We start from the raw sequence: 56,997 nt of genomic DNA, 5'->3' as shown, positions 1-56,997 counted from the left end.
AGCTCACCGATGCCTACCAGCAGAACAACGCGCACATCGAGGTCACCGACGTGACCTCGCTGGGTGACACCCTCACCGCGACCGTCAGCTTCTCCATCGGCGGCGGCGCGCCGCAGCCGGCCCAGGTGCCGTTCATCGCCCAGGACGGCAAGTGGAAGTTGCAGAAGAGCTGGGCCTGCGCGGGCCTGCAGAACCTGGGCGCCACCTCGCCGGCCTGCACGTAGTCGCCGTTCCGCCGGGGTCCGCGCCCGCGGCGTCGCTGTACCCACACCCTCTCCGAGTTCTCTCCCGCGGCGTCCGCGGGCGGGTTCCGGAGGGGGTGTTTCTGCTGTGACGAAGACGCGATCGGCCGGTCGGAACCTCAAAGAAGGCTGAGAATGGGGAGACGACTTCGCCGGTTACCAAACCGTGAGGCTAACATCTGCCTCCGTGACCGACACGATGGTGAAAGCGGACCAGTCGCCGCTCGATGAGGCGAGATCCGCGGTCCGCGGGTCGGGACGGGCCGGGTGGGCCGCGCGGGTCGCGCTGCTGGCCGGTCTGCTGGGCGCGGTCCTCGCGATCGCGGTACCGCTGCTGCCGGTGCACGTGGACAAGACCACGCTGAGCTGGCCGCAACAGGACTCGATGCGCAGCGTGACCGCCCCGCTGGTGTCGTACGCCCCGGCGGCCTTCGACGTCACGGTGCCGTGCCGGACCACCGCGCAGCTGACCGCCAAGGGCGGGCTGCTCGCGTCGACGATGCCCACCGGCGCACCGGATCAGGAGAAGTACGGATTCGTCGCCCGGGTGCGGGCCGCGCAGGACGGCAAGCCCGCGACGCTGGAGGCGGTGCTGCGCAACCAGTCCCTGGTGAGCGTGCCGCTGGACGAACTGGGCGACTGCACGCTCACGGTGCACGCCGACTTCACCCACGCCACCGCGGAACTCGCCGGCGCCCCGGGTGTGCAGCCGGTGACCCTGACCGGTGACTTCCGGCCGCAGCTGGTCGGCCTCTACAGCGATCTCACCACCGCCGACGGCGCCCGGATGACCGCGCAGGTGGACAGCCGGTTCTCGGTGGTGCCCACCGTCGCCAAGCGGATCGCGACCGTGCTCGCGCTGGTGCTCACCCTGGTGGCGCTGATCGCCCTGCTGGTCCTGGACCGCCGGGACGGGCGGCGCGGCCGGCTGGTGCCGCGGCGCTGGCTCACCTTCACCGGCGCGGACGTCGCCGTCCTCGGGCTGCTGCTGGTCTGGTACGTCATCGGCGCCACCACCTCCGACGACGGCTATCAGTTCGGAATGGCCCGGACCTCGTCGGTGTCCGGGTACATGGCCAACTACTTCCGGTACTTCGGGGTGCCGGAGACGCCGGTCGGCACTCCGCCCTACGACCTGCTCGCCTACATGGCGCATCTCAGCACCGCCAGCCCGTGGATGCGACTACCCACGCTGGTCGCCGGCGTGCTGTGCTGGCTGGCGATCAGCCGTGAAGTGGTACCGCGGCTGGGCGCCGCGGTGCGCAGCGATCGGATCGCGGTGTGGACTGGGGCCTTCGGCTTCCTGGCGGCCTGGCTGCCGTACAACAACGGGCTGCGGCCCGAACCGGTGGTGGCGGTCTGCCTGCTGCTCACCTGGTGCCTGATGGAGCGGGCGGTGGCGACGCGGCGACTGCTGCCCTATGCGCTGGCCATCCTGATCGCCGCGTTCAGCTGTACCGCGGCCCCGTCCGGCGTGGTGTGTGTGGCGGCACTGCTGGCCGGGGTGGGGCCGGTGTGGCGGGCCGGGGTCGCGCAGGCGCGCCGGCTCGCCGGGGTCGCACCCGGCGTGTGGTCGTGGATCCGGGCGTACGGTGCCCTGCTGGCGCCGCTGGCGGCCGCGGGTGTGCTGGTCCTGGCCGTCTCCTTCTCGGTGGAGCCGCTGTCGGCGATGTTCGAGATGCGGCGGGTGCATCAGGCCGCGCTGCCGAACGACCCCTGGTACAACGAATATCTGCGCTACCAGTGGCTGTTCATGCCGACCGTCGACGGCTCGATCGCGCGGCGGTTCGCCATGGTGGCGCTGTGGCTGGGCATGCTGGCCTCGACGTTCGTGCTGCTGCGCCGCGGCGGCCGGATTCCGCTGCTGGCCGCCGGTCCGGCGCGCCGGCTGCTCGGCACCACCTTCGGCGCGATGCTGCTGATGATGACCACGCCCACCAAATGGACGCACCAGAACGGCGTGTACGCCGGACTCGCGGGTGCGGTGGCGATCATGACCGCGGTGGCGGTCGGCCCGCGGGTGCTGCGCTCGGCGCGCAACCGGGCACTGTTCGGCGCCGTGGTGGCGCTGGCGATGGCCCAGGTGTTCACCAGCGTCAACGGCTGGTGGTACGTGTCCAGCTTCGGCATCCCGTGGTGGGACAAGCCGCCGTCGGTGCACGGTTTCGCGCTGGACCGGCTGTTCCTGCTGCTCGCCGTGCTGCTGTTCGTGCTGGCCGGTTGGTTCCATGTGCGGTCGCCGGAACCCGGTGCGCCGCAACGGGATTCGGGACGGTTCGGGCGACTGCTGCGCATCCGGCCGCTGAGTGTGGCGGTGGTGTTCCTGGTGCTGTTCGAGGTGGGCTCGTTCGCCAAGGGCGCGGTCTCGCAGTACCCGGCCTTCTCGCTGGCCCGCTCCAATGTCGATGCGGTACTGGGTAAGCCGTGCGGGCTGGCGCAGGACGTGCTGGTGGAGACCGACCCGAACGCCGGTCTGCTGGCCCCGCTGTCCGGTGACGTGTTCGCCACCTTCACCAGTGGCGCAAAGGGTTTCGTGCCCAACGGCGTCGGTGATCTGAACCCGGACGACACCGGCAGCGGCAGCAGTACCATCTCGACCTCGGTGACGCCCAAGTCCGGAGCCGATGCCGGTTCCGAAACCGGCGGCGCCGCACTGCCTTTCGGCCTGAACTCGGTCACCACGCCCGAACTGGGCACCAGCGGTCAGTCCGGCCCCGCCGAACTGACCACCGGCTGGTACAAGCTGCCCGCCGACCGCAGCGGCATCATCGCCGTCGCCGCCGCCGGGCGGATCCGGTCGGTCGACAAGGACGGCGTCGTGACCGGCGGGCAGTCCGTCGAGATCGAGTACGGCACAGCCAATTCCGACGGCACCGCACAGGCGCTCGGCAAGATCACCCCGCTCGACATCGGCCCGGCCCCGGCCTGGCGCAACCTGCGGGTCCCGTTCTCCGACATCCCCGGCCAGGCGGATGTGGTCCGCATCGTCGCCGCCGCGCGCGACCGCGATCCGGCCCAGTGGCTGGCGCTGACCCCGCCGCGGGTGCCGCAGACCCACAGTCTCCAGGACGTGGTCGGCTCGCATTCGCCGGTGCTGCTGGACTGGGCCGTGGGCCTGCAATTCCCGTGCCAGCGCCCCTTCGACCACAAGGACGGCATCGCGCAGGTCCCGTCATGGCGCATCCTGCCCGACCGGATCGGCGCGCACGACACCACCCTGTGGGAGGACCACAACGGCGGCGGCCCGCTCGGCTGGACCCAGGAACTGCTGCGCCCGCAGACCGTGGCCACCTACCTGAAGGACGACTGGCGCCGCGACTGGGGTGAGCTGCAACGCTTCACCCCGATGGACACCACCGCCGCCACCGTCGACCCCACCCGGTCCAACCCGGCCGTGACGGTCACCCAGGAGACCCGCGGCGGCATGTGGAGCCCGGGCCACATCAACACCGCCTGGTAGCCAACAGGTTTCGACACCGCGTGCCCCGGCCGAACTGCTTCGGCCGGGGCACGCCGGTCATTGCCACCGGCCGGCCGCGTTCGACTCGCCGACCGGTTTCGCCGTGGGTGTCTCGATCGCCGGCCGTCTCGGCGGGATCAGGGGGCCGGGACCGGGCCGTCGTCGGGGCCGGGGACGGCGGTGTCGAGTTGTTCGGGGAGCAGGGGGACGACGGCGAAGGTGCCGGCGGAGGCGTCGGCGGGGAGGGCCTGGACGGCGCGGATATCCTTGGTGGCGGCCAGCTTTCGGAGGTCGGGCAGGGTGCCGCGCAGAACCAGGGCGGTGACGCAGGGGCAGTCGGCGCGCAGGCGAGCGGTCATGGCGGCGGTGACCGCGCGGGAGCGGTCGTCGGTGGGTTCGGCGTAGCGCAGGGTGCCCGCGGCGGCGCGCTGGGCGTCGAGCACGGCGGCGGTGCCGGCGGGAACCGGGACGGTGATCGGCGGGGTGTACACCCGGTCGATCGGCACGTGCAGGATGACCTGGGAGATGCGCAGGCCGGCAACGTGTTCCGGGATCGCGGCGGTGCCGATGCCGGTGGTCAGCGAGAGCAGGGCCCAGTGTTGCGCGGTATCGGTGCCGGACAACGACTCCCGGGAGCGGGAGAGGTAATCCGCCACCGGCTCACCGGATTCCGGGCCGAGGCGGTCGGTGGAGATGACATCGGGTTTCGGGGTGGTCGCCGCACCCAGGACGACGATCGCGAGCAGCGCCGCGGCGGCGGCGCCGAGCGCCGCCGCCGTGCGCCGGTCAGACATGGCGGAGCAGGCCCAGCGCGTGGTCCAGATCCGGCGGGTACTCGCTGGTGATCTCCACCCAGCGGCCGTCGGCCGGGTGCGCGAAGCCCAGCGAACGGGCGTGCAGCCATTGCCGTTCCAGGCCGAGCCGTTCGGCCAGCCGCGGATCGGCGCCGTAGGTCAGATCGCCGCAGCAGGGGTGGCGGATCGCCGAGAAGTGCACCCGGATCTGATGGGTGCGACCCGTCTCCAGGTGGATGTCGAGCAGGCTCGCGGCCTGGAACGCCTCGACGGTGTCGTAGTGCGTGATGCTCGGGCGGCCGTCCGCGGTCACCGCGAACTTCCAATCGTTGCCGCGGGCCCGGCCGATCGGGGCGTCGATGGTGCCGCTCGACGGATCCGGATGGCCCTGGACCAGGGCGTGGTACCGCTTCTCCACCGTGCGGTATTTGAAGGCCCGCTTCAGCACCGTGTAGGCGTGCTCCGACTGGGCCACCACCATCACGCCGGAGGTGCCGACGTCCAGCCGGTGCACGATGCCCTGGCGTTCGTGCGCCCCGGAAGTGGAGATCCGGTAGCCCATCGCGGCCAGCGCGCCGACCACGGTCGGGCCGGTCCAGCCCACGCCGGTGTGCGCGGCCACGCCGACCGGCTTGTCCACCGCCACGATGTCGTCGTCGGCGTAGAGGATCTTCATCCCCTCGACCGGCGTCTCCTCGATGGTGAGTGCGCGCTTGGGTTCCGGGAACTCGACCTCCAGCCAGGCCCCGGCGGTCAGCCGGTCCGATTTGCCGACGGCCGAGCCGTCGATCTGGACCGAGCCCTCCTCGGCCATCGCCGCGACGGCGGTCCGGGACAGGCCCAGCAACCGGGACAGCCCGGCGTCGACCCGCATTCCCTCCAGTCCGTCCGGCACGGGCATCGCCCGGATCTCCCTCGTGCTCACGCCGGCGCCTCGCCGCCACGGGTGCGCGAACCATCCGGTTCGAAGCCGAAGACCGTCAGCGCGACCAGCAGGATCGCGCCGCAGACGATGCACGAGTCGGCGATGTTGAACACCGGCCACCAGCGGGTGACGGCGATGAAATCGACCACGTGACCCTGCAACGGCCCGGGTGCGCGGAAGATCCGGTCCACCAGATTGCCGACGGCGCCGCCGAGTACCAGGCCCAGCCCGACCGCCCAGCCCGCCGAGCGCAGCGACCGGCCGATCCGGATCACGCCGATCACCACCGCCGCCGCGATCAGGGTCAGCAGCCAGGTCATACCGGTCGCCATCGAGAACGCCGCGCCCGGATTGCGGATCAGGGTCAGCCGGACCACGTCGCCGATGATGGAGATCGGCTCGTCCGGCGTCATCTTCGCCACCACCAGCGCCTTCGTGCCGAGGTCGAGGGCGAAGGCGACGGCGGCGATGGTCAGCAGCACCGGCAGCCGCCGCGGCCGCGCCGCCGCCGCGTCGACCGAGTCCGCCCCGTCGACCGAGTCCGCGCCGACCGGATCCGCTGCCGCGTCGACCGGGTCCGGCGTCGCGGCCCCGGTGGCACGGTCGTCGCCGGGACCGGCGGGACGGGATGATTCGTCGTGCTGGTCGATGCGCTGCTCCTGCGGCCGGTCGGTACTCACGCCACACATCATCCCCTATAGCCGCACGGACACTGCCGTGACCATGGCCCGCGTCGGCACCGCCGTGCCCGCCGACCGGACACGGCCGGTCGACATCCCAGCTGTTTTTCAGGAACCGGTCGTACGCTGTGGGCGTGACGGTGTTGCCATCTCGCTCGAGTGCGCTGCTACTCGTGCTTGCGGTCGCCTTGGCCGGACTGGGGGCCGCCGGGTGCAGTACCGCCGACGCGAAGCGCGATGCCGAGGTGGAGCCGTCCGGTCTGGGTAAAGAGGTCACCGTACCGATCTCGGCGTCCATCACCACCCTGGTCCAGCCCGGCGCCGAGCCGCGGTCGGTGCTGCATCCCGCCTACGACACGGATCAGACCCAGCAGGTCACGCTGCGCACCGATCACCACATCGAGCAGCAGCTCAACGATCAGGCGGTGCGCGACTTCTCCCCGCCCGCGGTCACCATCCCGCTCACCGCCCAGGTCTCCCGCGACGGCGTCGATCTGACGCTCGGCACCGCGACCTCGCCGGATCCGGCGCTGGCCCAGCAGTTGCAGTCGGCGGACGGTTCGCACGCCGCGTTCGCGATCAGCGACGCCGGCGCGATCACCGCACTGCGACTGGCCCCGAAACCGGCCACCCCGGATGCCGCCCGCGCGGCGCTGGAGCAGGCCTTCTATCAGGCGGTCTACCAGTCGATCGCCTTCCCCGTCGAACCGGTCGGCGAGGGGGCGATATGGAAGGTGCGGCAGCGGGTGTCCAGCGGTTTCCCGCTGGATCAGGTGACCACCGCGACGCTGACCCGCCGGGACGGCAATCTGCTCACCATCCAGCTGGAGGTGACGCAGAAGCCCATCTCGACGGTGTGGAATCTGCCCAACAGCGCCGGTTCGCTGGATATCGTCGACTACCTGATGTACGGCTCCGGCACCATCACCGTGGATCTCGGCCTGCCACTGCCGGTGTCGGGATCGGTGACCGTCGGCGGCCGGCAGGTCTACCGCGACCCGCGCACCTCGGTGTCGCTGGCGCAGAACATCAGTACCCAGGTGCAATGGGGCAACTGACTTCGGCAGTGCGACCGGGTTCGGCAGCACGACCGGGTTCGGCGTGGCGACCGGTAGGCGCTGTCGTCGCCACCGCGCTGGCCGTGATGCTGCTCGGCGGATGTGGCGGCGCGAAGCACGGCGACACGCTGCCCGCACTGGGTTCCGCGGCGACCGTCGCGCCACCGGCCGCACCCGGACTCACCGACTCGGCCGCCCTGCAATCGCGACTGCTCACCGCCGGTGATCTGCCCGCGGGCTTCACCCGGCTCGACGACGGCACGCCCGGCAACGGCCCCGTGCCCGAGGACCATTCCCGGACGGAACCGGCGGCCTGCGCGAGAGTTCTGGCCCCGGTGGGCGATCAGGTCCCGGGGGCGTCGGCCCGCGGCGCGGTGCACTACGCCACCCCCGAATTCGACAGTATCGACATCGATGTCGCCAGTTATCCGAACGGCGGTGCGGCGCAGGCATTCTCGGTGGTGCAGTCGCTGCTGCGGGACTGCGGTCGCTACGACGGCACCGATGCCGACGGCACCGCCGTGCACTATCTGCTCGGCGGGCTGGACCAGCCCGCCGCCGGTGACGCCGCCGCCTCGTTCCAGGTCCGCACCACCAGTCAGGGCATGACGCTGTACTCGGTGGCGACGGTGGCGGTGGTCGGCTCCAGCGTCGTCCAGATCGCCGATACGGCGCCGAAGCCGATCGAGCCGGCCGTTCTGCACGACCTCACCACGAAGCAGGTGAACCGGCTACAGGGAGTGGCCGGTCCGTGATCCGCTCCGTCGCGATCTAGTCGGCGGCGACGTCCAGCAGGGCGTCGGCGACCGCCTGCGGTTCGGTGATCATCAGGTCGTGGCCGGTGTCGATGCTCCACAGCCGACCGGCCGCGCGGGCCTTGTCCACCATCTCCGGGTCGCGGGTGGGAATCGTGGCGGCACAACAGATGTGGTACTGCGGGATGGCCCACAGCGCCGCCTCGTCGCGCAGCTCCAGTCGCTGCTCGAAGCACTTCCACGGGTGGCCGGTCAGCCGCTCGGCCATCCACGCCTGGTCGGCGGGATCGGTGACGCCGTAGAGCAACGCCACGTCCGAGGACTCCGGCACCAGCACCAGTTCGACGCCGTCGACGACCTTCCCGAACGGCCGCACCGCCTCGATGATCGGACCGGAGACGTCGACCAGGGACTGCCCGTTCACCGGGTTGGCGGCGTCGAGGAACACCAGCCGCCCGATCCGGTCGGCGGCGCGGTCGGCGGCGCCGGTGATCACCATGCCGCCGTAGCTGTGGCCGACCAGGACGACGTCGCGCAGATCCTCGTGGAACAACAGCGACACCACGTCCTGGACATGGGTCGCCAGATCGATGCCGGCATGCAGTTGATGGGAGCGCTCGCCGAGCCCGGACAGGGTCGGCGTGTAGACCTCGTGCCCCGCCGCCTGTAACCGGCGCGCCACCCGCCGATAGCACCAGCCGCCGTGTCCACCGCCGTGGACCAGCACGTATGTCGCCATCTTCGCTCGCTCCCTGAGGGTCCTCACGCAAGCCGGGCCAACCGGATGTCCCACTGGAGAGAATACGGTTTACGCGAATGGATAACATGGTTACTCTAGTAACCGTGTTACAGTTTCGGCGTGAGCAGGGCGGCTGGCCGCGATCCGAGGGATCGCATCATCGAGGTAGTGCTCACGCTGTTACAGACCGAGGGGTACGACTCGGTGCAGTTGCGCCGGGTTGCCCGGCTGTCGCAGGCCTCGCTGGCCACCGTCTACAAACTCTTCCCGACCCGCGACGAGTTGATCGTCGCGGCGGTCGCGGAGTGGATGGCCACCAACGCGTATCCGGACCTGACGGCCCCGGCACCCGAGGAGACGGTGTACGAGGGCCTGATGCGGGTGCTGCGCAACGTCTTTCAGCCCTGGGAGCGCAATCCGGGAATGCTGGAGGCATTCCATCGCGCCCGGTCCGGTCCGGGCGGGACGCGACTGGACGCCCAGGGCTTCGACGCCGTGATCCCGGTGGCCGGGCAGATCTTCGGCGGGGCCGATCCGGAGTACGTCGCGGACGTGGGCCTGGTGCTGACCAACATGATCTACGCGTTGATCGCCCGGTTCACCGAGCGGACCATCGAGATCGGCGAGATCCTGCCGACGCTGGAGCGCGTCATCGGACGGCTGACCTCCAACAACGAGGTCGCCGCGGCGGCCGCGCTGACCCGCCGCCCGGCCCCCGGGCAGGAGGAACCCTTCTATCTGGACCCCGCCGTCACGGCGCCGTTGCGCCGCCGCGCGGACTACCGTCCCGGTGCGGCGTTCTCGGATCCGGCCGGCTCGCACACCGATGCGGGCTGACCGGATCGGAATCACGTCCGGCCGCCGGTCGGTATCCACAATCGAATGCCGACAGTGGGGGGTGGTGTTTCTGATCGGATATCCGATCGGCGGAAAGAATAGGTGAACATAATACGCGGATGGCCGCGCGGAGTCGGCCGCTGCTTTTTCCACGCCTGCTGTGCACGGCGCAGCAGACGCATTTCTCCGTACCTGATGATCCATTCAGAAACACCAATGAATACCTTTGCGGGAGCTATTGACTCGGGCATGTGACGGTCGGCACAATCTTCGCGGAAGCCAATCGGGAGAAAGTCGCCGCCGGGCCGTGAGCTCAGCTGCCGAACGGTTCGCGGACCGAATTCGTCACCGCTGAACACATCCGCCGGTGTACTACCGGAGAGTTTTGCGAGCGGCCGGTATCAATGCCGGTCGTCGCTCGAGTCGTCCTTTTTCCCGATGACCAGATCCAGGAGCCTTTCATGACCGACTTCGACACGGTCGATTATTTCACCGATCCCGCGCTGGTACCGGATCCGTATCCGTACTACGACTATCTCCGGGCCAAGCACCCGATTGTTCGTGAGCCGAACTACGGGGTGCTCGCGGTCACCGGATACGAGGAAGCCGACAAGGTGCTGCGGGATGCGGACGGGAATTTCTCATCGTGCATCGCGGTCGGCGGCCCCTTCCCGCCGCTGCCGTTCCAGCCGGTCGGTGACGACATCACCGACCAGATCGCCGAACATCGCACCGAACTGCCGATGTACGAGCACATGGTGACCATGGATCCGCCGGACCACACCCATGCCCGTTCGCTGCTGAGCCGGCTGCTGACCCCGGCGCGGTTGAAGGAGAACGAGGAATTCATGTGGCGGCTGGCCGACCGCCAGCTGGACGAGTTCGTCGCCGCGGGCAGTGCCGAGTTCGTGGCCGAATACGCGAAGCCGTTCTCGCTCTTGGTGATCGCCGACCTGCTCGGTGTGCCGGAGGAGGATCACGACGAGTTCCGCACGGTGCTCGGCGCGGATCGCCCCGGCGCCCGGATCGGCGCGCTCGACAAGGAGCACGTCTCGGCCAACCCGCTGGAATTCCTGGACGAGAAGTTCTCCGCCTACATCAGCGACCGCCGCGCCGACCCGCGCGACGACGTGCTGACCCAGCTGGCCCTGGCCAAGTACCCCGACGGCAGCACCCCCGAGGTGGTCGACGTGGTCCGCACCGCCACCTTCGTGTTCGGCGCCGGTCAGGAGACCACCGCCAAACTGCTCGCCGCCTCGCTGCGGGTGTTCGGCGACCAGCCCGAGATCCAGCAGGCCCTGCGCGCGGACCGCAGCCTCATCCCGGCCTTCGTCGAGGAGACGCTGCGGCTGCACGCGCCGGTCAAGAGCAGCTTCCGGCTGGCCAAGCGCACCACCACCATCGGTGACACCCCGGTGCCGGCCGGTTCGCTGGTCATGGTGCTGCCGGGAGCGGCCAACCGCGATCCCGAGCGGTTCGAGAACCCGCACGAGTTCCGCATCGATCGCCGGAACTTCCGGGAGCACATCGCCTTCGGCCGCGGCCCGCACACCTGCCCCGGCAGCCCGCTGGCGCGGGTCGAGGGCCGGGTGTCGCTCGAGCGCATCCTCGACCGGATGCTCGACATCACCATCGACGAGGACAAGCACGGCCCGGCCGACGCGCGGCGCTACAACTTCGAGCCGACCTTCATCCTGCGCGGTCTCACCGATCTGCACATCCGGTTCACGCCGGGCCCGGCCCACTAGGCCGAATCGGGCGGCGCCACAACCGGATCCGGCGCCGTAGTGGTAGGTAGCCAGCGAGGTAGGTAGTACGTGTCGACCATGTTCGAACCCGACGGCCGCGGGCCGTCCGCGGCGAGGTTGCTGCTGACGGGGATCTGCTTCGTCGTCATCGCGGCCGTCGCCGCGACGGCGATGATCGCGAATTCGCGAGGGGTATTTCGCAAGTCCGTGACCGTCGTCGCCGTCATGGCGAATGTGGGCGACGGCCTGCCACCGAAATCCGATGTGAAGTACGAGGGCGTCCGGGTCGGATTCGTCACCGAGGTCACCGCGGCCGCGCAGGCCGGGATGAACGAGGTGCACATCCGGCTCGGCCCCGAGTACGCGCGGCACATACCCGGGACGGTCACCGCCCGGGTGGTGCCGAGCAATGTGTTCGCGGTGCCGTCGATCCAGTTGCTGGACAACGGTTCCGCGCCGTCGCTGAGCTCGGGCACCCGGATCGCGCAGGATCGCAGCCTGGCCACCGTCCGGTTGCAGACCTCGCTGGACCAGCTGCGGCAGATCGTCGCCGCGGTCGGCCGGCAGGGCACCGATCGGGCGGTCGGCATGCTGGCGACACTGGCGACGGCGACCGACGGCCGTGGCGCCGCGCTCGGCGACGCCGGGGCGCAGTTGCGGCAGATCGTCGAGGCGCTGCGCTCGGTGGTCTCGGTGTCCGACGCGCCCACCACCCTCGACGCCCTGTCCGCCTCGTTGCGTGAATTGCAAACGGCGGCACCGGAACTGCTCGACGCCCTGCACCACTCGGTGGTGCCGATGCTGACCATCGCGCAGCAGCGCGAGCAACTCACCGCGCTGCTGACCGGCGGGCTGCACACCACCGGCACGGTCGAGGGCGCGCTGGACCGCCGGGTGGACCAGATCATCAACGTGACCACCCACATGGGCCCGGTGCTCGACGTCCTCGGCGACGGCGCCGCCACCTTCCCGCAGATCACCGTCTCGGTGTCGCGGCTGACCAGGAACTTCGTCAGCGTGTGGAATCCCGACACCCAGCGGATCACCGCCAAGGTGATCGTGCAGCTGACCCCGAACCGGCAGTACACCCGGGCCGACTGCCCGCGCTACGGCGATCTCGCCGGCCCCAGCTGTGTCACCGGCCCGACCAGCGCCGAGGCCACCGCGGGCAGCGTGGACCCACGCGGCTTCCAGCCGCCGGCGGGGCTGGGGCCCGACATCGGCCCGGTCGGCAGCCCGCAGGAACAGCAGCAGATCGCCGGCATCCTCGGCGGCCCGCCGAATGCGGCCTCGGACCTGCTGTTCGGCCCGCTGGCCCGGGGCACGACCGTCGCGGTCGCGCCGGATCCGAACGGAGGTGAGCGATGAGTTATCGCCGCTCGTTGCTGGTGCTGGTGATCTTCCTGGTGGTCTCGGCGGTGCTGAGCTGGACCGTGGTGGTCACGCTGGAACGCGGGGTCGCGGGTAGCACCACGAAGTATTCGGCCCTGTTCACCGACGTCTCGGGGCTGCGGGTCGGCGACGACGTGCGCGTGGCCGGGGTGCGGGTCGGGCGGGTCGAGTCGATCGGCCTCACCGGCGCCACCGCCCGGGTCGGCTTCCGGGTGCAGAGCGATCAGGTGCTCTACGGCGACAGCACGGTCGCGGTGACCTACCAGAACCTGATCGGGCAGCGTTATCTCGGTATCGCGCGCAGCGGCAAGGGTGATCTCGGCGCCCTGCGCTCGGGGGCGCTGATCCCGATCGAGCGCACCGAACCGTCCTTCGACATCTCCAAGCTGCTCAACGGTTTCGAGCCGCTGTTCGGCACCCTGGACCGCGACGCCGTGGACAACATCAGCGGCGCCCTGATCAAGGCGTTGCAGGGGGACAACGGCGCGATCACCACGCTGATCGCCGAAACCACCCAGCTGGCACAGACTTTCGCCGGACCCGACGAGGTGCTGGGCCAGGTGATCACCAATCTGACCACCATCGTGGACAACCTCGCGAAGCAGAGCGGCAGCCTGACCACCGTGATCCAGCAGACCCGCACGCTGTTCGAGGGACTGGACGCCAATCGCCAGGCGCTGTTCGACGGGGTGGACCAGATCGCCCGGGTGGTCGGTCGCGCCTCGGAGATCATCGCCGCCGATCGGCCCGCCCTGGGCGAGTTCATCAATCGCGATCCGGGTTTCACCCGGCACTTCATCGACAACAAGGACAAGTTCGAGTACATGGGGGACAACTTGCCGATGTTGTTGAAGGGCATGGCCCGGATGACCCAGGACGGCGCCTACGTCGAGGCCTACGCCTGTGACGTGCAACTGTCGCTGACCCCCGGCCTGGGGCCGCTGATCCCGGAGGTCGTCGACGGCATCACTCCGGGTGGGGTCGCCCAGCACACCTCGAAGTGTCGGTGACCCCATGCGAATCGGACAGAACCTGAAGGGTTTACGGGGTAAGAAGCTCGAGGAGTACCCGAAAGCGTGGCTGGGGGTCGCGGCCATCGCGATCCTGGTGGTGGTGATCGTGGCCGCGCTGGCGGTCAATTCGCTGAACATCGGCGACCGCCGGATCGAGGCGGATTTCGCGCAGGCCGCGCAGCTCGGCGCCGGTGACCAGGTGACCGTGGCCGGCGTGCCGGTCGGGCATGTGGCCGGGATCCGGCTCGCCGGCGACCACGTGACGGTGACGCTGAGCATCCATCACGATGTCGCGCTGGGCGCCGGCACCGCCGCCGCGATCAAGCTGACCACGCTGCTGGGCAACCGGTACGTCGAGCTCAGCCCGCGCGGCCCGGGTTCGGCGCCGCGAATCCCGCTGGCGCACACCAGCGTTCCCTACGATCTGCAATCGGCGCTGACCGATGTGACCCGCACCTTCGACCAGGTCGACGCCGATCAGGTGGGCCACGCGCTGACCGATCTGTCCGGCCAGCTCGACGGGTTGCCGCAACTGGTCCCCTCCGTGATGGCGAACATCCACACGCTGTCCGCGGTGATCGCCGAGCGTCGCGACCAGCTCGGCGCGCTGATCACCAGCACCGCCAAGCTCACCGAACTGGTGAAGTCCCAGCAGGCGAACATCGGCGCCCTGGTCACCCAGGGCCGCGCCCTGTTGCAGGAGGTGCAGGCCCGGCGGCAGGCGATCGAGTCGATGATCGCCGCCACCAGCCATCTGGTCGATTCGCTGAAGCCGATCGTGGTCGACGACCGGTCCGAGGTCCAGGGCCTGATCGACAACCTGAACGAGATGACCGGGATGCTCAGCCGGCACGACGACCTGCTGCGCAACATCCTGCAGATCCTCCCGGTGCCGTGGCGCTCCTGGGCGAACCTCACCGGCAGCAGCGTGGAACTCGACGCCAACGCCCCCTACGGCGCCTTCCTCGACTCGTGGATGTGCGCGCTGGCCGGCCGGGCCCCGCAGGTGAACATCGCCCCGTACGACAAGGACTGCAAATGAGCCGACTGACCCGCCGCATCGTGCTGTCGCTGCTGCTCATCGCGGTCGTCGTGGTGGCCGGCGCCGCAGCCGGGCCGTTCGGCGGCAGCGGCACCGTGCGGGTGACCGCCCAATTCGACAGCGCCGCGGGACTGTACGCGGGCAACTCGGTCGACGTGCTGGGGATGAAGATCGGCAAGGTCGACTCCATCACCCAGCGCGGCGCCTACGTCGAGGTCAGGATGAGCATCCAGAGCTCGACCCCGGTACCGGCCGACGTGACCGCGGTGACGGTGTCGGATTCGGTGCTCACCGACCGGCACGTGGAGCTGACCCCCGCCTATCACGGCGGTCCGACGCTGCGTGACCACGCGGTCCTCGACCCGAAGCACACCCGCACGCCGATCGAATTCGACAGCGTGCTGGCGATGGCCGACAAGTTGTCGAAATCGCTGGCCGGGGACGGCGCCGGGCACGGGCCGATCGCCGGTCTGGTCGACGTCGGCGCCGCGACCGCGGTACACGGCGACGACATCAAGAGCGCGCTCGACCAGCTCGCCGCCGCGCTGCGGACCGGCAGCGACCAAGGCGTGGCCACCAAGGACGCGGTCACGAAGATCGTCACCGATCTGGACTCGCTGACCACCGCGGCCGCGGCCAACGATCAGCAGATCCGCGATTTCGGTTCCGGGGTACACCAATTGAGCGATCTGCTGGCCGATCAGCAGCTGGGCAGCGGGGACACCGGCGCCAAGCTGAACCAGATCCTCGGCACCGCGGCCGATCTCATGCAGCGCAATCGGGGCAGCCTGAACGGGACGCTGGGCAACGCGAACGTGATGATGCAGAGCCTGGCGGACTACCAGCGCAACATCGCCGAGTACATGGATCTGTTCCCGCTGGTGGTCGACAACGCCTATGCCGTCATGGATCCCGATCTCAAGGTCGGCCGGGTGCACATCAACGCGGACAAGGTGCTGTTCGACGGCCAGATGGTCAAGGAGGTGTGCAACCTGCTGGACATGAAACAGCTGGGTTGCAACACCGGCAAGATGTCGGACATGGGCCCCGACTTCGGAGTGGTGGCCATGCTGGCCGGAATCGCGGGGTTGCCGAAATGAGGCTGGAGACAACGAGATCGGGCGCGTGGCGGGCCGCCGTGCTGGCGGTGCCGGTGCTGGCGCTGGCCGCCGCGGGCTGCTCCGCGGGTGGTCTGGACCAGGTGCCGCTGCCGGCGCCGTCGATCGGGCACAGCTACCGGCTGACCGCCACCTTCGCCAACGCGCTCAACCTGCCGGCCAAGGCGCCGGTGAAGGTGAACGGCGCCGATGTCGGCCAGGTCGAGTCGATGCGGGCCCGCGACTACGCGGCGGTGGTCACCGTGCGGGTCCGGTCGGAGGTGTCGCTGCCGGTCGGCACCACCGCGGAGCTGCGTTCGGCGACCCCGCTCGGTGACGTGTTCATCGCGCTCACCCCGCCGGATCAGGCCGTGACGGGCGGCCCGGTGCTGCACGACGGGGACAGCATCCCGCAGTCCGCGACCGCGGCGGCCGCCACCATCGAGGAGGTGCTGACCCGGGCGGCGCTGCTGGTCAACGGCGGTGTGATCCGCGATCTGACCAAGGTGATCAACGGTGCCGGCACCGAACTCGACGGTCGCGGCGACCGCCTCGGCGACCTCATCGCCCAGACCACCGATCTGGTCCGGAAACTGGCGGCGCGCTCGGATCAGATCCGCACGGCGGTGCACGACGCCGCCGCGCTCACCGACACCGTGGCCGGTCAGCAGTCCACCCTCAACGACGCGGTCGCGGCCGCCGGTCCGGCGCTGGACGCCATCGGCTCGAACACCCGGAACATCGTCGATCTGGTGGGCCGGCTGAGCCGGATCTCGGCGCTGCTGGAGAAGTTCCCGTCGATCAACGGCACCGGGAAGCGCAGCATCATCACCGATCTGAACAATCTGGCCGCGGGCATGAACACCGCCGCGAACGACCCCCGGGCCAACCTGGATTCGCTGAACCAGACCTTCGCCATCGTGGGCGCCAAGGTGGGCAACAGCACCGGCGCCTCGGCGGACGCCGACATCATCCAGCTCGCCGTCGGCGCCGGACCCGATCCCAACTTCCCCGGCACGCCGGAGGCCCGGGTGCCGGATCAGACCGACTGGGCCAATTTCGTCGGCTCGCTGGCCTACACCCTGGGCCGCCTGCACGATCGTGTGATCGGACCGGGCCGATGAGCGAGAATGCAATGCCCGCAAGGGATTCCGTGCTGGCACCGGTGGCCGGCGTGATCGTCGGCACGATCGGCTACCTGAGCCGGCAGCGGCTGGTGGTCTCGCTGGTCGCGCTGCTGGTGGTGCTGGTGCTCGGCGCGTCGTACCTGATGTTCGGGTCGTTGCAGGTGAATCCGCTGCACTCCACCTATCGGGTCCGGGTGCTGCTGAAGGATTCCGGTGGCCTGCTGGCCGATCGCGACGTGACCGTGCGCGGGGTCCGGGTGGGCCGGGTGTCGTCGGTGGACCTCGGCGACGGCGGCGTGACCGCGGTCGCGACGATCGACGGCGACGTGCGCATCCCGGCCGACAGCGACGCGCGGGTGATCGGCCTGTCGGCGGCCGGCGAGCAGTACCTGGACTTCGTGCCGACCACCGCCACCGGCCCCTACCTGGCCGACGGCGCGGTGATCGGCACCGACCGGACCACCACGCCGGTCACGCTGGCGCAGTTGCTCGGTGACCTCAACGGCACCATCGAACAGCTCGATCCGAACAAGCTGCACGCGATCGTGCAGGAACTCGGGGTGAGTTCGGCCGGGCCGGAGAAGCTGACGGCGATCGTCAACGGCGGCGTCTTCCTCATCGACACCCTCGGTGGGGTGCTGCCGCAGACCACCGATCTGTTGCGCAACAGCCGGGTGGTGCTCGGCACCGTCCGCGATCTGGCCCCCGGCCTGCGGGCCACCGCGGCCGAGCTGGACCGCACCCTGACCGGGGTGGAGAAGATGAGCGGTGGCTACACCACCCTGGTCGGCCTCACCCCGCCGATGTTGCAGACGATGGACCGGATCATCGCCGAGAACTCGCCCACGATGGTCCAGCTGCTGGGCAGCCTCACCACCATCGCCCAGATGTCGTATGTGCACATACCGGCGCTGAGCGAGGTGTTCTTCCCGACGCAGCGCAACGGGTCGACCGCGGACCGGGTGGCCGACGCCTTCCACGACGGCTACGCCTGGGCGCTGGCGAGCATCTACCCGCGCAAGCAGTGCGACTACGACACCCCGCGGTTGCCGATGAGCGTGCCGAATTTCCCCGAGCCGTATCTCTACGCCGACTGCCGCGATCCCGATCCGACCCTGCTGCCGCGCGGCGCCCGCAACGCGCCCCGGCCGCCGGGCGACGACACGCTCAATCCGCCGCCGGGTGCGGATCCGCTCGCGACCTCCGATCCCGCTCCGGTGGAACGGCAGTCGATCCCGCTGCCGTACGGCGGCCCGTATGTGCCCAGATAGCCCGTACTTCCGAACACCTGTGCAGGGAGGACTTCGATGAAGAAGACAACACCGGGGACGGTGCTGGAGGAAGACACCGGGAGCTCGCCGGAAACGCTTGCGGGACAAGGTGTCACGGATACGGTCGAGGCGGATGTCACGGCCGGGGGTGACGGCGGCGCGGCCGTCACCACGAAGACCGCTGTGCCCGAGGCCGATTCGGTCACCGATCGGGACACGCCGGTCGACGCGACACCGGTGGCCGCCGCGACACCGGTCGCCGATCCGCAGCCGCCGGTCGATGCGACACCGGCGGCCGGATCGGATCGGGCCGGAACGGGCCGATCGCGCCGGCTGCTGCGCGGCGGGGTGGCGGCGCTGGCGGTGCTGCTGATCGTGGCGACGGTGTTCGCGGTGGTCTTCGGCTGGAAGCTGCACGACCGGAACCGGGTGGACGACGCGGCGCGGGGCGCGGAGGCCACCGCGCAGACCTATGCCGTCACCCTGACCAGTATCGACGCCCAGCACATCGACGAGAACTTCACCGACGTCCTGAACGGCGCCACCGGCGATTTCAAGGACATGTACTCCCAGTCCAGCACCCAGCTGAAGGCGCTGCTGGTGCAGAACAAGGCCGTGAGCAAGGGCCGGGTCGTGAACGCCAGCATCCTGTCCGCGTCCGAGAACCAGGTCGTGGTCATGCTGTTCGTGGACCAGGAGGTCACCAATTCCGCCAGCCCCGATCCCCGTATCGATCGCAGCCGCATCCTCATGACGATGCAGCGGGTCGGCGGTAAGTGGCTGGCCGCCAAGGTGGAAATGGTCTGACGTGACTGCTGGTGAGTTGGTGATCGATCGACCGGCCGCGCCGGCGCCGATCGATGCGATCAAGCAATGGGCCCGGGGTTATCTGCGACGGCATCCGATCGCCTCGCTGGAGACCGTCGGCGCGCAGTTCGTGATGGGCGTGCGGGCGTTTCAATACCTTTTCCTCGACATGGTGACCGGGAAGTTCGCCTTCCGGGAATTCGTGTTGCAGGCGGCGTTCATGATCAAGACGTCGTATCTGCCGACGATCGCGGTGGCGCTGCCGATCAGCGCCACGCTGTCCATCCAGTTCGGCCTGCTGGCCGGGCAGGTGGGCGCGACCTCGCTGGCCGGCGCGGCCAGCGGCCTCGCGGTGATCCGCCAGGCCGCCCCGGTGGTCACGGCGATGCTGCTGGCGGCGGCCGTCGGCTCGGCGATCTGCGCCGATCTCGGCTCGCGGACCATCCGCGAGGAGATCGACGCCATGGAGGTCATGGGCGTGCCGGTGATGCGCCGGCTGGTGGTGCCGCGGGTGGCCGCGGGCATCGTGGTCGCGGTGGGCCTGACCGGGCTGTCGGCCTTCGTCGGCTTCCTCGCCGGCTACCTGTTCAACGTCTACATCCAGGGTGGGACGCCGGGCAGTTTCGTGGCGACCTTCTCCTCCTTCGCCACCATCGGCGACATGTACCTGGCGGTGGTCAAGGCCGTGGTGTTCGGGCTGATCGTGACGATCGTGGCGTGCCAGAAGGGCTTGTCCACCAAGGGCGGTCCCGGTGGCGTGGCCGATTCGGTGAACGCCACGGTGGTGGCCTCGATCGTGCTGCTGATGCTGGTGAACGTCGGTTTCACCGAGATCTACACCATGCTGTTCCCGCGGGCGGCGCTCTGATGGCCGCACCGTATTACCCGCTGTCGCTGGGGAGCGTGGTCCGCGCGGCGGATCCACCGGCGAAGGTCTTCATGCGGCTGGGCCACATGGCCTTGTTCTTCCTGCGCGCGGTCGGCTCGGTGCCGATCGTGCTGCGCCACTACCGCAAGGAACTGCTGCGGCTGATCTCGGTGGTCACCTGGGGCAACGGCTCGCTGATCGTCGGCGGTGGCACCGCCGGCATCATCATCGTGCTCGGCGGCAGCGCCGGGGCGCTGGTCGGCATCGAGGGCTACAGCGCGCTGAAGCTGCTCGGCATCGGCCCGGCCACCGGGCTGATCTCCGCCACTGCCTCCACCCGGGAGCTGGCGCCGATCATGGCCTCGATCGCGTTCGCGGCGCAGGCGGGCTGCCGCTTCACCGCGCAGCTGGGCGCCATGCGGATCGCCGAGGAGATCGACGCCATGGAGACGCTGGCGATCCGCTCGATCCCGTATCTGGTGACCACCCGGCTGATGGCCTCGGTGGTGGCCATCGTGCCGCTGTACATCGTCTGCCTGGTGGTGAATTTCGTTGCGGTGCAGTTCACCATCGGGCTGGCGGGCAGCCAGTCGCCGGGCACCTACGACCACTACTTCCGAATGGTGCTCAGCGGCACGGACGTTCTCTACTCACTGGTGAAAGCCGTTGTCTTCGTGATCATCACGACAACGATCCAGTGCTACTACGGCTACTACTCCAGCGGTGGGCCGGAGGGCGTCGGGGTGGCGGCCGGGCGCGCGATGCGGGCCGGGATCACGGCGATGATCTGTGTGAACCTCCTGATGACGATGGCGTTGTGGGGATTCGACGCCGGAGCGCGCATCAGTGGGTGATGCTGTATGAGAACGGAGTTTTCGTCAATCAAGATCTCCGTTTTCAAATACGGCATAGCAGGTATTGACAGAGGTCAGAGGGCAGTGTTAGACAGGTGTACAGCATCGGCGAGCGGCCGTCGACCGGCCGTCCGCGCAACTCGTACTCCCCCGCTCCCGCTCGCCGTGCGACCCACCACCGACGGTGACCGGCGTGCGCCCGGTTCCCACCGGTACCAGAAGTGAACGGAGAACCATGACGACCGGAACGGCCACAGCGGGTGTCGTCGGCGCGCGGATACCGCGCATCGAGGACCTGCGGTTGGTGACCGGCGCGGGCGAGTACGTCGACGACATCGTCCGGCCGGGCATGGCCCATGTGCATTTCGTCCGCAGCCCGCTGGCGCGGGCGCGGATCCTGGACATCGACGTGTCCGAGGCGCTGGCGCTGGAGGGCGTGCGCGCGGTCTACACCGCCGCGGACCTGAATCCCGAAGTGCGCGAACTGGTCTACGCGCTGGACCTGCCCGGGATGCCGCCGGTGCCGCGGCCGCCACTGGCCGAGGGCGAGGTGCGGTTCGTCGGTGATCCGGTGGCGCTGATCGTCGCCGTCGACCGGTACGTGGCCGAGGACGCGGCCGAACTGGTCGTGGTCGACTACGACCCGCTGCCGCCGATCGTCGACTACACCACCGCGGCGGAGAACCCGGAACAGGTCCACCCCGACATCCCCGCCAACCTCGCGGCCCTGATCCCCGGCATGCCGGCCGAGCAGCGGCAGCAGATCTACGACAAGGCCGCACATGTGGTGCGGCAGCACATCTTCCAGCAGGGCTACGTGCCGGTGCCGATGGAGACCCGGGGCCTGATCGCGGAATGGTCGGCGCCGACCGGCGAGATGACCATCTGGGCCTCCACCCAGTCCCCGCACGGCATGCGGGCCTTCTGCGCCCGGCTGCTGGGCATCCCGGAACATCAGGTGCGCGTGGTCGCCCGCGACACCGGCGGCGGCTTCGGGCAGAAGGTGGTGCCCGGCCGCGAGGACGTCGCGGTCATGCTCGCCGCCCGGAAGCTGCGGGCCTCGCTGAAGTGGATCGAGGACCGCCAGGAGAACCTGATCGCGGCCGGCTCCGCCCGGCACGAATCCGGGATCGCCGAGATGGCCTTCGACGCCGACGGGCGAATCCTGTTCGGCGCCATCGACTATCTCCAGAACGTCGGCGCCTACCCGATCCCGTCGCCGCTGACCGCGGCCTTCCCGGTCGGCATGCTGTTCACCGGGCCGTACCGGGTGCCGGTGGCCACCTTCGACCTGAAGCTGGTGTACACCAACACCGTCGGCCGGGTGGCCTACCGCGGGCCGTGGCAGTTCGAGTCGGTCGCCCGCGAGGTGCTGATGGACACCGCGGCCCGGCAGATCGGCATCGATCCGGTGGAACTGCGGCGGCGCAACATGATCCGCCAGGACGAACTGCCGATGGTGAACCCCAGCGGGATGCCGTACAGCGACATGACGCCGCTGGAGACCTTCGAGAAGGCGGTCGGGGCGCTCGGCTACGAGGCGTTCCGCGAGGAGCAGGCCGCGGCCCGCGCCCAGGGCCGCTACCTCGGCGTCGGCAGCTGCACCTATGTGGAGCCGACCGCCGGATCGACCCCCTTCTACGCCACCGAGGGCGGCACCATCCGGATCGAGCCCTCCGGCGTGGTCAACGTCTACGTCGCCGGCGGGTCGGCCGGCAACAGCCTGGAGACCACGGTCGTCCAGCTGACCGCCGACGCGCTCGGCGTGCGCGTCGAGGACGTGCACACCATCCAGGGCGATACCGCGGTCACCCCGTTCGGCGGCGGCACCGGCGGCAGCCGCTCGGCCTCGGTGACCGCCGGCGCGATCGCGGAAACCGCCGCGGCCCTGCGGGCGCGGATCATCGCGATCGCCGCGCACAAGCTGGGCAATCCGGCCGAGGACATCGAGTTCGCCGACGGCCGGGCGACCGTGCGCGGCGTCCCGGAGGTCGCGCTGACGCTGCACGAGATCGCCGAGATCGCGTACTTCCAGCCGGACGCGCTGCCGCCGGGCATTCCGGCCGGGCTGGAGGCCAGCGGCCGCTACAAGGCCGCCGCGCCGATGATCTGGGCCAATGCCACCCACATCTGCACCTGCGAGGTCGACATCGAGACCGGGCGGGTGACGCTGCTGCGCTACATCGTCGGCGAGGACGTCGGCCCGATGATCAACCCGAACGTGGTGGAGGGCCAGATCTACGGCGGCACCGTCCAGGGCATCGGCGGCGCGCTGTACGAATCGCAGGCCTACGACGACGACGGCAATCCGATCGCCACCACGTTCATGGACTACCTGCTGCCGACCGCCACCGAGGCGCCGACCATCGAGGTGGTGCACGTCGAGTCGCACAGCGCGGGTCCCGGCGGTTTCAAGGGCGTCGGCGAGGGCGGTGCGATCGGCTCGGCCCCGGCGGTGATCAACGCGGTCGCCGACGCGCTGGCGCCGTTCGGCGTCGAGATCAGCGCGCTGCCGTTGTCGCCGGCGACCATCGTCGGGCTGATCGACGCCGCTCGTGGAAAGGCACACTCGTGAAACCGGCTGCATTCGAATATCATTCGCCGGCCACCGCCGAGGAGGCCGTGGCACTGCTCGCCGAACTGGGCGACGAGGCCAAGGCCATCGCCGGCGGGCAGAGCCTGGTGCCGATGCTGTCGTTGCGGCTGGCGGTCTTCGAGCATCTGGTGGACCTGCGCCGGGTGGGCGAACTGCGTGGCATCCAGGCGCGCGGCGACTCGGTGTGGGTCGGCGCGGGCACCACCCACGCCACCGTCGGCCGCTCCGAGGAGATCCGCCGCGCGGTGCCGTTGCTGGCGAGGGCCACCCCGCACATCGGGCACTTCCAGATCCGCAACCGCGGCACCATCGGTGGTTCCATCGCGCACGCCGACGCCGCGGCCGAATATCCCGCGGTGGCACTGACTCTCGACGCGCAGTTGGAGGCGCTGTCGCCGCGCGGACGGCGCACCATCGCCGCGCGTGACTTCTTCACCGGGATGTGGAGCACCGCACTGGAACCCGACGAACTGCTGACCGGCATCGTCTTCCCGGTGTGGCACGGCCGATCGGGCTTCGCGATCGAGGAATTCGCCCGGCGCAGCGGTGATTTCGCACTCGCCGGGGCCACGGTGGCGGTCCGGCTGGACGCCGACTCCCGGGTGGAGCGCTGCGGCATCGGACTGTTCGGGCTGGCCCCGACCACCGAGCGGGCCACCGCCACCGAGGCGGAACTGGTGGGCCGGTTGGTCACCGAGATCGAGGCCGACGAGGTCGGGCGCAGTGCGACGGCGGGCTTGCGTTCGGTGCCGTCGGACATGCACGGCTCCGGCGAGTACCGCAAGCGCCTCGGCGCGCAGATGGTGGCGCGCGCCTGGCGCCGCGCCGTCGAGGAGGCCGGCAATGACTGACGAGGTGAGCAATGACTGATATCGACATCGCGGTACGCATCAACGGCGAACTGCACCGGGACCGGGTGCCACCGCGGCTGATCCTGGCCGACTACCTGCGCACCCGCTGCGGGCTGACCGGCACCCACCTCGGCTGCGAGCACGGGGTGTGCGGGGCGTGTACGGTGCTGCTGGACGGGGTCGCGGTGCGGGCCTGCCTGATCTTCGCGGTGCAGGCCGACGAATCGGAGATCACCACGGTGGAGGGGATCGCGTCGCCGGACGGCGAGCTGTCCCCGGTGCAGGCGGCGTTCCGCGAGCACCACGGATTGCAGTGCGGTTTCTGCACACCGGGTTTCATCGTGTCGGCCACCGCATTCCTGCGGGACAATCCGGATCCGACCGAGCCGGAGATCCGGGAGGCGATATCCGGCAATCTGTGCCGCTGCACCGGATATCAAGGAATCGTGAAAGCCGTTGCCGCGGCTGCGGATTCGATCAAGCAGACGTCTCTGGAGGGATCCGCGTGAAACTCGAGAACACATTCGGCATTCCCGTCCCGGCGGCGGACGCCTGGAAGGTGCTGCTGGACCTGGAGCGCATCGCGCCGTGCGTCCCCGGCGCCACGCTCACCGGCAGCGAGGGCGACGCCTTCCAGGGCCGGATCAAGGTGAAGCTGGGCCCGATCGCGTTGACCTACAACGGCACCATCCGGATCGTGTCCGCCGACGAGACCGCGCGCATCGCGGTGCTGGAGGGCGGCGGCCGGGAGGCCCGCGGCAACGGCACCGCGAAGGCGACCATCACCTGCCGCCTGGTCGAATCCGGCGACAAGACCGAGGTTTTCGTCGACACCGACCTGAACATCACCGGTAAACCGGCGCAGTTCGGCCGCGGCGCCCTGGCCGAGGTGGCGGGTGCGCTGATCGGTCAGTTCGCCGACAACCTGGCCGATCTGATCGTCGAATCGGCCACGGCCGCACCGGTTGCCGAACACTTCGCGGAGACGGCCGCCGAGCCGATCCCGCATCAGACTTCCCCGTCCGACCCGGCCGGAACGGTGGCGCCCGCCGCCGTACTGCGGTCCGGGTCCGGGACGGGGGCCAACGTGCAGCCCGCGGCGCGGCCGGCTGCCGAGCCGATCGACCTGCTCTCCGCCGCCGGAATCGGCGGAGAGCGGGTCGGTCTGGTTGCCGCGGTGGTGGCACTGCTGGTGGTGCTGGTGCTCTGGCGCCGCGACCGGCGGCGCCTGTCCGCGCGTTGAGCGATGGCCTGTGGGCACTTCGATGCGACGCCGGCCGGTGACGCATCTCCCCGAAGCAGAAAGTGAGTAGTCAGATGGCGGGAAGAGTCGAGGGCAAGGTTGCCCTCATCAGCGGTGCGGCGCGGGGTCAGGGTCGCAGTCACGCGGTGCGCCTGGCGCAGGAGGGCGCCGACATCATCGCGGTCGACGTGTGCAAGAACGTCAGCGGCAGTGACGCCATCCCGGGATCGACCCCCGAGGATCTGGCCGAGACCGCCGATCTGGTGAAGGGCCTGGGCCGGCGCATCGTCACCGCCGAGCTCGACGTGCGCGACTACGCCGCCCTGTCGGCGGCCGTGGACAGCGGTGTCGAGCAGCTGGGCCGGTTGGACATCATCGCGGCCAACGCGGGCATCGGCAACGGTGGCGCCACGCTGGACAAGACCAGTGAAGAAGACTGGGACACGATGATCGACATCAACCTGGCCGGCATCTGGAAGACGGTGAAGGCCGGTGTGCCGCACATCCTCGCGGGTGGCAACGGCGGTTCGATCATCCTGACCAGCTCGGTCGGCGGCCTGAAGGCCTACCCGAACACCGGTCACTACGTCGCCGCCAAGCACGGCGTGGTCGGCCTGATGCGGGCCTTCGCGGTCGAGCTGGGCCAGCACAACGTCCGGGTCAACTCGGTGCACCCGACCAACGTGAACACCCCGATGTTCATGAACGAGGGCACCATGAAGATGTTCCGTCCCGACCTGGAGCACCCGACCGCCGAGGACTTCAAGCCGGTCGCGCAGTTCATGCACGTGCTGCCGATCGGCTGGGTCGAGCCGGTCGACATCAGCAACGCGGTGCTGTTCCTGGCCTCCGACGAGGCCCGCTACATCACCGGTCTGACCATGACCGTCGACGGCGGCAGCACCCTGAAGTAGGGCAGCCACCGAATTCGGGATCGCGGTGGCGCGGCGTTCCGCGCGCCACCGCGGCCGGTCCCTAGATCTCGGTCCCGTCGGATTGCGTCGGCTCCGGCTCCAGGATCGCCAGTTCCCGTTCGATCATGGCGAGCGCCTCGGCGTGCCCGCCGTCCATGCCGATCGCCTGTTCCAGCACCAGCGTGCGGGCCAGGCCGGTCAGCATCACCGCCAGCGCTCCCGGCGGGAAACGCTCGGCGTCCACGCCCGCGGCGGCGATGATGCCGGTCAGCGTCTCGGTCTGGATGGCGCGGAAGCGTTCCGCCGCCACCGCGAGCGCGGCCCGGATCACCGGGCGGTGCACCGACAGCCCGACGAATTCCAGGGTGATCCGCACATCCGCCGGATCGGTGCCGAACCGCCACAGCGCGTGCAACGGCCGGTCCGCGGCCAGCAGCGCCGCCTGGAGGTCCACCGCGCGCTCGACCCGGCGTTCCAGGATCGCCAGGAACAGATCGTCCATGGACCGGAAGTAGTAGTGCACCAGCTGGAATTTCAGCCCGGCCCGCTCGGCCACCCGGCGGGCCGTCACCGCGGAATATCCCTGCTCCAGCAGCAACTGCTCGGCGGCGTCGACCAGGATGCCGCGATTCTTCGCATCGGGGCCGGCGACCCTGCGCGGCGTTGCCATCGGATCCTCCTCGCCCTCGTCCGATCATGGGACCAACGATCATGCTAGCGCCGCTGCGCGTCACGACCGCAGTCCGGTTTGCGACGATCGGCACGTCGTAGGCTGTTGATCATGTCGAGCACCGAACAGGTAGCGAGAGCGTCCGGGCTGACCGCCGCGGAGGTGGCGCAACGGGTGCGGGACGGACAGGTCAACGATGTCCCGGAACGGGCCGCCCGGTCGGTGTCCGACATCGTCAAGGCCAACGTCTGCACCCGGATCAACGCGATTCTCGGTGTGCTGCTGGTACTCGTGCTGATCACCGGATCCTATATCGATGCCATGTTCGGCCTGCTGATCATCGCCAACAGTGTGGTCGGCATCGTGCAGGAGTTGCGGGCCAAGCGGACGCTGGACGCGCTGGCGATCGTCGGGCAGGCGCGGCCGGTGGTGCGCCGCGACGGCAGCGCGCACCCGATCCCGCCGGCCGAGGTGGTGCTCGGCGATATCGTCGAACTCGGTCCCGGCGATCAGATCGTGGTCGACGGCGAGGTGCTCGAGTCGCGGCAGCTGGAGGTGGACGAGTCGCTGCTCACCGGCGAGGCCGACGCCATCGACAAAGCCGTTGGCGCGCAGGTGATGTCGGGCAGCTTCGTCTCCTCCGGATCGGGTGCCTACCGGGCCGCGAAGGTGGGCCGCGACGCCTACGCCGCGAAGCTGGCCGCCGAGGCCAGCAAGTTCACCCTGGTGGACTCCGAACTGCGCCGCGGCATCGACACCATTCTGAAGGTGATCACCTACCTGCTGATCCCGGCGGGCCTGCTCACCATCTACAACCAGTTGTTCTCCAGCCATCAGGGCTGGCGCGAGGCGCTCGACGGCATGGTCGCGGCCCTGGTCCCGATGGTGCCCGAGGGGCTGGTGCTGATGACCTCGGTGGCCTTCGCGGTGGGCGTGGTGCGGCTGGGCCGCCGGCAGTGCCTGGTGCAGGAGCTGCCCGCCATCGAGGGACTGGCCCGGGTCGACGTGGTGTGCGCCGACAAGACCGGCACGCTCACCGAGAACGGCATGACGCTGTCGGAAGTCCGTGCCGTGGGCGATGTTCCGGCGGATCGGCTGCGAGAGGTGCTGGCCGCCATGGCCGCCGGCGATCCGCGGCCCAACGCCAGCATCGCGGCGATCGCGGCGGCGCTGCCGCACGGTCCCGGCTGGCCGCCGTCGGCCGTCGCGCCGTTCTCCTCGGCGAAGAAGTGGAGCGGATTCTCCTACGGCGAGCACGGCAACTGGCTGCTCGGCGCGCCGGACGTGCTGCTGGAATCCGGCAGCGAGATCGCGCACACCGCACAGGATCTCGGCGGGCAGGGGCTGCGCGTGCTGTTGCTGGCCCGCGGCGACCGCGCGGTCGACGCCGCCGGCGCTCCCGGCGCGGTCACCCCGGCGGCGCTGGTGGTGCTGGAGCAGAAGCTCCGCGCCGACGCCCGGCCCACCCTGGAGTACTTCGCCGATCAGCAGGTCGCGATCAAGGTGATCTCCGGCGACAACGCCGTCTCGGTCGGCGCGGTGGCCACCGCGCTGGGCCTGTCCGGCGGCGATCACCCGGTCGACGCTCGCTCGCTGCCCGGGGACGCCGCCGCCCTCGCCGACGTGCTGGAGCGCGAGACCACCTTCGGCCGGGTGCGCCCGGATCAGAAGCGGGCCATGGTCGGCGCGCTGCGCTCGCGCGGGCACACCGTCGCGATGACCGGCGACGGCGTCAACGACGTGCTCGCGCTCAAGGACGCCGACATCGGCGTGGCGATGGGGGCGGGCAGCCCGGCGACCCGGGCGGTGGCGCAGATCGTGTTGCTGGACAACAGCTTCGCCACCCTGCCGTATGTGGTGGGGGAGGGCCGCCGGGTGATCGGCAACATCGAGCGGGTGTCGAACCTGTTCCTCACCAAGACCGTCTACTCGGTGTTGCTGGCCGCCCTGGTCGGCGTGGTCGGGATCGGATCGCAACTGTTCCACTACGATCCGCTGCCGTACCCGTTCCTGCCCCGGCACGTGACCATGGTGGCCTGGTTCACCATCGGCATTCCCGCCTTCATCCTGTCGCTGGCGCCGAACAACGAAAGGGCCCGAACCGGTTTCGTGCGCCGGGTGCTGCGGCTGGCGGTGCCGTCCGGGGTGGTGATCGGCGTGGTCACCTTCGTGGCCTACCTGTTCGCCTACCGCGGCGCGGCCGAATCCGCGGCGCAGCAGGAGCGCGCGGGCACCACCGCGCTGATCACGCTGCTGATCGTGGCGGTGTGGGTGCTGGCCATCGTGGCCCGGCCCTGGAACTGGTGGAAACTGCTGCTGATCGGCGGTTCGGTGGCGTTCTACCTGGTGTTGTTCGCGGTGCCGTTCACCCGGCACTTCTTCCGGCTGGACCCCTCGGACGCGATGCTGACGGCGGTGGCGGCGGGCTGCGGACTGGTCGGCATCGTGCTGGTGACCGCGGCCTGGTGGTTCGTCGGTGAGCGCCGCGGCCTGCTGCCCTCGGCCCCCCTGATCGAAAACGGCTGACCGCGGCGGCTTTTCGGGAAGCCAACTGGTCGCCCGATATGGCGCGCCGTGAACCGCGTTGTGCCGCGTGTTGATTGACCGACAGGGGTACCTTCGGCGATATGGAGGTCCTGCTGCATCAGATCGATGCGTTCGCCGACGCGCCGTTCACCGGGAATCCGGCGGCGGTCATGCCGCTGTTGTCCTGGCTCGACGACGATCTGCTGCAACGGCTCGCCGAGGAGAACAACCTCGCCGAAACCGCCTTCTACACTTCGGCTCTGCCGCTGGGCGCGGGCCGGCCCCCGGGCGACGGGCCGGCGTTCCACCTGCGCTGGTTCACCCCCGTGCTGGAGGTCGACATGTGCGGCCACGCCACCTTCGCGGCCGCGGCCTACCTGCTGGAGGACATGCATCCCGAGGCGGAGCAGGTGCAGTTCTTCACCCGTAGCGGCTGGCTGTCGGTCGAGCGCCTCGGCGACGCGCTGCGGATGAGCCTGCCGGCGATGCCGTCGGTCGATGTCGAGCCCGATCCCGCGCTGATCGCCGCGCTCGGCGTGCGGCCGCTGCGGGCGCTGTCCGGGCAGGACGAGATCGTCGTGGTCGCCACCGAGGCCGCAGTGCGCAGCGCCCGGCCGGATTTCGGCGCCTTCCCGGTGCTGCCCCGGGGCGTGATCCTCACCGCCCCGGGCGACAGCGCCGACTTCGTCTCCCGCTTCTTCGCCCCCGGGGTCGGGGTGCCCGAGGATCCGGTCACCGGCTCCGCACACGCCCAGCTGACCCCGTTGTGGAGCCGCGATTTCGGCCGCACCGAACTGTCCGCGCGGCAGCTGTCGCGCCGGGGCGGGCTGCTGCACTGCACCCTCGCGGGCGACCGGGTGTTGCTGACCGGCCACTGCCATCGCTATCTCGACGGCGTGGTCCAACTGCCCGATTGAGGGTGCGACGAAAGCTGAAGCCTCGCAGAACGTTCGCTGCGCACCGGATGAACATTCGGCCGACACCATGCGCGAATGCGCTTGTAAATCGTCTGTACCAACAAGTTTCGCGCATCGGGCGGTGCGGAACGGGCCACAATTGTCACCGGTACGCAGTACTCTGGCGCCACCCCGATCGCCCGGCGACCGGGGCGACCCGGCCGCCCACCTGATGAGGGGCGAGCGGCCGGGTTCCGTCCTTCCCCGCCGTGACCAGGCCGGCCGGCACCCTCACAGCGGCCGGGGCACGGGTGTGAAATCCGGGCAACACGGGCCAACATCCCCGCCACAGTCGACTAACCGACCGGCAACGCCCCGATGATGTGATGATCGCCATGAGCGTCACCGAACCCACCACCATCTACGAGCAGATCGGCGGCTACGAAGCGCTGGAGGCGGTCGTCGATGCCTTCTACGTCCGTGTCCTCGCCGATCCGGAACTGGCCGGATTCTTCACCGGCACCAACATGTCCCGGCTGAAGGGCAAACAGGTCGAATTCTTCGGCGCCGCCCTGGGCGGGCCCGAACCCTACACCGGTGCGCCGATGAAGCAGGTGCACCAGGGCCGCGGCATCACCATGCACCACTTCGGACTGGTCGCCGGGCATCTGTCGGCGACCCTGACCGCGGCCGGGGTGCCCGCGGCGACGGTCGAGCAGATCATCGGCGCCGTCGCGCCGCTGGCCGGTGAGATCGCCTCCGGATCCTAGGAATCCGGGTGAGCCGGTGCGGGCGCCGCCCCCGCCGCTGCGCCGTCCCCCGCCGCGGCGGGGCGGCGCCCGCACCGTCAGCCCTTCACACAGAGCACCTGACGCAGGGTGGCGACCACGTCCACCAGATCCCGCTGGGCCGCGATGACCTCGTCGATATCCTTGTAGGCGGCGGGGATCTCGTCGATCACCCCGGCGTCCTTGCGGGATTCCACCCCCTCGGTCTGCGCGATCAGATCGGCCACCGTGAACTGCTTCTTGGCGGCGCTGCGGCTCATCCGGCGGCCCGCCCCGTGCGAGGCGGAGGCGAACGAGGCCGGATTCCCCTTGCCGCGCACCACATACGACCGGCTGCCCATGGAACCGGGGATCAGCGCCAGATCACCGGCACCGGCCCGGACCGCGCCCTTGCGGGTCACCAGCATCGGCACGCCGTCGATGATCTCCTCGGCCACGTAGTTGTGGTGGCAGGAGATCGGCTCGTCGAATGTCACCGGGAGTACGGCGAATTCGTCGCGGACGGCGGTGCACACCAGCGCCAGCATCACCGCCCGGTTGCGAGCGGCGTATTCCTGCGCCCAGTCCAGATCGTGCCGGTAGGCCGCCATCTCCGCTGTGCCGGAAAGGAATACGGCCAGATCCCGATCCGGCAGGCCCTGGTTGTGCGGCAGCGCGCGGGCCACCGACATGTGCCGCTCGGCCAGCTCCTTGCCGATGTTGCGGCTGCCCGAATGCAGCAGCACCCACACCCGGCCGGTGCTGTCCAGGCACACCTCGATGAAGTGGTTACCGCCGCCGAGCGTCCCGAGCTGCTTGTGCGCCTTGGACTCCCGCGCGTGCACCGCCGGATCCAGCTCCGCGAACCCCCGCCAGAACCGCTGCCATCCGGCCCGCAGCGTGGTGCCCGCGGCCCGCTGCCCGGCGATGCGCGCCTGCACCCGGGTCACGTCGACCGGATCGTCGTGCGCCGCGAAGCCCACCGGCACCGCCGCCTCGATCCGGGACCGCAGCCCGTGCAGATCGGCGGGCAGGTCGGCGGCGGTGAGCGAGGTACGCACCGCCTCCATCCCGCAGCCGATGTCGACCCCGACCGCGGCCGGGGCGACCGCATCGCGCATCGCGATGACGGAGCCGACGGTGGCCCCTTTCCCGAGATGCACGTCCGGCATCACGCGGACGCCGTGCACCCATTCCAGTTGCGCGATGTTGCGCAACTGTCGCAGCGCGGCCGGCTCGACCTCGTGCTCCTGGGCCCACATCAGCGTCTGCGCCCGGGTACCGCGCAGCTCGACGGGAAACATGTCCGTGCTCCTTCACTCGGTGATCGTCTCCGTCCACCGTAGGAAATCGGACACCCCGGCGCACGTGATTTATGCCGTGTCGCCCGCCGGATCGGGTCGCGCTGCCGTGCCGGTCGCCGCCGCCCCACCGGTGACCATCCGAATATCGCTGGGATACAAGGGAACCGGGGTACCTCCGGCCACCAATGCGGCGAACCCGCCGTCGTCGGCCATGACCGTGATGGTGTACAGCCGCTCGGTCGCCGAGGTGTTCACGATCCGGTGCTCGGAACCCGGTTGCAACACCAGGATGTCGCCCGCGCCGAGCTCGGCGACGTGCTCGTCGCTGTGCGCCCGCGCGGTCCCCGCGAGCACCAGGAAGATCTCCGCGGAATCCGGATGCGAATTCACCGGCTGCGCTCCGCCCGGCTCCCAGATCTCCAGGAAAACGCTTGCCGCGGAACCATGTTCGGGACCGGCGAGGGTGCACAACCGGACGGTGTCGGCGGGGGAGATGAGCGAGGCGTGCAGGTCGCCGAGGCGGCGGACGACGGGCGGGGCGCCGGTCATGATCGTTCCTTTCCGAGGGCGGGGGTGAGCAGGGTGACCGGCCCGCAGTCGTGGCGGGTGACCGGATTACCGAGCAGATCGGTGCCGGGCGCGGCGGCGGTGGTCCCGGTGAGCAGCGCGGCCGCCGCGGCGGCGACCTCACCGGCCGCCCGCCCCGGCAGTTCGGTGATCAGGTTGTGCGCGGCCAGGATTCGAGTGGTCGGTAGCCCGGCCAGCCGTGCGGTGGAGGCGGCGAACGCGGCCGGATCGGCCCCGGCCCCGTGCAGCCAGTGCGCGGCGGTCAGCACGGTGTCGCCGGAGAGCAGGATGCCGGTGGCCCGCTCGAACAGGCACAGCGTGTCCGGTGCATGTCCCGGGGTGTGCAGCACCTCCAGCACCCGGCCCCCGAGATCGATGACCTCGCCGTCGCCCAGCGCCCGCGTCACCGGCGTGGCCGGAACGGTCCAGCCGCTCAGCTCCGGCAGGTCCCGCATCGAGTCGAGCCGCGCCTGCGTGAAGAAATACCGCCGATCGGCCGCCGCGAACCGCCGATACTCGTCCACCACCCCGGCCATCGCCGCGGCATAGGACCGCAGAAACCCCGGATCGACAGCGGTGTGCGCACACCCCGACCCGGCATCCAGCGCCGCCGGATGCGCCGCGAAGTCCACCACCTCGGCATGCGCCGCCAGATCGGCATTACCACCCCGGTGGTCGCTGTGGGAATGCGACGACACCACCAGCAGCGGCAGCCCGGTCAGCCCGGCGACGACATCCGAGATCGCGGCGATCCCCATCCCGGAATCGAACAGCAACGAGCGCTGGTCACCGACCACGAGATAACTCGCGACATGACCGGGCTCGTTGATCATGTGCACCCCGTCCCCGAGATCGCGCACGGCGAACCAGTCCCCGGCCTCGGCGTAGAATTCGCGGTGCGCTGATGTCACCGGACCTCCAGAATGTTGATGAGAGTTACATCGGCCACCCTATTCGGACTGTATTGCGCCGACGTAAAGCCGATCCGCCCCTCCCGGCCCCCACCTCCGCCGTCCGCGCGCCCCCGTCGCGCGTTCGCGCCGACACCCCAGCTCGAGCCGCCCGATCCGGCCGCGGCATGCACACCGAACAGAACAGCCAACGTTCACATCGCTGTTACGCGAGATGTTCATGGCATCAACATTGCTGGCTAACCTCGATACGGTGAACCACACCGCCAGTTCCTTTTCCACTCCGGTGGACGAGTTCGCCACCGACACCTCGATGTGGCGAGTCCTGCCCCCGGACGGCCCGCTGGTCCCCGGCGACTACGGCACCCTCGACCACGCCCGGGTAGCGGTGAAGGATCTGTTCGCGGTGGCCGGTCAGCGCGTCGGCGCGGGCAATCCGACCTGGCTGGCCGCAGCCCCCGTCGAACCGGCGCACGCCGACGCGGTGGCGAGCCTGCTCGCCGCCGGCGCCGACGTCACCGGCATCGCCCTGACCGACGAACTCGCCTTCTCCCTGGAGGGCGCCAACGTCCACTACGGAACCATCCCGAATCCTATTGCGCCGGAACACATCTGCGGCGGATCGACGAGCGGCCCCGCCGCCGCCGTGGCGGCCGGTGTCGCCGACATCGGCCTGGGCACCGACACCGCCGGCTCGATCCGAGTCCCCGCCTCCTACTGCGGCCTGTACGGCCTGCGCACCACCCACGACGCCGTCTCCCGGACCGGATTGCTGGGCCTGGCACCGAGTTTCGACACCGTCGGCCTCCTGACCCGGGACCTGGATCTGCTCACCCGCGCCGCCACCGCCCTGCTGCCGCCGCAACCGATCCACCCGATCACCACGGTCCTGCTGGTACCCCACCTGATCGACCTACTGCCCCCGGCGGCTCGCGCCCCCTTCACCGCCGCCGTCCGGGCCCTGGGCGCCGAACTCCGCACGGCCGAACTCCCGCTTCCCGCCTCGCAGCCCTCCGGCCCGCCGCCGTCCGAATCGCCGGCCCACCGGGAGTCCATCTCTGCCGCAACCGAACTCCGGCCCGACGTCGCGACGGCCACGGCCCTGACCCGGGTCCTCGGCGCGTTCCGCACCGTGCAGGCCGCCGAAGCCTGGCGCCTGCACGGCGATTTCGTCACCGCCCACCCGAGCGCCCTGGCCCCCGAGATCGCCGCCCGCTTCGAGGCCGGCCGGTCCGTCACCCCAGAAGCCGAAGCGGACGCCCGAAACATATTGCTGGACACCAGCAAAGCGTGGCACGCCCAGCTCCCGCCGGGCACCGCGCTGGCCCTGCCCGCCGCCGCCTCCCCGGCACCGCGCCGCCGGGCCGACCCGGCCGAGGTGGAGGCGACCCGCCAAGCGACGCTCCGCCTCACCTGCCACGCCTCCCTGGCGGGCCTCCCGGCCCTGACCCTGCCTCACCTGCACTACGACGGCCTCCCCCTGGGCTTGTGCCTGCTCGCCGCCCCCGGCGAGGACCGCAGCCTGCTCGCGTTCGCGGCCCGGTAACAGCCCACCGCTGTCGCCCGCTCGGCGCCGACCCCCGGCCGCCATCGGCGAAAGCCCTGCCACAGAGACGAATCCGGCATGCCGCCCGGACCGATCCGATCGGATGAGAGATGAGCAGCACCCCGTACGACCGCAATCGCTGGACCCTGACCCCCGACCGCGCGGACCTGCGCCGCCCCGACCGTCCGGCCCGCACGGTCGAACTGCCCGGCCTGCCGCAGGACCTGGTCCTCGATCTGGAACGCACCGCCGTGGTGATCGTGGACCTCCAGAACGACTTCTGTCACCCCGAGGGCTGGCTGGCGAGCATCGGCGTCGACATCTCCGCCACCCGCGACGCCGTCGCGACGGTCGATACCGCACTGCCCGCACTCCGCGCCGCGGGAATCCCGATCATCTGGCTGAACTGGGGCAACCGTCCCGACCGCGCCAACCTGCCCCCGGGCGTGCGACACGTCTACGACCCGGTCGGCGCGGGCACCGGAATCGGCACCCCCGCAACGACATCCAGCACCGCCGTGCTGGAGGCAGGCAGCTGGGGCGCCGCCGTCGTGGACGACCTGGAGATCGCCCCCGAGGACCTCCGCGTCGACAAGTACCGGATGAGCGGATTCGTGGACACCCCACTGGATTCCGTCCTCCGCAACCTGCGCGTCGACACCCTGCTGTTCGCCGGCGTCAACGCCGACCAATGCGTCCTGAGCACCCTCATGGACGCGGCGAACATCGGCTACGACGTGGTGATGCTGACCGACGCCGTCGCCACCACCTCCCCGTCCTACTGTGCCGACGCCACCGTCTACAACGTCCGGCAGTGCTTCGGATTCACCGCGACCGCCGTGGATCTGGCGAAGGCACTGGGACAGCATCGATAACGGACCGGTCCGATGATGTCGCCGGTTTCCCGGACCGGAATCGACGCGCCGGCACTGAACCCGTTACGCTCGCAATCCGTTCGCTGCGTATCACCGCCGATACAAGGGGGCATCATGCAGATCCCGACCTGCCTGCACGCCGGCGTCGCCGCCACCGCGATCGCCGTCGCCGGCATCGCCGGCCCGGCGACCGCGGCCGCGGCACCGGTCACGCAGGCCCGGCCGACATCGACCGCGGCACCGGACATCCAGCCGCCGGACACCACGATCGCACCCGACGCGGCGGTGCCGCCCGGCGGTCTCGTCACCAGTTTCCTGCACAATCAGCTGGTCTACTGCTCGATCATCTGCCCGCTCGTCGTCCAGGCCGGTGTCACGGCCGCCGTCACGACGCAGCAGGCGCCGGACACGTTCCGCACCGCATCGCAGTCGGGTGACCTGTTGCGGGCGATCGGGGCCACCGTCGCCTCGGTCACCGGGCCCACGGACGCCGCGGCCGAGGCGGCCATCCTCGCCGACGGCACCGAAGTGGCCCCGCGTGCCCTCAACGCGTTCGAGGTCGGCGTGGTCGGCCTGCTGAATGTCGTCCCGGCCGCCGCGAACGGGTTGCCCGCGGTGGTGACGGCGGCCCGGACCGCGCGCCGGGACACCTTCACCGCGCTCAACGCGCCGATCGTGCCGAATCCCGCACCCACCGTCGCGCCGCACGGCCTTGTAGAGGTCGCCGTGGTGGCGGCGATCGATGTGGGCGCCGCGGTCGCCTTCCCGGCCTTCAACGACGTGCTGTCCGGCGTGTTCAGAACTCCGGATGCCGTCGCGCGGGAACTGGCCGCCACCGGCGATCCGGCCCGAGCGGTCGCCGCCGGTGCCGACGCCGTGACCGCCGTACAGACCGCCGCGAGCACCGTCATCGCGGCCTCGATCGCCGACGCGGTCGACAGAATCCACACCGCCGCAGGGTAATTCCTGTCGGGAGGTGCCGCTTCGCCGTCGGCGACGGTGCCGTGCAGGTCTACCCGAACGCGGTGTTCACCTCGGCGGAGGTGCGGGAACTGCTTGCCGCCATGTCCGCCTTCTCCGCGTCGTGAGCACGGGCGGCGGCCGCCGCGGGTCCCAAAATGAGAAGATGTGCGTCCCGCAGGGATAAGCAGGCGTGGTGTGCACTGCTTACTGTTGTCTCCATCACATCGAGCGGTCCAGCACCGAGGAGGACGCCGTGATCGGTGGGCGCACCCAACTCGGCCGGCTCCGGACCGCTCGTATCCGGTAACCACCGTCGTCACCGCCGGCGGGCCCGCGGCACCGCGCCTGCGGCGGGCACCGGTTCGTGACGGAAACCCTTCCCTCTGAACAATGTTCGAGCCGACCAGGCGGGCTCGCGCGCGCTCGTGCCGTTTCCCGCGCCCGCCTGTCGGTTCCGGCGAGCGGTGCGTCCGCGCCGTTCGCCGAATCGTGTAGGAGCACCAATGCAGTTGCACACCACCGCGTCTGCCGGCCGACCCGCCGATCTCGTCGCGCCGCCGCGTCCGCCGAGATCGAGATGGTTCCCCTGGGTGGTCTACCTGCTGGCCTTCGGGCTGCTGCTGGCCGACTACATGTCCCGCCAGGTCCTCAGCGCCGTCTTCCCGTATCTGAAAACCGAATGGGGACTGTCGGATTCGAAACTCGCCTCGCTCAGCAGCGCGGTGGCGTTGATGGTCGGCCTGCTCACCCTGCCGTTGTCGCTGCTCGCGGATCGCTGGGGCCGGGTGCGCAGCCTGGTGCTGATGGCCGTGCTGTGGAGTATCGCCACCCTGGTCTGTGCGGTCGCGACCGGTTATTCGCAGATGCTCGGCGCCCGGTTCGTCGTGGGTGTCGGCGAGGCCGCCTACGGCAGTGTCGGAATCGCCGTCGTCCTCGGGGTGTTCGCGCCCCGCCTGCACGCCACGCTCAGCGGTGCGTTCATGGCCGGCGGCTCGTTCGGATCGGTGCTCGGCGTCTGGTTCGGCGGGCTGGTCGCCACGCATTTCGGCTGGCGATGGGCGTTCGCGGTGATGGCCGTGACCGGGCTGGCGCTGGCCCTGCTGTTCCGTGTGCTGGTCGGTGAGAAGGAGCTGGCCGCGCATGCCGCCATCCGTCCGGGAACCGTCGCCCCGGAGCCCGCGTCGTCCCGCGCGCCGATCTCGACCCTGTTCACGAATCCGGCCGTGCTGTGCGCCTATCTCGGCGGCGGCCTGCAACTGTTCACCGCGGCGGTACTGCTGTCGTGGACCCCGAGTTTCTTCAACCGCTACTACCATCTGGCGCCGGGTAGGGCGGCCGGGCGCGCGGCGCTGTTCATGCTGCTCGTCGGTGCGGGCATGGTGTGCTGCGGCATCGTCGCCGACCGCGTCGGCCGGGTGAACCCGGTCCGCAAGTGGTACGCGGCGATCGTGTTCTGCCTGCTCGCACTGCTCTGCCTGGGCACCGGTTTCGCGCTGGGACCCGGTGCGCCGCAACTGATCCTGATCGGCATCGGCGCCTGGTTCTCCGGCGGATCCTCCGGCCCCACCGCCGCCATGGTCGCCAACCTCGTCCACCCGTCGGTACGCGCTTCGGCAATGGGCACCCTCACCCTGGCCAACAGCCTGCTCGGCCTGGCGCTGGGCCCCTTCGTGGTCGGCGTCCTCGCCGATCACCTCGGCCTGGCGGCCGCGCTGCGACTGGCCCCGCTGTCCTACCTCGCCGCCGTCGTACTGCTTTACGCGGGCAGCCGACTGCATGCGCGCGGACGAGGTGTGACCGCCGCTGCCGGACCGGTCTGCGCCGCTGCGGTGGCCTGACGAAAAATACTGCCGCACACCATATCTGCCGCACGACAACGATGAGGAAAATCATGTTCCACCAGCACCTGGGCGCGGCGATCGTCGCCGCAGCCGCGCTCACCGTCACCGCCGCGACGGCGACGGCAGCACCCTCGCCGCACGGCGACGACCCGGCCGCGGTGCACTACACCGTCACCCGGGACGGCGATGCGGCGGTCGTCGCCACCACGGACGGCGCCCTGACGATCGTCGGTGACCAGCTGGTCCTCACCGACCGCGCCGACGAGCCGGTGGCGGCCGTGCCACTCGGCTACCGCGTCGACGACGTCGCCCACCCGATCACCGCTCGTCTCCGGGATCGTGGTACCGCGATCCTGACTCTGTCGACGGACGATCCCCGTCCGGTCCGGCCCGTCACCGCCGACGAGATCGTGACCGTGGACCGCGCCGCCGCGCAGGTGGCCGAATCCTTCACTCCCCGGGACGGACAGGCGCTCGGCGTCTTCGCGCAACGCGCGGCGATCGGGGTCGCGGTCAGCGCGGTGCTGGGCGCCGTCCTCGGCGGCGGGGTCGGCTGCCTGGTCGGGGCCGCCGCCGGTGCGGCGATGTCCAGCCCCGTCATCGCCCTGCTGGTGCCGTTCGTCGGCGCCACCGTCGCCGGCTGCGTCCTGGGGGTGGCGACGCTCGGCGCGGTCGGGTCGATGGCGGGAACCGTGCTGGCCGGCGGCCCGATCATGCTCTTCTCGGCGATCCAGTACTTCTCCACGGTGCTGACGCCGTGCCCGCTGCCCGCACCCACCTGCGTCGATCCGGCCGCGCCGCCGGTACCGGCCCTGCGGTAGATCGCGCACCCGCGGTGCTCCCCGAATCGGTATGGCGTTGTGTGCCATACCGATTCGGCGTATGTCCGGGTCAGGACGGCTGCGTGCGGCGCCATTGGGTCGGGCTGCATCCGTAGTGGTTACGGAACCAGCGGGTGAAGTTGCCCGGGGTGGAGAAGCCGAGCATGTCGGCCACTTCGGTGAGGGTGTGGTGGCGGTTGGCGACGACGTGCCGGGCCAGTTCGGCGCGCGTCGCGTCGAGAATCGAGGTGAAGGTCTCGCCTTCCGCGGCCAGCCGGCGGTGCACGGTGCGCCGGTCGACGCCGAGGCTGCGCGCGACCTGCTCGATGGAACAGCGGCCGGTGGGCAGCAGCAGTTCGACGAGTTCGCGGACCCGGTCGGCGGTGGTCGCGTCGCGATGGGCCCCCAACTCGGTGAGCAGGCGCTGGGTATAGGAACGCAGCTGCGGATCCGAGCCGGTGTTGGGCCGGTCGAGATCGGTGGTGTACAGGGCGATCCCGTTGTAGTCCCGACCGAATTTCACAGTGGGACCGAACAATCGGTGGTGGGTGGCGCGATCCTGCGGGGCGGTGTGGGTGAACGCGGTCTCCACCGGCCGCCACGTGGGCCCGAGGAAGGCCCGCACGATGCCGTGCAGGACGCCGACGGCGAATTCGATGGATTGCCGGATGCCGCCGGGGTGGCCGGTGTCGAGCGCGAGCCGGACGGTGGCGATGCCGTTGCGTTCGACGATCCGGATGCGCAGCGCCTCGTTGTAGGCGTGCTCGTGCCGGGCCATCATCCCGAGGCCGCTGCGCAGGTCGGGTTCCTCCCGGATGATCAGGCTCAACGGGCCGAGGCTGGAGAATCGGCGCAGTTCCGCCAGGCGCAGCCCGAAGTCCTCGTGACCGGATTCGGCGGCCGACCGTTCGAGCAGTTCGGTGATGGCGGCGGCCGGGACCCACCGGTCCTGCAGGCTCAGTCCGGCCGGGTCGAGACCCGCCTCGCGGACCAGCCGGGCGGGGTCCAGGCCCAGCGAGTGGCCGAGTTCGACGTAGTTGCTCAGTGCGGCGTAGCGCGCCAGCGGTTTCATCGACCACCCTTCCCCAAAGGAACATAAATATGTCCCTCCAGGATAAGCCCTGAGTTCCCGATCCTCCTACCGTTGGTTTCATCACATCGAGCGGCGCTCGGCAGTCGGAATGGGAGATGCACTGTGGCACACGCTGTCCGCTTCTATCGGACCGGAGGTCCGGAGGTACTGCGCTGGGAACCGGCCGAGGTCGGTGAGCCGGGCGCGGGCGAGGTCCGCGTGCGGCACGGGGCGGTGGGGTTGAACTTCGCCGACACGTACTTCCGCACCGGGCTGTATCCGGCGCCGCTGCCCGCCGGCATGGGTGTGGAGGCGGCCGGGGTGGTCGAGCGGGTCGGATCCGGCGTCACCGGGTTCGCCCCGGGTGACCGGGTGACCTACACCGGCAGTCCGCTGGGCGCCTACAGCACCGAGCGGGTGCTGTCTGCCGAGCACCTGATCCGGCTGCCGGACTCGATCGCCTTCGACATTGCGGCCGCGATGACGATGCGCGGGCTCACCACGGCCTATCTGCTGCGCCGGATCCATCCGCTGCACCCCGGCGACACCGTGCTGCTGCACGCGGCCGCGGGCGGTGTCGGACTGATCTTCCTGCAATGGGCGAAACTGCTGGGGCTCACCGTCATCGGCACCGTGTCCACTCCCGAGAAGGCCGCCGTCGCCCGCGCGCACGGCTGTGACCACGTGCTGATCCACACCCGGGAGAACGTGCCCGAACGGGTGCGCGAGATCACTGGCGGCGCCGGGGTGCGGGTCGCCTACGACAGCGTCGGCAAGACCACCTTCGACATGTCGCTGGACTCGCTGGCGCGGCGTGGCCTGCTGGTGTGCTTCGGCACCGCCTCCGGTCCGGTACCGCCGATCGACGCGATGCGGCTGGCGATGCGGGGGTCGGTGTTCGTCACCCGGCCCGCGCTGGCCGACTACATCGTCGATCCCGCCGAGCGCGCCGAACTGGCCGGCGAGCTGTTCGGGCACGTCGGCGCCGGGCGGATCCACATCGAGATCAACCAGCGGTACGAACTGCCCGACGCCGTGCAGGCGCATCGGGAGCTGGAAGCCGGGACCAGCGTCGGCTCCTCGGTGTTCCAGCTGTGAACGTCCAGCCACTGACCTGCCACATCGGCGCCGAACTGCGCGAGGTGGACCTGGCCCGGGTCGCGCACGACGACGAGTTGTTCGCCGAACTGCGCGCGCTGCTGCTGGAATACCAGGTGCTGTTCGTCCGCGATCAGCCGATTTCCCGGGCCGATCACGTCGCGCTGGCCCGGCGCTTCGGACCGCTCGAGGATCATCCGGTCCTCGGCAGCGACCCCGACAATCCGGGACTGGTCCGCATCTACAAGGACCTCGACAGCGCCCCGGAGCACTACGAGAACTCCTTCCACTGCGACGCGACCTGGCGGGAATGCCCGCCCCTGGGTTCGGTGCTGCGCGCCGTGCAGGTCCCGCTGGTCGGCGGCGACACGATCTGGGTGAACATGGCCGAGGCGTATCGGCGGCTGCCCGAATCGGTACGGGAACAGCTCGAGGGCCTGCACGCCCGCCACTCGATCGAGGCCAGCTTCGGCGCCGCCATGCCCGTGGCGCAACGGCATCAACTGCACGACCGCTACCCCGACGCGGAGCACCCGGTGGTGCGCACCCACCCGGAGACCGGCGAGAAGGTCCTGTTCGTCAACTCGTTCACCACGCACTTCGTCGACTATCACACCCCGCAGCGGGTGCGTTTCGGCTTCGACTACGCCCCCGGCGCGGCCGAACTGCTGCACTACCTGATCCGGCAGGCCGCCGTACCCGAGTACCAGGTCCGCTGGCGGTGGACGCCCGACAGCTTCGCGATCTGGGACAACCGCTGCACCCAGCACTACGCCGTCCAGGACTACTGGCCGGCGGTCCGCCGGATGGAACGCGCCGGCATCGTCGGCGACAAGCCGTTCTGAACACAGTCACGATCCACCCCGAAATCGGAGCACCATCATGCATTTCCACGACGACGCGCTGTTCCCGGAGAACCAGGAGAAACTGGTCATCACCGTCGCCCCCTACGGACCGGAATGGGAACCGGGCGACTTCCGCGAGGACCTGCCGCTGACGATGGACGAGCACGTCCAGGCGGCGGTGGACTGCTACGAGGCCGGCGCCACCGTGCTGCACATCCACGTGCGCGAGCTCGACGGCAAGGGTTCCAAGCGCCTGTCGATGTTCAACGAACTGCTGCGGCGGCTGCGCGAGGCCGTGCCGGAGATGATTCTTCAGGTCGGCGGATCCATCTCCTTCGCTCCCGAAGGCGAAGGGGCGGATGCCAAGTGGCTGTCGGACGACACCCGGCACATGCTGGCCGAACTCGACCCGAAACCCGATCAGGTGACGATCGCGATCAACACCAGCCAGATGAACATCGTCGAATTGATGACCGACGACGACATCGCGGGCACCTCGTTCGAACGTCCGGAGGTGTACGAGGCCTACCGGGAGATGTACGTCCCCGCGGGCCCCGGCTGGGTTCAGGAACATCTGAAGCGTTTGCAGGCCAACGGAATCCAGCCGCATTTCCAGCTGTCGAGCATCCCGCAGCTGGAGACGGTGGAGCGGCTGATCCGGCGCGGCCACTACACCGGCCCCCTCATGCTCACCTGGGTCGCCATCGGCGGCGGCTTCGACGGCCCCAACCCCTACAACATGATCGAGTTCATCCGCCGCGTCCCCGACGGCGCCGTGCTGACGCTGGAAACCCTCATGCGCAGCTGCCTGCCGGTCAACACCATGGCCATCGCGATGGGCCTGCACGCCCGCTGCGGCAACGAGGACACCCTGTGGGGCCGCAAGGGCGAGAAGATGACCTCGGCCCAGCAGGTCCGGCAACTGGTCCGGATTGCCGACGAACTCGGCCGCGAGGTCGCCACCGGCAAGGAGGCCCGCCGAATCTACCGCCTGGACGAGCACTACCGCGATGCCGACGAAACCCTCGCCCGCAACGGCTTCGCCCCCAACCGCAAACCGGGCCAGGTCGGATTCACCCACCACGCCTGACCCCGGCGCCGGCGGGCGGGCGCCCCCGCCCGCCCCCGCGCCCCGGCCGCGAAAGGAATTGCCGCGCACCATGTCCGCCTCCCCGAACCCCACCGTCGTCATCGTCCCCGGACTCCGCGACCACGTCGACGACCACTGGCAGACCCTGCTCGCCACCACCCTCGAGAAGGTGCGCATCGTCCCCGCGCTGGAGCCCGGCACCCTCGATCGCGCAACCCGCGTCGCCGCCCTCGACGCGGTCCTCACCGACATCACCGGCCCCGTGGTCCTGGTCGCCCACAGCGCCGGCGTCATGATCACCGTGCACTGGGCATGCCATGCGACCCGCCCGATCCAGGCGGCCCTGCTGGCCACCCCACCGGACTTCGAAACCCCCTTGCCCCCCGGCTATCCCACCCTCGTCGACCTGAACACCCACGGCTGGAACCCGATTCCCCGCCGCCGCCTGCCGTTCCCGTCCGTGGTGGCCGCCAGCGCCACCGACCCGCTCGCGTCGATGCGACGAGTCTCCGGCATGGCCGAAACCTGGGGCAGCCGACTCGTCGACCTCGGCGACGTCGGCCACCTCAATCCAGCCTCGGGCCACGGCCCTTGGCCCCACGGCCGCCACCTCCTGGACGACCTGATCGCCACGTCGGCCGGTCCGGCGAGCGGGGATCGCGTCCAGGTGTGACGCCGGGCCCCGGCACCGTTGTCCCGGGCCGCCCGGACAACGCTGCACGACACCGGCAGTCGCCGACGGTCCGCTGCGGCAACGAAATTCGATCGATGTCGAACAGACGTTGTGGCACAATGGAATCGATACCGCACTGCATCACAGGACCGATTTCGTAGCGTGTGCTCGGGATCGGGTTCGATCCGGGGGCTCGGATGCACAGGTCACGATGGTGGTTTTCGGCACTGACGACAATGGTTTTCGTGTCCGCGTGTGCAAGCCGGGTGACCGGCGCACCTCAGCCGGACATCGTGCCGGGGACGGCGCAGGCGGACCTGCTCACCATCGATGAGGTCAGCAGTGTCATCGGCACCACGCTGACATCGAGCGACAACGCGGGAGAACCACCTGCGCCGCTGTCCGCCGACCCACCGACGTGTGCGACTGCGGTGGGTCCGGGCACCAGGGCGGTATACACCCCCGGCTACACGGCCTATGCCGCCAAGACCGCGGAGGACGGGACCAGCGCGCACCTGGTGATCCAGGTGGTCGGTGTCTACTCCGACCCGGCCGCGGCGAATGCCGTGTTCACGGCCTTGGCCGCTGGGATCCAGGGTTGCCCGGCGGCGGTACGAACCGACGACGACGGCACCACGAAATGGCTCTACACCGTCGACACCGCACAACCGGCGACGCTGAGCTGGCGCGCCACCGAGGACGCCGGTGACGGCTGGGTCTGTTCCCGGCAGGCCCGGCTGGTGACGAAAACCGTACTGCAAGTGGCCTTCTGCGAGGCTGCGGACGGCAGAGCCGCGACGACGATGCTGGCCGACAAGATCAGCGCGCGGATCGGGAAGTGACCCATGACGTCACCGCGCTTCCGCCGCCTCTGGGCCCTGCTCGCGGCCTTGATCGTCGCCGTACTGCTGGTCCCGATCGGTGCGGCCGGTCAGCCGCCGGTCGCTCAGCCGCCGGGTGGCCTCGCCCCGCCCGATACCAGCAGCGGCGCTGATCCACTCGACCCGAGCAGCGACTACTCGGTCGATCTCAACACCCGGATCGCGACCTTCACGGCAACGGTCGCGGCCTGGCAGCAGCAGGGGCAAATGCTTGCGGCACAAGCGCAATCGCTGGATGCCAGGATCACCGCACACAACGCCGTCGTCGATTCCTACCCCGGCCGCACCGCCCCGCCGTCGATCGCCGATCCGCTCAACGAGGAGGCCGCCGCCCTCAACAGCGAGCGTGACGGTCTCCAAGGGCAGATCACGGCGTGGAAGGAGCAGGCGACGCAACTGGAGGCCCAGCGATTGGCGCTCATGCAGGACATCGCCCATATCCTGCACAGTGAATTCCGGGTCGTCCCGCCGCTGCCGTTCCGTCGCGCACCCGGTGGCGATCCCGGCCGAGCCGGCATCCGTAACCGCCTGGGCCAGTACAGTCGCGGCAACGGCGGCGACCCCGCGTCGATAGGCAAGGAACAAGCCGCACTGGACGCCTACGCCAAGGCGCGCAACGTCCAGGTGATCACGAAGCAGACCAAAGCCACCCTGACACCGGACGGATTGGCCAAACTGACCCCGGACGAGGCCGCTAAGCTGAAAACCGGTCGCAAGTTCGACGGCCTGGTCCGTAAATCGAACGGCAATTACCTGGGCTTGGAGGTCAAGTCGGGTACCGGCGGTTATCAACCCGGACAGGAACCGTTCGATGATGCCATCCGCCGGGGCGGTCAGGCCCAGGCGATCCTCGACGGCAGCCCGATCACCATCGACGAAGTGGAGCTGGTACCCGGATGACGGACGAGAAGCCCTGGTACGTACTGGATCTCAGCGAGGGAGCCTACGTCTCGTCCGGCTGCGGCGCGGTGGGGCCGGACACCTTCGCGCCGACCCTCGCCGTCTGCGACGGCCAACTCCGCTACTCGCTGCGCCTGTGGCTCGCCCCCCGACACCCCGACCTGCTGCCCGACCCGGCAAGCCGGCGCGAGAACTGCCTGCTCGCGGTCGGCTCGGCCGACCGGCTCGCCCTCGAATGGCGCCACGACGGAACGCGCCACCAGATCGGCCGCGGACCCACCGGCATCTCGCAGTCGATCCATTTCGATCTGGGACACAGCACGACCGTGGGTGCGGGGGAGATCTTCGATGCCCGCCAGGCTGCGGAGGTACTGGCTGCCTACTACGAGTCCGGCGTGATCCGGCCTACCGAATACCACCTCCGCGAGCTGGACACCCCGGACATCCTGTCCGACGCCGGCGCCACCCACGGCCTGACCATCGACTACGATGAGCATCGCCCGGTCCTGCCCGGCGTCACCGCAGCGGAATTCGCCGCGTTCCTGGACGACGACGATCCGGCAGTGCTGGTGCTGTGGCCGCTGCCCGCCGGTACCACCGTCGCGGACCTCGCCCCCGACGAACTCCACGACCGATTCATCCAGACCGCAGGATCGGCGGGCCGCTACACCGTCGAAATCCGCACCGCCACCGAGCATCACACCGTGGGCCATGTCGTGGACCACCCGATCTGGGGCACCGGGCCGGTCGACATCGCCGTCGGCGACGGCGCCGTGCAGGTCTACCCGAACGAGGTGTTCACGCCGGCGGAAGTGGGGGAGTTGTTCCGGCAGTACGTAAGTGACGGGCAATTGCCCACCGGGGCGTACACCACCCGGGACCTGCTCTACGAGTGAAGGGTATGGGACCGTGCTGGGCTCGGTGACAGCACCCGGAACTCGCATGACGACTGTCTTCGCCGACGGTCCGGGACCTCGGGCTACATCGTGTCCGGAGGTGTCCTCGGGTGCTACGGTGGTCGGGTGGCCAAGACGATCAGCGTGCGTGAGTTCCGTAACGAGTCCGCCGCTGTGCTGAACGAGGTGGAATCGGGGGAGAGTTTCGTCCTCACCCGGAACGGAACGCCGATCGCCGAGGTGCGTCCGTTGCGGGTGAAACGCAAGCCGACCACCGAGGAGCTACAGCGAATCTTCGCGTTGAGTCCGGCGCCCGACTACCGCGCATTGCGGTCGGAGCTCGACCAATATTTCGGTGAGGATCGTCTCGATGACGAGTGAGCGGTCGGAGCGTCGGTATTCGAGCGGCTTGCTCGACACCTGCACGCTGATCGACCTCGACACCATCCCTCCGGAAACTCTGCCCGTGATTCCGGAGGTCTCCGCTGTCACGGTGGCGGAACTCGCGGCAGGCGTGCACACCACGCGCGATCCCGTCCAGCGTTCTCTCCGGGTGACTCGGCTGCTGATGATCGAGGCGAATATGGACCCGCTGCCCTTCGACGACGACGCCGCCAAGATGTACGGGAATCTCTGCGCGTTGGTCGTGGCCGCCGGCCGCAATCCCCGGCCACGCCGCCTGGACTTGATGATCGCGGCCACAGCAACTCTGCACAGGGTTCCGTTGTTCACGCGCAATGTCGACGACTTCAAGGGACTCGATTCCCAATTGACGGTCATCGCGGTCTGACCACCACTTCTCGGGGATGCCTCGGGAGGATTCCGCTGTTCCGGCGACCGGTGGAGGCTGCCGTCCTGCCGGAGAGGGAATTTCACAACGGGTGAGTAGGCGCCAGGAATTGCACGCCGGTCAGTCGTTGCGACCGTTCCCCCAGGGTACGAGCGGTGTCGGGGTCGGTGGCGGCCGGGGCGAGCCGCACTTGCTCGGGCGCACCGCGCGACACGGCAATACCGTTCGGCCCGAAGAATTCTCCGCTTGCCACACCTCGGCCCCGGTGGCCGCGTACAACTGAGGTAGCGCGCCCCGATCCGGAGCCTGGGCGAGTGGGGCGAGGAGATATCCCAACAGCACCTCGACCGCACCGACCGGCCCGTTGGTCTGCACATTCGTCGAGGTATAGCCGGGATGGGCAAGCACGCTGCGCACCGGGCCGCCCACGGCGCTCAGAGCTCCAGCACCAACCGGGGCCCCGTCCCCCGCGACACACAGATCATCATCGTCTCCCCCTCCGCCCGCTCCTGGGGTGACAGCACCGAATCGCGGTGCTCCACTTCCCCACTGGCGACGGTGGTTTCGCAGGTGCCGCAGGTGCCTTCGCGGCACGACGACACCGTGACCACGCCGTGACTCTCGGCGATGTCGAGGATCGAGCGGCCGGCCGGGATCGTCAGTACCAGGCCGGAATTGGCCAGGGACACTTCGAAAGGGGCATCGGTGGCGTCGTCGGCGGTGGTGGCGACGAAGCGTTCGGAGAAGACGTCCACTGCGGGGAGTGACGCACATGCTTCCTCCACCGCGCTGATCAGACCTGTTGGGCCGCAGACGTATACGGCGGTGCCGCGGGGGGTGGCGGCGAGCAGGGCGGGCAGGTCGAGGCGGCCGGCGGTGGTGGAGTGGTGGAGGGTGACGGCGTCGCCGTGGCGGTCGCTCAGTTCGGTGGCGTAGGCCATGGTGTCGGCGTCGCGGCCGGTGTAGACCAGGCGCCACGGGCGGCCGGTGCGGGCGGCGGCGGCGAGCAGGGCGGGCATGGGGGTGATGCCGACGCCGCCGGCGACGAAGACGTAGCCGAGGGCGCGAACCAAGGGAAAGTGGTTGCGGGGCGGGCGGATCGAGACCCGGGTGCCGACGGTGAGGGATTCGTGGGCATGCAGGGAGCCGCCGCGGCCGTGCGGTTCGCGGAGCACGGCGATGCGGTAGCTGGTGGTGTCGGCCGGATCGGAGCACAGGGAGTACTGGCGTTCCGCGCCACTGTCCAGCAGCAGGTCCAGGTGGGCGCCCGGTTCCCAGGTGGGCAGGAGGTCGCCGGTGGGGCGGGCGAGGGTGAATTCGTCGATGTCGCGGGCCACCGTGCGGCGGTCGCGGACGACGACGTCGAGGGTCTGGTTCTTGTTCATGAGGGCCTCCGGAAATGTCGGCCCCACCGGATTGTGTTCCCAGCCACGGGATCTCGTACTACGCGCCGGTTTCCGGCCGGCCTGCGGCCTTCACGACGATCAGCCGGGCGCTCGCGCAGTCCACCACCCGCCAGCGGTGTGGTGTGCCGCCAGTGTAGTAGAGACTGTCGCCTTCGGTCAGCCGGGCCTGTCCGTGGTCGCCGAGATCGGCGACGATGGAACCGGCGACCACGTACAGCCACTCATCCTCGTCGTGCACGAAGTAGGGGCCGAAATCGGTGTGTACCTCGATGAACTCCTGGGGGTAGAAGGCGGCGCGGCCGTGCACCAGCAGGCGGGTGGAGCCCTGTTCGGAGCCCGCGCGGGCGATGCCGCGGGGCAGTTGCAGGCCGTCGTGGGAGCGCACCACCCGGATCGAGCCGGGCTTGCCCTCGGCGCCGGCGCGGGTGTCGGCGGCGATCATCAGTTCCACCTGGGTGGTGCCCAGCGCCTCGGCCAGCCGGGCCAGCGTCATCATGCTGGGCCGGGCCAGGCCGCGCTCCAGCTGGCTGAGGAACGGGTGCGAGATCTGGGCCTGTTCGGCCAGTGAAACGATGGTGAGGCCCAGGTCACGGCGTCGGCGGCGGATCTCGGCGCCGAGGGCGTGCTGTTCGTCGTCGGGCACGATGTCTGCTCCCAGCTCGTCGTCTCCCGCGGCGGGAGACGGTTTAACAAAGACGACGCCGCGCTGTTCATGAGATCGAAATATTGCGGCTCGATAGTTCCTAAATGTTGATGACATCAACATAGCTCACAGTAGGGCCCCGCCGCACCAGCCACAGGCGGATCCAGCGATCTTCTCACAGTCCGAGGGAGCTTCATGGAACATCCACTGCCACACCGTGTTTCACGGCTGTGCGGCGCGATGCTGCCGGACGGCTCGGTGGTCGACGTGCAACTGCGGCACGACCGCGACAGCGCCGTGGTGGCGGCCGTCACACCGCACCGGCGGAATCGGGCCGTCGACACCGCCGCGGACGAGGTCGACCTGCGGGGCTACGTGTTGCTCACCGCCCCGGCCGAACCGCACGCGCACCTGGACAAGGCCTTGTCCTGGGACCTGCTCTCACCGCCGCTGGGTGACCTGGGCGCGGCCATCCGCAGCTGGCGGGCGGGCAGCGCCGCCTTCACCGAGGAGTCGTTCCACGAGCGGGCGCTCGCGGCGGCGATGGCGTTGCTGCGCAACGGAACCACCGCGGTGCGCACCCACGTGGACCTGCTCGACGGGCCCGATCCGCTGCGCGGCCTGCGCGCGGTGGTGGCGGTGCGGGAGCGGCTGCGCGCGCTGATGGACGTGCAGATCGTGGTGCTCACCCCGATCGGCGCGCCCGCGGAGCGGGTGCACGCTGCCCTGGACGCGGGGGCCGACTTCGTCGGTGGCGCACCGCATATCGCACCGGACCCGGTCGCCGAGACCGATCGGCTGCTGGCGATCGCGGAACAGCGCGGCGTCGGCGCGGACCTGCACGTGGACGAATTCCTCGACGGCGACCACCTGATGCTCGGTCACTACGCGGACCGGGTGAAAGACTGGCCCCCCGAGCGCATCCGCACCGCCGGGCACTGCTGCAAACTGGGCACGCTGTCCGCCGAGGCGCTGGACCCGCTGTTGAAGTCGGTGGCGCACAGCGGAATCGGCGTGGTCAGCCTGCCGGTCACCAACCTCTATCTCCAGGGCCGTGACCATCTCGTGCGCACCCCGCGCGGGCTCACCGCGCTGTCCGCGCTGCTGGCGGCCGGCATCCCGCTGGCCGCCGGCGCGGACAACGTGCGCGACCCGTTCAACCCGATCGGCCGCAGCGACGCCCTCGAGACCGCCGCGCTGCTGATCGCCGCGGGCCACCTGGACCCGCGCACGGCCGCGCACCTGGTCACCGACGGCGCTCGCGCGGTGCTCGGCCTGCCCGTGGCCGGTCCGCGGCCCGGCGCGGCCGCCGAACTGCTGGCGGTGCGCGGCACCGGCCTGCTCGACGTGATCGCCGGCGCGCCCGCCGACCGCCTCGTACTGCACCGCGGCGCGATCGTCTCGATCAGTGAAACCACCCACCGGACAGCACAATTCGCGGCAACGGAGGTATCAGTTCCATGAACGCCACGATGAACACCGCACCACCGCGCAAGGGCAGTCAGGTGCTCGGCTTCGAGGACGTCGAGCTCACCTATCCCAACGGCACCGTCGCGCTGCGCGGCGTCGACCTGGTGGTGCGGGCGGGTGAATTCGTCAGCGTCGTCGGCCCGTCCGGCTGCGGCAAGTCCACCCTGTTGCGCATCGCCTCGGGCCTGGACCGCGCCACCGGCGGCTACACCCAGGTCGGCGCGAATCGGATCGGCTACGTCTTCCAGGACGCCACCCTGCTGCCCTGGCGCACCGTCCGCGACAACGTCGCACTGCTGGCCGAACTCGACCACGTCGGCCGCGCCGAGCGCTACCGCCGCGCCGACGAGGCGATCGAACTGGTCGGCCTCGGCGGGTTCGCGGACCATCTGCCACGCCAGCTGTCCGGCGGCATGCGGATGCGCGTGTCGCTGGCCCGGTCGCTGACCGTCGATCCCGAACTGTTCCTGTTCGACGAGCCGTTCGGCGCGCTGGACGAGATCACCCGGGAGCGGCTCGGTGGCGAGATCAGCGAACTCTTCGCCACCCGCCGGTTCGCCGGACTGTTCATCACCCACTCGGTCGCCGAGGCGGTGTTCCTGTCCTCGCGGGTGGTGGTGATGTCCGGCCGGCCCGGCCGGGTTGTCGACGAGATCGACATCCCCTTCGACTTTCCGCGTCGCGACGACCTCCGGTTCACCCCGGAGTTCGCCGCGCTGGCCGGTCGTGTGTCCAAGGCCCTGCGAGGAGGTCACCAGTGACGACATCCGAGAAGACCACCGAGACGAAGACCACCGAGGAGGCGGCCGGAACCCGCATTCCCGTCACCGAATCCGAGCCCGCGCCGCGCGCGCGGCGCTGGAACCCGGCCGCCGTGCTCGCCCCCACCGCGGTCTTCGCGCTGGTCATCGGCATCTGGTACTTCGCCTCCTACGAGATCCTGGCGCCGTCGCGGCGATTCCTGCTGCCCCCGCCGCAGGAGGTGCTGAGCAAGGGGCTGTTCGGCTCGTCGGCGCCGGACATGTGGCACGCGCTGGAACGCACCAGCGTGGTGGCGCTGACCGGCCTCGCCATCGCCGTCGTGCTCGGCATCGCCTGGGCCATCCTGATGTCGCAGGCCGGCTGGGCCGAACTCGCCCTGTTCCCCTATGCCGTTGTCATGCAGTGCATCCCGATCCTCGCGCTGGTGCCGCTGATCGGCTTCTGGTTCGGATTCGGTTTCGTCGCACGGGTATTCGTGTGCGTGCTGATCGCGTTGTTCCCGGTGGTGTCCAACACCCTGTTCGGGCTGAAATCGGTCGACCAGGGCCTGCGGGATCTGTTCGCGCTGCGCGGCACCGGCCGGCTGACCGTGCTGCGCAAGCTGGAATTCCCGGCCGCGCTGCCCGCGATCTTCGCCGGGGTGCGGATCTCCGCAGGACTGTCGGTGGTCGGCGCCATCGTCGGCGACTTCTTCTTCAAACAGGGCGATCCCGGTATCGGCATCCTGATCGACAACTACCGCTCCCGGTTGCAGGCCCCGCAGTTGTTCGCCGCCATCCTGCTGGCCTCGGCGCTCGGCGTCGTCGTCTTCGGCCTGTTCGGCTGGATCTCGCGGCGGGTGGTCGGCAACTGGTACGACACCTCCCGGCGCTGACCGGCTCTCGTCTCCCTTCCCTGTTCCGCGCCCCCCGAAACCCTTGTGAGAGAACGATGTTCAAAATCATGTCCCGCCGCTCCCGCACGCTGCTGGCGGCCGCGGCCGCCGTCGGGCTCGCCGTGCTGACCGGCTGTTCCGACTCCTCCTCGCCGAGTGCCTCCTCCGGTTTCAGCGGGCCGATCGGCTCGGTCGACCTGAAGTCGGTGTGCCCGGCCAAGATCGTGCTCCAGACCGACTGGAACCCCGAGGCCGAGCACGGCATGCTCTACGAATTGCTGGGCCCCGACCCGAAATTCGACGCCGGCGCCAAGCGGGTCTCCGGCCCGCTGTTCACCCACGGCCAGTACACCGGTGTGGACGTGGAGATCCGGGCCGGCGGCCCGGCGATCGGCTTCCAGACCGTGACCTCGCAGATGTACGCGGACCAGTCGATCATGCTCGGCATGGTCGACACCGACACCGAGATCCAGAACGCGGCGACCAACCCGACCACCGCGGTGTTCGCCACCTTGGAGAAGAGCCCGCAGATGATCATGTGGGATCCGGCCACCTATCCGAACGTGCACGGCATCCCGGATCTGAAGGCCGCCAAGGCCACCGTGCTCTACTTCCAGGGCGTCGCCTACATGGACTACCTGATCGGCGCGGGCATCCTGGACAAGTCGCAGGTCGACGGCAGCTACGACGGCACCCCGGCCAACTTCGTCGCCGCCGGCGGCGCCAAGGCGCAGCAGGGCTTCTCCAGCTCCGAGCCGTACCTGTACGAGCAGAAGATCGCGCAGTGGCACAAGCCCGTCGCCTACCAGCTGGTGCACGACGTGGGCTTCCCCACCTACAAGTCGGCCATGTCGCTGCGCTCGGCGGATATGGACAAGGATTCGGCCTGCCTGCAGAAGCTGGTGCCGGTGCTCCAGCGCGCCGAGGTCGACTACTTCGCCGACCCGGCGCGGGCGAACGACATCATCGTGCAGGCGGTGCAGAAGTACAACACCGGCTGGGTGTACGACACCGGCAACGCCGACTACGCCACCAAGACCATGAAGGACACCGGCCTGGTCACCAAGGCCACGATGGGCAGCTTCGACGCGTCCCGGGTGCAGCACATGATCGACATCACCCGGCCGGTGTTCAGCGCGCAGAAGGTGAACGTGCCCGCCGACCTGAAGCCGGAACAGCTGGCCACCAACAAGTTCCTGGACAGCTCGATCGGGCTGCCGCAGTGACGGCGACGTTGAGCGCCACCCGGCCCGAGTTCGGGCGGGAGGATGTCGACGCCCTCGTCGACGATCTGCTCGCCCTGCTCGGCCCGCGCGGGGTCAGCACCCTCGACCGCGCCCTGGACCGCGCCGCCCACGACGGGTCCGGCCTGAGCCCCATCCTCTCCGCCCAGGACCTCGGCCGCCCCGACGCGGTCTGCTACCCCAAGACCGCCGAGCAGGTCCCGGCGATCGTGCGGGCCGCGGTGCGCCGCGGCGTGCCGATCACCGCGCGCGGCAAGGGCACCGGCAACTACGGCCAGGTGGTCCCGCGCTTCGGCGGGCTGGTGATGGACCTGACCTCGCTGTCGGCGGTCACCGGCCGCACCGGCACCACGATCACCGCGCAGGCCGGGGCCCGCATGGTCACCCTGGAACAGCGCGCCTGGGAGGCCGGGCGGCAGCTGTGGATGTATCCGTCGACCGTGCAGTCCACGCTCGGCGGCTTCCTCGCCGGCGGCTCGGCGGGCACCGGGACGATCGTGCACGGCCGTAACCACATGGGTTTCGTGGAATCCCTGGACGTGGTGTTCGGCCACGAGGACGCCGAGATCGTGCACCTCACCGGCCTCGAGGCGCAACCACTGGTGCACACCTACGGCGTCGCCGGCATCATCGTCGCCGCCACCGTGCGGATCGAACCGCTGCAACAGTGGAAATGCCCGTACGTCAGCTTCGATTCGCACTACGAGGCGTTCCCGGCGGCGATGGCGGCGGGGGCGGTCGCGCCGCTGCCCCGGCTGCTGTCCGCCGACCGCGCCGAGGTGGTCGACGCGCTACCGGCCGATCCGGCGCTGGTCCGAGGCCGGGCGAACGTGCGCGGCATCGTCGACGCGGCCGCGCTGGACGAGACGCTGGCCGTGCTGGAGGCCGCCGGCGGCCGGGTGGAGGCGATCCGCGACGGCCTGCCGCAGACCCTGCGGGTGAGCACGCTCTCCTACAACCACCCCACCTGGTGGCTCCAGAAAGCGGTGCCGGACACCTATTTCCACATGGAGGTCTCCGGCGATGCCCTGGTCACCCGGCTGCACGAGGTGGAGCAGGTGTACGACGGCGGCATGCTCCACCTCGACGTCGGCCACGGCATGATGTTCGGGATGATCAACGGCGTCTACCACAGCCCGGAGCAGGTGTACGCCGGAGTGCCCGCGCTGCACGCGCTGGGCGTGGGGGTGCACTCGCCACATCAGTCCTATGTCGACCTGGACGCGGACCGGGTCCGGGCGATCGCCCGCGGCACCGATCCCAAGGGCCTGCTGAATCCGGGAAGGTGGCTGGAATGACCACGACCACACGACGATTCGCCGATCTGACCACCACGGAGGTATCGCGGGTCCTGACCCGCGACTCGATCCTGGTGCTGCCCACCGGCGCACTGGAACCGCACGGGCCGCACCTGCCGCTGCGCACCGATCTGCTGATCGCCGAACACACCGCCGCGGCGGCGGTGGACCGGGTGGCCGGCTCCGGGCCGGACGTCTGGCTGCTGCCCGCCCTCGGATACACGAAATCCGATGAGCACGCGCACTTTCCGGGTGCACTGTGGCTGGAGGCGGACACCCTGATGCGGACGGTGGCCGACATCGGCCGCAGCATCGCGGCCACCCCGGCCCGGCGGCTGCTGTTCGTCAACTGCCACGGCGGCAACTCGGCCCTGCTGGAGGTCGCGCTGCGAGAACTGCGGCGGCGCTTCGATCTCCAGACCTTCCTGTACGGCGGCCCGGCTCGCCCCGGGCCCACCGAGGAGGGTTTCGGCATCCACGCCGGCTGGGCCGAGACCTCGGTCATGCTGCACCTGGCCCCGGAACTGGTGGACATGTCGCAGGCGAAAGCCGCGGTGCCGCACGCCATCGCCGGGCACAAGCACGTGGGTTTCGGCAAGTCGGTCCGATTCGGCTGGCTCGCCGATGATTTCGCGGAGTCCGGGGTGATCGGCGATCCCACCGGCGCCACCGCGGAGATCGGCGCCGAACTGTTCGCCGCGAGCGTCGACACCCTCTGTGCCGCACTGCCCGAGATCGCCGGGTTCGACCCCGGCCGGGTGCACATGTGATCACCAGCAGCGCGGTGTTCGGACAGGACTGCACCCCTGCGGAATACCCGTCGATCGACCCGATCCGGCTGGCCGGGATGTGGATCCCGGCCCCCGGCTCGGCGCCCCCGCCGCTGATGGCGCTGGCCACCGTCGGGGCGGACGGATTTCCCCGGGTGCGACACGTGTTGCTCAGCGAATTCGCCGACGGGGCAGTGTATTTCCACACCGACACCGGATCGGCGAAGGTCGCCGAACTGCGCGACCACCCACAGGCGGCGGTCGCGGTGGCCTGGCCCGAGGTGG

56 protein-coding genes (2 of these 56 cut by a window edge) are annotated in these 56,997 nt (G+C 69.9%); 44 read left to right on the top strand and 12 right to left on the bottom strand.

The genetic code is table 11. The features are described from left to right. Positions 1 to 224, top strand: the final stretch of a protein-coding gene (locus LBW94_RS22955) for a hypothetical protein (RefSeq protein WP_225053196.1). The gene continues 298 nt to the left of window position 1, outside the view; 224 of the gene's 522 nt are visible here — the last part of the coding sequence; its start codon lies beyond the left edge, outside the window; its stop codon occupies positions 222 to 224. A gap of 205 nt (positions 225 to 429) precedes the next feature. Further along, the gene (locus LBW94_RS22950; RefSeq protein ID WP_416276932.1) at positions 430 to 3,702 is read left to right on the top strand and encodes an arabinosyltransferase domain-containing protein; all 3,273 of its coding nucleotides are present in this window, start codon (positions 430 to 432) and stop codon (positions 3,700 to 3,702) included. Between the two features lie 137 nt (positions 3,703 to 3,839). Here LBW94_RS22950 and LBW94_RS22945 read toward each other — a convergent pair whose 3' ends face one another. Genes LBW94_RS22945 through lspA form a run of 3 tightly spaced genes read right to left on the bottom strand, consistent with a single transcriptional unit; the run spans position 3,840 to position 6,101 of the window. Next, the gene (locus LBW94_RS22945; protein WP_225053194.1) at positions 3,840 to 4,496 is read right to left on the bottom strand and encodes a hypothetical protein; all 657 of its coding nucleotides are present in this window, start codon (positions 4,494 to 4,496) and stop codon (positions 3,840 to 3,842) included. Beyond that, positions 4,489 to 5,397 (bottom strand): RluA family pseudouridine synthase, encoded by a 909-nt coding sequence (locus LBW94_RS22940; RefSeq protein ID WP_225053284.1) that lies wholly within the window; start codon positions 5,395 to 5,397, stop codon positions 4,489 to 4,491. Before LBW94_RS22940 ends, LBW94_RS22945 begins: the two co-directional genes overlap by 8 nt. A gap of 20 nt (positions 5,398 to 5,417) precedes the next feature. Further along, the gene (lspA, locus tag LBW94_RS22935; protein WP_225053192.1) at positions 5,418 to 6,101 is read right to left on the bottom strand and encodes a signal peptidase II; all 684 of its coding nucleotides are present in this window, start codon (positions 6,099 to 6,101) and stop codon (positions 5,418 to 5,420) included. Positions 6,102 to 6,244: 143 nt separating this feature from the next. Between lspA and LBW94_RS22930 the strand changes: the two genes are divergently transcribed. Both LBW94_RS22930 and LBW94_RS22925 read left to right on the top strand, forming a co-directional pair. Continuing rightward, the gene (locus LBW94_RS22930) at positions 6,245 to 7,159 is read left to right on the top strand and encodes a hypothetical protein (RefSeq protein WP_255633562.1); all 915 of its coding nucleotides are present in this window, start codon (positions 6,245 to 6,247) and stop codon (positions 7,157 to 7,159) included. Then, positions 7,147 to 7,914: a sensor domain-containing protein gene (locus tag LBW94_RS22925; RefSeq protein WP_225053188.1), complete on the top strand. Its 768-nt coding sequence runs from the start codon at positions 7,147 to 7,149 to the stop codon at positions 7,912 to 7,914. Before LBW94_RS22930 ends, LBW94_RS22925 begins: the two co-directional genes overlap by 13 nt. 16 nt (positions 7,915 to 7,930) lie before the next feature. On the opposite strand, the gene LBW94_RS22920 is transcribed toward LBW94_RS22925, so the two are convergent. Beyond that, positions 7,931 to 8,653 (bottom strand): alpha/beta fold hydrolase, encoded by a 723-nt coding sequence (locus LBW94_RS22920; RefSeq protein WP_225053186.1) that lies wholly within the window; start codon positions 8,651 to 8,653, stop codon positions 7,931 to 7,933. Positions 8,654 to 8,773: 120 nt separating this feature from the next. On the opposite strand from LBW94_RS22920, the gene LBW94_RS22915 reads away from it, so the two are divergent. The 16 genes from LBW94_RS22915 to LBW94_RS22840 all read left to right on the top strand — a co-directional run bounded on the left by LBW94_RS22915 (position 8,774) and on the right by LBW94_RS22840 (position 26,313). Further along, positions 8,774 to 9,490, top strand: coding sequence for a TetR family transcriptional regulator (locus LBW94_RS22915; RefSeq protein ID WP_225053184.1), 717 nt, complete (start codon positions 8,774 to 8,776; stop codon positions 9,488 to 9,490). Between the two features lie 461 nt (positions 9,491 to 9,951). Beyond that, positions 9,952 to 11,238: a cytochrome P450 gene (locus LBW94_RS22910; RefSeq protein ID WP_225053182.1), complete on the top strand. Its 1,287-nt coding sequence runs from the start codon at positions 9,952 to 9,954 to the stop codon at positions 11,236 to 11,238. A 78-nt stretch (positions 11,239 to 11,316) separates the two neighbouring features. Next, a complete protein-coding gene (locus LBW94_RS22905; RefSeq protein ID WP_225053283.1) occupies positions 11,317 to 12,606 on the top strand; it encodes an MlaD family protein in 1,290 nt (429 codons plus the stop codon). Next, the gene (locus LBW94_RS22900; protein ID WP_225053180.1) at positions 12,603 to 13,640 is read left to right on the top strand and encodes an MCE family protein; all 1,038 of its coding nucleotides are present in this window, start codon (positions 12,603 to 12,605) and stop codon (positions 13,638 to 13,640) included. Before LBW94_RS22905 ends, LBW94_RS22900 begins: the two co-directional genes overlap by 4 nt. A gap of 4 nt (positions 13,641 to 13,644) precedes the next feature. Beyond that, positions 13,645 to 14,685 carry an MCE family protein gene (locus LBW94_RS22895; protein WP_225053179.1) on the top strand — a complete coding sequence of 347 codons (1,041 nt, stop codon included), beginning with the start codon at positions 13,645 to 13,647 and terminating at the stop codon, positions 14,683 to 14,685. After that, entirely contained in the window at positions 14,682 to 15,785 is a 1,104-nt protein-coding gene (locus LBW94_RS22890) for an MCE family protein (protein WP_225053177.1), read from the top strand. Before LBW94_RS22895 ends, LBW94_RS22890 begins: the two co-directional genes overlap by 4 nt. Next, a complete protein-coding gene (locus LBW94_RS22885; protein ID WP_225053175.1) occupies positions 15,782 to 16,906 on the top strand; it encodes an MlaD family protein in 1,125 nt (374 codons plus the stop codon). The genes LBW94_RS22890 and LBW94_RS22885 overlap by 4 nt, the downstream gene beginning before the upstream one ends. Further along, a complete protein-coding gene (locus tag LBW94_RS22880; protein WP_225053173.1) occupies positions 16,903 to 18,180 on the top strand; it encodes an MlaD family protein in 1,278 nt (425 codons plus the stop codon). Before LBW94_RS22885 ends, LBW94_RS22880 begins: the two co-directional genes overlap by 4 nt. Positions 18,181 to 18,216: 36 nt before the next feature. Then, positions 18,217 to 18,987, top strand: a complete 771-nt coding sequence (locus LBW94_RS22875) for a hypothetical protein (protein WP_225053171.1) — start codon at positions 18,217 to 18,219, stop codon at positions 18,985 to 18,987. A 1-nt stretch (position 18,988) separates the two neighbouring features. Continuing rightward, on the top strand, positions 18,989 to 19,855 hold the full coding sequence (locus tag LBW94_RS22870; RefSeq protein WP_225053170.1) for an MlaE family ABC transporter permease: 867 nt from the start codon (positions 18,989 to 18,991) through the stop codon (positions 19,853 to 19,855). Beyond that, positions 19,855 to 20,709, top strand: a complete 855-nt coding sequence (locus LBW94_RS22865; RefSeq protein WP_225053168.1) for an ABC transporter permease — start codon at positions 19,855 to 19,857, stop codon at positions 20,707 to 20,709. Before LBW94_RS22870 ends, LBW94_RS22865 begins: the two co-directional genes overlap by 1 nt. Before the next feature lie 235 nt (positions 20,710 to 20,944). Further along, positions 20,945 to 23,284, top strand: coding sequence for a xanthine dehydrogenase family protein molybdopterin-binding subunit (locus LBW94_RS22860; protein ID WP_225053166.1), 2,340 nt, complete (start codon positions 20,945 to 20,947; stop codon positions 23,282 to 23,284). Next, complete coding sequence (locus tag LBW94_RS22855; protein WP_225053164.1) at positions 23,281 to 24,156, top strand: FAD binding domain-containing protein; 876 nt, start codon at positions 23,281 to 23,283, stop codon at positions 24,154 to 24,156. The genes LBW94_RS22860 and LBW94_RS22855 overlap by 4 nt, the downstream gene beginning before the upstream one ends. An 11-nt stretch (positions 24,157 to 24,167) precedes the next feature. Next, the gene (locus tag LBW94_RS22850; protein ID WP_225053162.1) at positions 24,168 to 24,665 is read left to right on the top strand and encodes a (2Fe-2S)-binding protein; all 498 of its coding nucleotides are present in this window, start codon (positions 24,168 to 24,170) and stop codon (positions 24,663 to 24,665) included. Further along, on the top strand, positions 24,662 to 25,399 hold the full coding sequence (locus tag LBW94_RS22845) for an SRPBCC family protein (RefSeq protein WP_225053160.1): 738 nt from the start codon (positions 24,662 to 24,664) through the stop codon (positions 25,397 to 25,399). The genes LBW94_RS22850 and LBW94_RS22845 overlap by 4 nt, the downstream gene beginning before the upstream one ends. Positions 25,400 to 25,473: 74 nt before the next feature. Then, entirely contained in the window at positions 25,474 to 26,313 is an 840-nt protein-coding gene (locus tag LBW94_RS22840; RefSeq protein WP_225053158.1) for a mycofactocin-coupled SDR family oxidoreductase, read from the top strand. Between the two features lie 61 nt (positions 26,314 to 26,374). On the opposite strand, the gene LBW94_RS22835 is transcribed toward LBW94_RS22840, so the two are convergent. After that, on the bottom strand, positions 26,375 to 26,983 hold the full coding sequence (locus tag LBW94_RS22835; RefSeq protein WP_225053156.1) for a TetR/AcrR family transcriptional regulator: 609 nt from the start codon (positions 26,981 to 26,983) through the stop codon (positions 26,375 to 26,377). Between the two features lie 111 nt (positions 26,984 to 27,094). Here LBW94_RS22835 and LBW94_RS22830 point away from each other — a divergent pair, with 111 nt between their 5' ends. From LBW94_RS22830 to LBW94_RS22820, 3 genes are all read left to right on the top strand, one after another. Further along, entirely contained in the window at positions 27,095 to 29,509 is a 2,415-nt protein-coding gene (locus LBW94_RS22830; RefSeq protein WP_225053154.1) for a cation-translocating P-type ATPase, read from the top strand. Between the two features lie 101 nt (positions 29,510 to 29,610). Continuing rightward, entirely contained in the window at positions 29,611 to 30,426 is an 816-nt protein-coding gene (locus LBW94_RS22825; RefSeq protein WP_225053153.1) for a PhzF family phenazine biosynthesis protein, read from the top strand. Positions 30,427 to 30,791: 365 nt separating this feature from the next. Further along, positions 30,792 to 31,175: a group I truncated hemoglobin gene (locus LBW94_RS22820; protein WP_225053151.1), complete on the top strand. Its 384-nt coding sequence runs from the start codon at positions 30,792 to 30,794 to the stop codon at positions 31,173 to 31,175. 77 nt (positions 31,176 to 31,252) lie between these two features. Here the strand turns inward: LBW94_RS22820 and LBW94_RS22815 are convergent, their stop codons facing one another. The 3 genes from LBW94_RS22815 to LBW94_RS22805 all read right to left on the bottom strand — a co-directional run bounded on the left by LBW94_RS22815 (position 31,253) and on the right by LBW94_RS22805 (position 33,954). Beyond that, positions 31,253 to 32,476, bottom strand: a complete 1,224-nt coding sequence (locus LBW94_RS22815) for an RtcB family protein (RefSeq protein WP_225053150.1) — start codon at positions 32,474 to 32,476, stop codon at positions 31,253 to 31,255. 69 nt (positions 32,477 to 32,545) lie between these two features. After that, on the bottom strand, positions 32,546 to 33,025 hold the full coding sequence (locus LBW94_RS22810; protein WP_225053148.1) for a cupin domain-containing protein: 480 nt from the start codon (positions 33,023 to 33,025) through the stop codon (positions 32,546 to 32,548). After that, a complete protein-coding gene (locus tag LBW94_RS22805) occupies positions 33,022 to 33,954 on the bottom strand; it encodes an MBL fold metallo-hydrolase (RefSeq protein ID WP_225053146.1) in 933 nt (310 codons plus the stop codon). The genes LBW94_RS22810 and LBW94_RS22805 overlap by 4 nt, the downstream gene beginning before the upstream one ends. 253 nt (positions 33,955 to 34,207) lie before the next feature. On the opposite strand from LBW94_RS22805, the gene LBW94_RS22800 reads away from it, so the two are divergent. From LBW94_RS22800 to LBW94_RS22780, 5 genes are all read left to right on the top strand, one after another. Continuing rightward, a complete protein-coding gene (locus LBW94_RS22800; protein ID WP_225053144.1) occupies positions 34,208 to 35,500 on the top strand; it encodes an amidase family protein in 1,293 nt (430 codons plus the stop codon). A 110-nt stretch (positions 35,501 to 35,610) separates the two neighbouring features. Further along, positions 35,611 to 36,375 (top strand): cysteine hydrolase family protein, encoded by a 765-nt coding sequence (locus LBW94_RS22795; RefSeq protein ID WP_225053142.1) that lies wholly within the window; start codon positions 35,611 to 35,613, stop codon positions 36,373 to 36,375. Between the two features lie 114 nt (positions 36,376 to 36,489). Then, a complete protein-coding gene (locus tag LBW94_RS22790) occupies positions 36,490 to 37,338 on the top strand; it encodes a hypothetical protein (protein ID WP_225053141.1) in 849 nt (282 codons plus the stop codon). 503 nt (positions 37,339 to 37,841) lie between these two features. Then, positions 37,842 to 39,176: an MFS transporter gene (locus LBW94_RS22785; RefSeq protein ID WP_225053139.1), complete on the top strand. Its 1,335-nt coding sequence runs from the start codon at positions 37,842 to 37,844 to the stop codon at positions 39,174 to 39,176. A gap of 53 nt (positions 39,177 to 39,229) precedes the next feature. Continuing rightward, positions 39,230 to 40,000: a hypothetical protein gene (locus LBW94_RS22780; RefSeq protein WP_225053137.1), complete on the top strand. Its 771-nt coding sequence runs from the start codon at positions 39,230 to 39,232 to the stop codon at positions 39,998 to 40,000. Positions 40,001 to 40,070: 70 nt separating this feature from the next. On the opposite strand, the gene LBW94_RS22775 is transcribed toward LBW94_RS22780, so the two are convergent. Beyond that, the gene (locus tag LBW94_RS22775) at positions 40,071 to 41,072 is read right to left on the bottom strand and encodes an AraC family transcriptional regulator (RefSeq protein WP_225053135.1); all 1,002 of its coding nucleotides are present in this window, start codon (positions 41,070 to 41,072) and stop codon (positions 40,071 to 40,073) included. Between the two features lie 123 nt (positions 41,073 to 41,195). Between LBW94_RS22775 and LBW94_RS22770 the strand changes: the two genes are divergently transcribed. From LBW94_RS22770 to LBW94_RS22730, 9 genes are all read left to right on the top strand, one after another. Then, the gene (locus LBW94_RS22770; RefSeq protein ID WP_225053133.1) at positions 41,196 to 42,170 is read left to right on the top strand and encodes a quinone oxidoreductase family protein; all 975 of its coding nucleotides are present in this window, start codon (positions 41,196 to 41,198) and stop codon (positions 42,168 to 42,170) included. After that, the gene (locus tag LBW94_RS22765; protein WP_225053131.1) at positions 42,167 to 43,015 is read left to right on the top strand and encodes a TauD/TfdA dioxygenase family protein; all 849 of its coding nucleotides are present in this window, start codon (positions 42,167 to 42,169) and stop codon (positions 43,013 to 43,015) included. Before LBW94_RS22770 ends, LBW94_RS22765 begins: the two co-directional genes overlap by 4 nt. Positions 43,016 to 43,052: 37 nt before the next feature. Then, a complete protein-coding gene (locus LBW94_RS22760; RefSeq protein ID WP_225053130.1) occupies positions 43,053 to 44,105 on the top strand; it encodes a 3-keto-5-aminohexanoate cleavage protein in 1,053 nt (350 codons plus the stop codon). Positions 44,106 to 44,175: 70 nt separating this feature from the next. After that, positions 44,176 to 44,778 carry an RBBP9/YdeN family alpha/beta hydrolase gene (locus LBW94_RS22755; protein ID WP_225053129.1) on the top strand — a complete coding sequence of 201 codons (603 nt, stop codon included), beginning with the start codon at positions 44,176 to 44,178 and terminating at the stop codon, positions 44,776 to 44,778. Positions 44,779 to 45,023: 245 nt separating this feature from the next. Next, positions 45,024 to 45,620: a sensor domain-containing protein gene (locus LBW94_RS22750; protein WP_225053127.1), complete on the top strand. Its 597-nt coding sequence runs from the start codon at positions 45,024 to 45,026 to the stop codon at positions 45,618 to 45,620. Between the two features lie 48 nt (positions 45,621 to 45,668). Next, a complete protein-coding gene (locus tag LBW94_RS22745; protein ID WP_225053126.1) occupies positions 45,669 to 46,559 on the top strand; it encodes a hypothetical protein in 891 nt (296 codons plus the stop codon). Beyond that, entirely contained in the window at positions 46,556 to 47,455 is a 900-nt protein-coding gene (locus LBW94_RS22740) for a hypothetical protein (protein ID WP_225053124.1), read from the top strand. The genes LBW94_RS22745 and LBW94_RS22740 overlap by 4 nt, the downstream gene beginning before the upstream one ends. A 126-nt stretch (positions 47,456 to 47,581) precedes the next feature. Continuing rightward, complete coding sequence (locus tag LBW94_RS22735; protein WP_225053123.1) at positions 47,582 to 47,836, top strand: type II toxin-antitoxin system Phd/YefM family antitoxin; 255 nt, start codon at positions 47,582 to 47,584, stop codon at positions 47,834 to 47,836. Next, positions 47,826 to 48,245 (top strand): type II toxin-antitoxin system VapC family toxin, encoded by a 420-nt coding sequence (locus LBW94_RS22730; RefSeq protein WP_225053121.1) that lies wholly within the window; start codon positions 47,826 to 47,828, stop codon positions 48,243 to 48,245. Before LBW94_RS22735 ends, LBW94_RS22730 begins: the two co-directional genes overlap by 11 nt. A gap of 82 nt (positions 48,246 to 48,327) precedes the next feature. Here LBW94_RS22730 and LBW94_RS22725 read toward each other — a convergent pair whose 3' ends face one another. The 3 genes from LBW94_RS22725 to LBW94_RS22715 all read right to left on the bottom strand — a co-directional run bounded on the left by LBW94_RS22725 (position 48,328) and on the right by LBW94_RS22715 (position 50,294). Further along, positions 48,328 to 48,459, bottom strand: coding sequence for a hypothetical protein (locus LBW94_RS22725; RefSeq protein WP_255633476.1), 132 nt, complete (start codon positions 48,457 to 48,459; stop codon positions 48,328 to 48,330). A 220-nt stretch (positions 48,460 to 48,679) separates the two neighbouring features. Further along, a complete protein-coding gene (locus LBW94_RS22720; protein WP_225053119.1) occupies positions 48,680 to 49,630 on the bottom strand; it encodes a PDR/VanB family oxidoreductase in 951 nt (316 codons plus the stop codon). A gap of 58 nt (positions 49,631 to 49,688) precedes the next feature. Further along, positions 49,689 to 50,294 (bottom strand): helix-turn-helix domain-containing protein, encoded by a 606-nt coding sequence (locus LBW94_RS22715; protein WP_225053118.1) that lies wholly within the window; start codon positions 50,292 to 50,294, stop codon positions 49,689 to 49,691. A gap of 195 nt (positions 50,295 to 50,489) precedes the next feature. On the opposite strand from LBW94_RS22715, the gene LBW94_RS22710 reads away from it, so the two are divergent. From LBW94_RS22710 to LBW94_RS22680, 7 genes are all read left to right on the top strand, one after another. Beyond that, complete coding sequence (locus tag LBW94_RS22710) at positions 50,490 to 51,758, top strand: amidohydrolase family protein (protein ID WP_225053116.1); 1,269 nt, start codon at positions 50,490 to 50,492, stop codon at positions 51,756 to 51,758. Next, complete coding sequence (locus LBW94_RS22705; RefSeq protein ID WP_225053115.1) at positions 51,755 to 52,525, top strand: ABC transporter ATP-binding protein; 771 nt, start codon at positions 51,755 to 51,757, stop codon at positions 52,523 to 52,525. The genes LBW94_RS22710 and LBW94_RS22705 overlap by 4 nt, the downstream gene beginning before the upstream one ends. Beyond that, complete coding sequence (locus LBW94_RS22700) at positions 52,522 to 53,400, top strand: ABC transporter permease (protein ID WP_416276931.1); 879 nt, start codon at positions 52,522 to 52,524, stop codon at positions 53,398 to 53,400. The genes LBW94_RS22705 and LBW94_RS22700 overlap by 4 nt, the downstream gene beginning before the upstream one ends. Before the next feature lie 68 nt (positions 53,401 to 53,468). Then, positions 53,469 to 54,626, top strand: coding sequence for an ABC transporter substrate-binding protein (locus LBW94_RS22695; protein WP_225053113.1), 1,158 nt, complete (start codon positions 53,469 to 53,471; stop codon positions 54,624 to 54,626). Beyond that, on the top strand, positions 54,623 to 55,942 hold the full coding sequence (locus LBW94_RS22690; RefSeq protein ID WP_225053112.1) for an FAD-binding oxidoreductase: 1,320 nt from the start codon (positions 54,623 to 54,625) through the stop codon (positions 55,940 to 55,942). The genes LBW94_RS22695 and LBW94_RS22690 overlap by 4 nt, the downstream gene beginning before the upstream one ends. After that, on the top strand, positions 55,939 to 56,712 hold the full coding sequence (locus LBW94_RS22685) for a creatininase family protein (RefSeq protein WP_225053110.1): 774 nt from the start codon (positions 55,939 to 55,941) through the stop codon (positions 56,710 to 56,712). The genes LBW94_RS22690 and LBW94_RS22685 overlap by 4 nt, the downstream gene beginning before the upstream one ends. Continuing rightward, positions 56,709 to 56,997 carry the beginning of a pyridoxine/pyridoxamine 5'-phosphate oxidase gene (locus LBW94_RS22680; RefSeq protein WP_225053109.1) on the top strand. The gene runs 326 nt beyond the window's last position, so 289 of the gene's 615 nt are visible here — the first part of the coding sequence; it begins with the start codon at positions 56,709 to 56,711; the stop codon falls past the right edge of the window. Before LBW94_RS22685 ends, LBW94_RS22680 begins: the two co-directional genes overlap by 4 nt.

This window comes from Nocardia sp. alder85J, assembly GCF_020176955.2.
In the GTDB taxonomy this organism is placed as follows: domain Bacteria; phylum Actinomycetota; class Actinomycetes; order Mycobacteriales; family Mycobacteriaceae; genus Nocardia.
Note: the sequence above shows the minus strand (reverse complement) of the source record. Positions and strands in the feature narration are given on the sequence as shown.

Excerpts from the sequence above, each read along its gene's own strand:
- LBW94_RS22685 (WP_225053110.1), top strand. The coding sequence starts at position 55,939 with ATGACCACGACCACACGACGATTCGCCGATCTGACCACCACGGAGGTA.
- LBW94_RS22885 (WP_225053175.1), top strand. The coding sequence starts at position 15,782 with ATGAGGCTGGAGACAACGAGATCGGGCGCGTGGCGGGCCGCCGTGCTG.
- LBW94_RS22835 (WP_225053156.1), bottom strand. The coding sequence starts at position 26,983 with ATGGCAACGCCGCGCAGGGTCGCCGGCCCCGATGCGAAGAATCGCGGC.
- LBW94_RS22905 (WP_225053283.1), top strand. The coding sequence starts at position 11,317 with ATGTTCGAACCCGACGGCCGCGGGCCGTCCGCGGCGAGGTTGCTGCTG.
- LBW94_RS22940 (WP_225053284.1), bottom strand. The coding sequence starts at position 5,397 with ATGCCCGTGCCGGACGGACTGGAGGGAATGCGGGTCGACGCCGGGCTG.
- LBW94_RS22760 (WP_225053130.1), top strand. The coding sequence starts at position 43,053 with ATGCATTTCCACGACGACGCGCTGTTCCCGGAGAACCAGGAGAAACTG.
- LBW94_RS22810 (WP_225053148.1), bottom strand. The coding sequence starts at position 33,025 with ATGACCGGCGCCCCGCCCGTCGTCCGCCGCCTCGGCGACCTGCACGCC.
- LBW94_RS22945 (WP_225053194.1), bottom strand. The coding sequence starts at position 4,496 with ATGTCTGACCGGCGCACGGCGGCGGCGCTCGGCGCCGCCGCCGCGGCG.
- LBW94_RS22820 (WP_225053151.1), top strand. The coding sequence starts at position 30,792 with ATGATCGCCATGAGCGTCACCGAACCCACCACCATCTACGAGCAGATC.
- LBW94_RS22790 (WP_225053141.1), top strand. The coding sequence starts at position 36,490 with ATGCAGATCCCGACCTGCCTGCACGCCGGCGTCGCCGCCACCGCGATC.
- LBW94_RS22895 (WP_225053179.1), top strand. The coding sequence starts at position 13,645 with ATGCGAATCGGACAGAACCTGAAGGGTTTACGGGGTAAGAAGCTCGAG.
- LBW94_RS22755 (WP_225053129.1), top strand. The coding sequence starts at position 44,176 with ATGTCCGCCTCCCCGAACCCCACCGTCGTCATCGTCCCCGGACTCCGC.
- LBW94_RS22695 (WP_225053113.1), top strand. The coding sequence starts at position 53,469 with ATGTCCCGCCGCTCCCGCACGCTGCTGGCGGCCGCGGCCGCCGTCGGG.
- LBW94_RS22875 (WP_225053171.1), top strand. The coding sequence starts at position 18,217 with ATGAAGAAGACAACACCGGGGACGGTGCTGGAGGAAGACACCGGGAGC.
- LBW94_RS22890 (WP_225053177.1), top strand. The coding sequence starts at position 14,682 with ATGAGCCGACTGACCCGCCGCATCGTGCTGTCGCTGCTGCTCATCGCG.
- LBW94_RS22785 (WP_225053139.1), top strand. The coding sequence starts at position 37,842 with ATGCAGTTGCACACCACCGCGTCTGCCGGCCGACCCGCCGATCTCGTC.
- LBW94_RS22830 (WP_225053154.1), top strand. The coding sequence starts at position 27,095 with ATGTCGAGCACCGAACAGGTAGCGAGAGCGTCCGGGCTGACCGCCGCG.
- LBW94_RS22925 (WP_225053188.1), top strand. The coding sequence starts at position 7,147 with ATGGGGCAACTGACTTCGGCAGTGCGACCGGGTTCGGCAGCACGACCG.
- LBW94_RS22720 (WP_225053119.1), bottom strand. The coding sequence starts at position 49,630 with ATGAACAAGAACCAGACCCTCGACGTCGTCGTCCGCGACCGCCGCACG.
- LBW94_RS22860 (WP_225053166.1), top strand. The coding sequence starts at position 20,945 with ATGACGACCGGAACGGCCACAGCGGGTGTCGTCGGCGCGCGGATACCG.
- LBW94_RS22900 (WP_225053180.1), top strand. The coding sequence starts at position 12,603 with ATGAGTTATCGCCGCTCGTTGCTGGTGCTGGTGATCTTCCTGGTGGTC.
- LBW94_RS22910 (WP_225053182.1), top strand. The coding sequence starts at position 9,952 with ATGACCGACTTCGACACGGTCGATTATTTCACCGATCCCGCGCTGGTA.
- LBW94_RS22740 (WP_225053124.1), top strand. The coding sequence starts at position 46,556 with ATGACGGACGAGAAGCCCTGGTACGTACTGGATCTCAGCGAGGGAGCC.
- LBW94_RS22775 (WP_225053135.1), bottom strand. The coding sequence starts at position 41,072 with ATGAAACCGCTGGCGCGCTACGCCGCACTGAGCAACTACGTCGAACTC.
- LBW94_RS22920 (WP_225053186.1), bottom strand. The coding sequence starts at position 8,653 with ATGGCGACATACGTGCTGGTCCACGGCGGTGGACACGGCGGCTGGTGC.
- LBW94_RS22730 (WP_225053121.1), top strand. The coding sequence starts at position 47,826 with ATGACGAGTGAGCGGTCGGAGCGTCGGTATTCGAGCGGCTTGCTCGAC.
- LBW94_RS22880 (WP_225053173.1), top strand. The coding sequence starts at position 16,903 with ATGAGCGAGAATGCAATGCCCGCAAGGGATTCCGTGCTGGCACCGGTG.
- LBW94_RS22825 (WP_225053153.1), top strand. The coding sequence starts at position 29,611 with ATGGAGGTCCTGCTGCATCAGATCGATGCGTTCGCCGACGCGCCGTTC.
- LBW94_RS22840 (WP_225053158.1), top strand. The coding sequence starts at position 25,474 with ATGGCGGGAAGAGTCGAGGGCAAGGTTGCCCTCATCAGCGGTGCGGCG.
- LBW94_RS22865 (WP_225053168.1), top strand. The coding sequence starts at position 19,855 with ATGGCCGCACCGTATTACCCGCTGTCGCTGGGGAGCGTGGTCCGCGCG.
- LBW94_RS22705 (WP_225053115.1), top strand. The coding sequence starts at position 51,755 with ATGAACGCCACGATGAACACCGCACCACCGCGCAAGGGCAGTCAGGTG.
- LBW94_RS22710 (WP_225053116.1), top strand. The coding sequence starts at position 50,490 with ATGGAACATCCACTGCCACACCGTGTTTCACGGCTGTGCGGCGCGATG.
- LBW94_RS22850 (WP_225053162.1), top strand. The coding sequence starts at position 24,168 with ATGACTGATATCGACATCGCGGTACGCATCAACGGCGAACTGCACCGG.
- LBW94_RS22795 (WP_225053142.1), top strand. The coding sequence starts at position 35,611 with ATGAGCAGCACCCCGTACGACCGCAATCGCTGGACCCTGACCCCCGAC.
- LBW94_RS22780 (WP_225053137.1), top strand. The coding sequence starts at position 39,230 with ATGTTCCACCAGCACCTGGGCGCGGCGATCGTCGCCGCAGCCGCGCTC.
- LBW94_RS22815 (WP_225053150.1), bottom strand. The coding sequence starts at position 32,476 with ATGTTTCCCGTCGAGCTGCGCGGTACCCGGGCGCAGACGCTGATGTGG.